42 protein-coding genes and 1 other RNA gene (2 of these 43 cut by a window edge) are annotated in these 57,671 nt (G+C 72.2%); 10 read left to right on the top strand and 33 right to left on the bottom strand.

Annotated features, from left to right (window positions below):
- From ACFZAT_RS28195 to ACFZAT_RS28235, 9 genes are all read right to left on the bottom strand, one after another.
- Positions 1-924, bottom strand: the 5' portion of a protein-coding gene (locus ACFZAT_RS28195) for a molybdopterin cofactor-binding domain-containing protein (RefSeq protein ID WP_391268352.1). 1,413 nt of this gene lie to the left of the window's left edge; 924 of the gene's 2,337 nt are visible here — the first part of the coding sequence; its start codon is at positions 922-924; the stop codon falls past the left edge of the window.
- Positions 921-2,363 carry a 2Fe-2S iron-sulfur cluster-binding protein gene (locus tag ACFZAT_RS28200; RefSeq protein WP_391268353.1) on the bottom strand — a complete coding sequence of 481 codons (1,443 nt, stop codon included), beginning with the start codon at positions 2,361-2,363 and terminating at the stop codon, positions 921-923. The genes ACFZAT_RS28195 and ACFZAT_RS28200 overlap by 4 nt, the downstream gene beginning before the upstream one ends.
- Positions 2,360-3,256, bottom strand: a complete 897-nt coding sequence (locus ACFZAT_RS28205; protein ID WP_391268354.1) for an FAD binding domain-containing protein — start codon at positions 3,254-3,256, stop codon at positions 2,360-2,362. Before ACFZAT_RS28205 ends, ACFZAT_RS28200 begins: the two co-directional genes overlap by 4 nt.
- Positions 3,257-3,562: 306 nt before the next feature.
- The gene (locus ACFZAT_RS28210) at positions 3,563-5,197 is read right to left on the bottom strand and encodes a family 20 glycosylhydrolase (RefSeq protein WP_391268355.1); all 1,635 of its coding nucleotides are present in this window, start codon (positions 5,195-5,197) and stop codon (positions 3,563-3,565) included.
- Positions 5,198-5,201: 4 nt separating this feature from the next.
- Positions 5,202-6,050 carry an ABC transporter permease subunit gene (locus ACFZAT_RS28215; RefSeq protein ID WP_391268356.1) on the bottom strand — a complete coding sequence of 283 codons (849 nt, stop codon included), beginning with the start codon at positions 6,048-6,050 and terminating at the stop codon, positions 5,202-5,204.
- Entirely contained in the window at positions 6,047-7,006 is a 960-nt protein-coding gene (locus tag ACFZAT_RS28220) for an ABC transporter permease subunit (RefSeq protein ID WP_391268357.1), read from the bottom strand. Before ACFZAT_RS28220 ends, ACFZAT_RS28215 begins: the two co-directional genes overlap by 4 nt.
- Before the next feature lie 2 nt (positions 7,007-7,008).
- Positions 7,009-8,313 (bottom strand): extracellular solute-binding protein, encoded by a 1,305-nt coding sequence (locus ACFZAT_RS28225; RefSeq protein WP_391268358.1) that lies wholly within the window; start codon positions 8,311-8,313, stop codon positions 7,009-7,011.
- 234 nt (positions 8,314-8,547) lie between these two features.
- Complete coding sequence (locus ACFZAT_RS28230) at positions 8,548-8,835, bottom strand: DUF3039 domain-containing protein (protein WP_161211408.1); 288 nt, start codon at positions 8,833-8,835, stop codon at positions 8,548-8,550.
- Between the two features lie 29 nt (positions 8,836-8,864).
- Positions 8,865-9,425 carry a YqgE/AlgH family protein gene (locus ACFZAT_RS28235; RefSeq protein WP_018100784.1) on the bottom strand — a complete coding sequence of 187 codons (561 nt, stop codon included), beginning with the start codon at positions 9,423-9,425 and terminating at the stop codon, positions 8,865-8,867.
- Positions 9,426-9,700: 275 nt separating this feature from the next.
- Between ACFZAT_RS28235 and murA the strand changes: the two genes are divergently transcribed.
- The gene (murA, locus tag ACFZAT_RS28240) at positions 9,701-11,041 is read left to right on the top strand and encodes a UDP-N-acetylglucosamine 1-carboxyvinyltransferase (RefSeq protein ID WP_018100785.1); all 1,341 of its coding nucleotides are present in this window, start codon (positions 9,701-9,703) and stop codon (positions 11,039-11,041) included.
- Between the two features lie 93 nt (positions 11,042-11,134).
- Here murA and ACFZAT_RS28245 read toward each other — a convergent pair whose 3' ends face one another.
- The 3 genes from ACFZAT_RS28245 to ACFZAT_RS28255 form a co-directional block, all read right to left on the bottom strand.
- Positions 11,135-11,416, bottom strand: a complete 282-nt coding sequence (locus ACFZAT_RS28245; RefSeq protein WP_017237029.1) for an HU family DNA-binding protein — start codon at positions 11,414-11,416, stop codon at positions 11,135-11,137.
- A gap of 351 nt (positions 11,417-11,767) precedes the next feature.
- Positions 11,768-13,201 carry a malic enzyme-like NAD(P)-binding protein gene (locus tag ACFZAT_RS28250; protein WP_391268359.1) on the bottom strand — a complete coding sequence of 478 codons (1,434 nt, stop codon included), beginning with the start codon at positions 13,199-13,201 and terminating at the stop codon, positions 11,768-11,770.
- Between the two features lie 415 nt (positions 13,202-13,616).
- The gene (locus tag ACFZAT_RS28255) at positions 13,617-15,995 is read right to left on the bottom strand and encodes a UvrD-helicase domain-containing protein (protein ID WP_391268360.1); all 2,379 of its coding nucleotides are present in this window, start codon (positions 15,993-15,995) and stop codon (positions 13,617-13,619) included.
- Positions 15,996-16,100: 105 nt separating this feature from the next.
- On the opposite strand from ACFZAT_RS28255, the gene ACFZAT_RS28260 reads away from it, so the two are divergent.
- Positions 16,101-16,640: a GNAT family N-acetyltransferase gene (locus tag ACFZAT_RS28260; RefSeq protein ID WP_391268361.1), complete on the top strand. Its 540-nt coding sequence runs from the start codon at positions 16,101-16,103 to the stop codon at positions 16,638-16,640.
- A 202-nt stretch (positions 16,641-16,842) separates the two neighbouring features.
- On the opposite strand, the gene ACFZAT_RS28265 is transcribed toward ACFZAT_RS28260, so the two are convergent.
- The 11 genes from ACFZAT_RS28265 to ftsE form a co-directional block, all read right to left on the bottom strand.
- Positions 16,843-17,412, bottom strand: a complete 570-nt coding sequence (locus ACFZAT_RS28265) for a GNAT family N-acetyltransferase (protein ID WP_391268362.1) — start codon at positions 17,410-17,412, stop codon at positions 16,843-16,845.
- Between the two features lie 22 nt (positions 17,413-17,434).
- Entirely contained in the window at positions 17,435-18,604 is a 1,170-nt protein-coding gene (locus ACFZAT_RS28270) for a uroporphyrinogen-III synthase (RefSeq protein WP_391268407.1), read from the bottom strand.
- Between the two features lie 129 nt (positions 18,605-18,733).
- Positions 18,734-20,065, bottom strand: coding sequence for an MFS transporter (locus tag ACFZAT_RS28275; protein ID WP_391268363.1), 1,332 nt, complete (start codon positions 20,063-20,065; stop codon positions 18,734-18,736).
- A gap of 130 nt (positions 20,066-20,195) precedes the next feature.
- Positions 20,196-21,440 (bottom strand): acyltransferase family protein, encoded by a 1,245-nt coding sequence (locus tag ACFZAT_RS28280; protein WP_391268364.1) that lies wholly within the window; start codon positions 21,438-21,440, stop codon positions 20,196-20,198.
- On the bottom strand, positions 21,437-23,563 hold the full coding sequence (locus tag ACFZAT_RS28285; RefSeq protein WP_391268408.1) for a glycosyltransferase: 2,127 nt from the start codon (positions 23,561-23,563) through the stop codon (positions 21,437-21,439). Before ACFZAT_RS28285 ends, ACFZAT_RS28280 begins: the two co-directional genes overlap by 4 nt.
- A gap of 72 nt (positions 23,564-23,635) precedes the next feature.
- Positions 23,636-24,031: a hypothetical protein gene (locus ACFZAT_RS28290; RefSeq protein ID WP_391268365.1), complete on the bottom strand. Its 396-nt coding sequence runs from the start codon at positions 24,029-24,031 to the stop codon at positions 23,636-23,638.
- Between the two features lie 211 nt (positions 24,032-24,242).
- Positions 24,243-24,630: a transfer-messenger RNA gene (gene ssrA / locus ACFZAT_RS28295) on the bottom strand.
- A gap of 122 nt (positions 24,631-24,752) precedes the next feature.
- On the bottom strand, positions 24,753-25,241 hold the full coding sequence (smpB, locus tag ACFZAT_RS28300) for an SsrA-binding protein SmpB (protein ID WP_018100795.1): 489 nt from the start codon (positions 25,239-25,241) through the stop codon (positions 24,753-24,755).
- Positions 25,242-25,259: 18 nt separating this feature from the next.
- Entirely contained in the window at positions 25,260-26,447 is a 1,188-nt protein-coding gene (locus tag ACFZAT_RS28305; protein ID WP_391268366.1) for a S41 family peptidase, read from the bottom strand.
- Between the two features lie 68 nt (positions 26,448-26,515).
- Positions 26,516-27,433 (bottom strand): permease-like cell division protein FtsX, encoded by a 918-nt coding sequence (gene ftsX, locus ACFZAT_RS28310; protein ID WP_391268367.1) that lies wholly within the window; start codon positions 27,431-27,433, stop codon positions 26,516-26,518.
- A 23-nt stretch (positions 27,434-27,456) separates the two neighbouring features.
- Positions 27,457-28,146 carry a cell division ATP-binding protein FtsE gene (gene ftsE, locus ACFZAT_RS28315; protein WP_026242629.1) on the bottom strand — a complete coding sequence of 230 codons (690 nt, stop codon included), beginning with the start codon at positions 28,144-28,146 and terminating at the stop codon, positions 27,457-27,459.
- 267 nt (positions 28,147-28,413) lie between these two features.
- Here ftsE and ACFZAT_RS28320 point away from each other — a divergent pair, with 267 nt between their 5' ends.
- Positions 28,414-28,611: a hypothetical protein gene (locus ACFZAT_RS28320; protein ID WP_391268368.1), complete on the top strand. Its 198-nt coding sequence runs from the start codon at positions 28,414-28,416 to the stop codon at positions 28,609-28,611.
- Positions 28,612-28,628: 17 nt separating this feature from the next.
- On the opposite strand, the gene ACFZAT_RS28325 is transcribed toward ACFZAT_RS28320, so the two are convergent.
- The 4 genes from ACFZAT_RS28325 to ACFZAT_RS28340 all read right to left on the bottom strand — a co-directional run bounded on the left by ACFZAT_RS28325 (position 28,629) and on the right by ACFZAT_RS28340 (position 33,612).
- A complete protein-coding gene (locus ACFZAT_RS28325; RefSeq protein ID WP_391268369.1) occupies positions 28,629-29,252 on the bottom strand; it encodes an LPXTG cell wall anchor domain-containing protein in 624 nt (207 codons plus the stop codon).
- Positions 29,253-29,378: 126 nt separating this feature from the next.
- Positions 29,379-30,485 carry a peptide chain release factor 2 gene (gene prfB / locus ACFZAT_RS28330; protein WP_391268370.1) on the bottom strand — a complete coding sequence of 369 codons (1,107 nt, stop codon included), beginning with the start codon at positions 30,483-30,485 and terminating at the stop codon, positions 29,379-29,381.
- A 58-nt stretch (positions 30,486-30,543) separates the two neighbouring features.
- A complete protein-coding gene (locus ACFZAT_RS28335) occupies positions 30,544-31,785 on the bottom strand; it encodes a protein kinase (protein WP_391268371.1) in 1,242 nt (413 codons plus the stop codon).
- 177 nt (positions 31,786-31,962) lie between these two features.
- Positions 31,963-33,612, bottom strand: a complete 1,650-nt coding sequence (locus ACFZAT_RS28340) for a protein kinase (RefSeq protein ID WP_391268372.1) — start codon at positions 33,610-33,612, stop codon at positions 31,963-31,965.
- Positions 33,613-34,001: 389 nt separating this feature from the next.
- Between ACFZAT_RS28340 and ACFZAT_RS28345 the strand changes: the two genes are divergently transcribed.
- From ACFZAT_RS28345 to ACFZAT_RS28365, 5 genes are all read left to right on the top strand, one after another.
- Positions 34,002-37,361: an FHA domain-containing protein gene (locus ACFZAT_RS28345; RefSeq protein WP_391268373.1), complete on the top strand. Its 3,360-nt coding sequence runs from the start codon at positions 34,002-34,004 to the stop codon at positions 37,359-37,361.
- 287 nt (positions 37,362-37,648) lie between these two features.
- Positions 37,649-39,019 (top strand): extracellular solute-binding protein, encoded by a 1,371-nt coding sequence (locus ACFZAT_RS28350; protein ID WP_391268374.1) that lies wholly within the window; start codon positions 37,649-37,651, stop codon positions 39,017-39,019.
- A gap of 133 nt (positions 39,020-39,152) precedes the next feature.
- Entirely contained in the window at positions 39,153-40,439 is a 1,287-nt protein-coding gene (locus ACFZAT_RS28355) for an ABC transporter permease subunit (protein ID WP_391268409.1), read from the top strand.
- On the top strand, positions 40,436-41,311 hold the full coding sequence (locus tag ACFZAT_RS28360) for an ABC transporter permease subunit (protein ID WP_391268375.1): 876 nt from the start codon (positions 40,436-40,438) through the stop codon (positions 41,309-41,311). Before ACFZAT_RS28355 ends, ACFZAT_RS28360 begins: the two co-directional genes overlap by 4 nt.
- A 310-nt stretch (positions 41,312-41,621) precedes the next feature.
- Positions 41,622-43,778: a CDP-glycerol glycerophosphotransferase family protein gene (locus ACFZAT_RS28365; RefSeq protein WP_391268376.1), complete on the top strand. Its 2,157-nt coding sequence runs from the start codon at positions 41,622-41,624 to the stop codon at positions 43,776-43,778.
- 65 nt (positions 43,779-43,843) lie between these two features.
- Here the strand turns inward: ACFZAT_RS28365 and ACFZAT_RS28370 are convergent, their stop codons facing one another.
- From ACFZAT_RS28370 to ACFZAT_RS28390, 5 genes are all read right to left on the bottom strand, one after another.
- Positions 43,844-44,218: an EamA family transporter gene (locus tag ACFZAT_RS28370; RefSeq protein ID WP_242441999.1), complete on the bottom strand. Its 375-nt coding sequence runs from the start codon at positions 44,216-44,218 to the stop codon at positions 43,844-43,846.
- A 70-nt stretch (positions 44,219-44,288) separates the two neighbouring features.
- Positions 44,289-45,803, bottom strand: a complete 1,515-nt coding sequence (locus ACFZAT_RS28375; protein ID WP_391268377.1) for a methyltransferase domain-containing protein — start codon at positions 45,801-45,803, stop codon at positions 44,289-44,291.
- 41 nt (positions 45,804-45,844) lie between these two features.
- On the bottom strand, positions 45,845-47,062 hold the full coding sequence (locus tag ACFZAT_RS28380; RefSeq protein ID WP_391268410.1) for a glycosyltransferase family 39 protein: 1,218 nt from the start codon (positions 47,060-47,062) through the stop codon (positions 45,845-45,847).
- A 156-nt stretch (positions 47,063-47,218) separates the two neighbouring features.
- Positions 47,219-50,752, bottom strand: a complete 3,534-nt coding sequence (locus tag ACFZAT_RS28385) for a CDP-glycerol glycerophosphotransferase family protein (protein WP_391268378.1) — start codon at positions 50,750-50,752, stop codon at positions 47,219-47,221.
- A 209-nt stretch (positions 50,753-50,961) separates the two neighbouring features.
- On the bottom strand, positions 50,962-51,582 hold the full coding sequence (locus ACFZAT_RS28390) for a TetR/AcrR family transcriptional regulator C-terminal ligand-binding domain-containing protein (protein ID WP_391268379.1): 621 nt from the start codon (positions 51,580-51,582) through the stop codon (positions 50,962-50,964).
- Positions 51,583-51,739: 157 nt separating this feature from the next.
- On the opposite strand from ACFZAT_RS28390, the gene ACFZAT_RS28395 reads away from it, so the two are divergent.
- Positions 51,740-52,678 carry an ABC transporter permease gene (locus ACFZAT_RS28395; protein WP_391268380.1) on the top strand — a complete coding sequence of 313 codons (939 nt, stop codon included), beginning with the start codon at positions 51,740-51,742 and terminating at the stop codon, positions 52,676-52,678.
- Positions 52,671-53,441, top strand: coding sequence for an ATP-binding cassette domain-containing protein (locus tag ACFZAT_RS28400; protein WP_391268381.1), 771 nt, complete (start codon positions 52,671-52,673; stop codon positions 53,439-53,441). The genes ACFZAT_RS28395 and ACFZAT_RS28400 overlap by 8 nt, the downstream gene beginning before the upstream one ends.
- Before the next feature lie 228 nt (positions 53,442-53,669).
- On the opposite strand, the gene ACFZAT_RS28405 is transcribed toward ACFZAT_RS28400, so the two are convergent.
- Positions 53,670-57,671, bottom strand: partial view of an NAD-glutamate dehydrogenase domain-containing protein gene (locus ACFZAT_RS28405; RefSeq protein ID WP_391268382.1) — the 3' portion only. It continues 1,002 nt past the right edge of the window; 4,002 of the gene's 5,004 nt are visible here — the last part of the coding sequence; its start codon lies off the right edge, out of view; it ends in the stop codon at positions 53,670-53,672.

Genomic DNA, 57,671 nt, shown 5'->3' on the forward strand with positions numbered 1-57,671 from the left:
GTGGTGGCGGTAGCGCAGCAGGGTCGGGTGGCGGTGGGCGTGGCCGAGGAAGGACTCCTCGCGGGTGGCGGCCAGCTTGACCGGGCAGCCGGTGCGCAGGGCGAGCAGGCCCAGCGGCAGCTGGAATCCGGGGTCCTCGCGGTCGCCGGTCGCGCCGGGCACCCCGGTGACGACGACCTTGACCCGCTCCGGTTCGAGGCCGAAGCAGGCGGCGGCCAGGTCCCGGTCGGTGTGCGGGTCCGTGGACGCGGTGTACAGCTCGACGCCGCCGTCCGGGCGGGGCACGGCGAGCCCGGCCTCCGCACCGATCGGGGCGGGGTCCTGGCGGCCGATCCGGTACAGCCCGTCCACGACGACCGCGCCGGCCGCCTCCGGGTCGCCGTAGCGCAGCGGGATGTGGCGGATGAGGTTGCCGTCGGGGTGCAGGGGCTCGGCCTCGAACGCCTTCTCCGGGTCGGTGACCGGGTCCAGCACCTCGTACTCGACGGCGATCGCGGCGGCGGCGAGCCGGGCGGTGTCGGGGTGGTCGGCGGCGACGGCGGCGATCGGCTCGCCGTGGTGGCGGACCAGGTCGGAGGCGAAGACGGGGCGGTCCACGACCTTGCGCCCGTACAGGGCCTCGCCCGGCACGTCCTCGTGGGTGACGACCGCGCGCACCCCGGGCATCTCGGCGGCGGCCGAGGTGTCGATGGAGACGATGCGGGCGTGGGCGTGCGGGGAGCGCAGGACGGCCGCCCAGAGCAGGCCCTCGGCCCACAGGTCGGCGGCGTACGGGAAGGTGCCCTCGGTCTTGGCGCGGGCGTCGGCCGGCGGCAGCGAGGCGCCGATGCCGAGCCGCGGCTGCTCGGCCTCGGGTCCGCCCGGGCCGGCCGGCGACGGGATGGTGATCGTCGTGGGGGTGGCGCCGGCCGCGTCGTTGCTCACGCCATGCCTCCGTCCTGCTGGTGGGCCTGCACACTACCGGCGCCCGGTGCCGCCTGATGCGGGATGCGGGGCTCCTCCGGCTCGCCGTCCCCGGTCTCCTCGGCGGCGGCTTCGGCGGCGGCCTCGCGGCCCGCGATGACTTCGTTGACCGCGTCCAGGACGCCCCGGTAGCCGGAACAGCGGCAGAGGTTGCCGCACAGCGCCCGGCGGGTCTCCAGCTCGCTGGGGCGGTGGTTCCCTTCCAGGAGGTCGTGGACGGTCATCGCCATGCCGGGGATGCAGAAGCCGCACTGGACGGCACCGCAGTCCGCCAGCGCCCGCTGCACGTCGGAGGGTTCGCCGTCGACGGCCAGGCCCTCGACCGTACGGACCTCGCTGCCGGCGGTCGTGGCGGCGGGCACCAGGCAGGAGGCGACGAGCCGCCCGTCCACCTGGACGTTGCACGCTCCGCACTCGCCCTGCGAGCAGCCGTCCTTGGCGCCGGCGAGACCGAGGCGTTCACGCAGCACGTAGAGCAGGGACTCGCCGATCCAGGCGTCCGTGACGGGCCGGTCGACGCCGTTGACGTGCAGCACGTACGAGGCGGCGGGGTGCTCGCTGGGCAGCGGGGGCCCCTCGGGGGCCGGGGCCTCGGGCACCTCCGCGGGCCGGACGGCCTCCGCCTCGGGCGCCTCCGCGTCCGGCACCGCTTCCCCCGCGGGCTCGGCGCCGGGCTCCGTCGCACCGGGGTCCGCCGCCGCGACGGCCTCGGCCTCCGGGCCCGGGGCGGGCCGCTCGTCCTCGGCGGGCTCCGCCGCCTCGGGAGCGCTCTCGGAAGGGGCGCCGGCCGACGTGCCGGCGGGGCCTCCGGCCGGGGCGTCGGCCGGTCCATCGGCGTCGGCGGGGGCGCCCGCGGCCTCCGGCTCCGCGGCCTGCGCCGCCTCCGGCACCGCCCAGGGCGCCGGGGCGCCCCCCGGCAGCGTGGCCGGGCGGTCCGCGTACCAGTCGGCGGCGGGGGGCGGGGTGTACAGCTCGCCGGAGTCGTCGGAGAGCGGGGCGGCCGGGGCCGGCCAGGACGAGGTGTCCACCGCCCACTGACCCGTGGCGGACTGGTCCGTACCGTACGGCTCCTGGTACGAGCCGGTGTGCTGCTGCTCCTCGGGGTGCGGGTAACCGTAGCCGGACTGCTGGTTCGGGTCGGGCCAGTGCACCGCGTCGGGCGCGGGCTGCTGCTCCGGGGGCTGGACCGTCCAGTTGCCGGTGGCCGCCGGGTCGCGGTCGGCGGCCGGGGTCAGCGGCAGGATCATCGGCGGGGTGTAGCCGTGGCCGGGCGCGGCCAGCGGGATGTCCGCCAGGTCCTCCGGCGGCAGCTGGACGAAGGCCGTCGCGTCGCCGTCGTAGTCGCTCTGCGGGGTCGGCTGCCAGCCGCCCTGCTGCTCGGCGGGGTTCTCCTTGCTCACGACAGTGCCCTCCCCAGCGCGCGTCGGGCGAGCGCGGCGACGGTGCGCCGCAGGTGCAGTACGGCGGGGGGCAGCGGTGGCGCCTCTCCCCCGTCGGCGGGTGGTTCCTGGTCCGGGATGCAGGCGGCGGCGACGTACTCGCCGAAGGCTGCCAGCGCGTCGGGGGCGAGGCCGCGCGCGCCGTCCCAGTCGATCAGCGAGGCGATCCAGCGCTCCGCGTCCAGCGGGCGCAGCGGCATCGGGGCGATGGCGCCGACCGCGCAGCGAACCCCGCGCCTGGCCGGGTCGAGGACGATCGCGACGGAGGCGGTGGCGCGGCCGGGACCGGTGCGGCCGGTGGCCTTGAGGAACACCTGCGGGGCGTGCAGCAGGGGCACCCGGACGAAGCCGATCAGCTCGGCGGGCTCCAGCATCTCGCGCCCGGCCAGCAGATGGGAGACGGGGATCTCGCGGCGGACGCCGCCGGGTCCGGCGATGACGAGCTCGGCCTCCAGGGCGGCGAGCACCGGCAGCGCGTCCCCGGTCGGGGCGGCGGTCGCGATGTTGCCGCCGAGCGTGCCGGCGTTGCGGATCTGCGGGGGGCCCGCGGCGCGGGCGGAGGCGGCGAGCGCGGGGATGAGGGCGGCGAAGTCGGGCCGCCCCATGCGGGCGTGGGTCAGGCCGGCGCCCAGGAGGGCGTGTCCGTCCTGGTAGTGCCAGCCGCGCAGCTCGCTGATCCGGCCGAGTCCGACCAGACCGGAGGGGCGCAGGAGCCCCTTGTTGACGGCCGACATCAGGTCCGTGCCGCCTGCCACGGGGACGGCGGCCGGCATGGCGCCGAGTGCCGCCACCGCCTCGTCCAGCGAGGCAGGCAGCGTCACGGACTGCGTCGCCTGCGGTGCGTGCGTGGTCAACCCAGCTGCCCCTTCCCGGTGTCCCGGCGCTCCCGCCTGTTTCGCCGTACGGTACGTGCTCGAAGCCCGGACGTGGCAACTCTGGCACATCTTCGGACCGGCCCGACGCGCAGGTCCGCGAAGGGTGTATCCGTCAACGTTCAGGGTAATGGTCCCGTTTTCGCGCCGGTTCGGTAGTGGGCGCCCTTTGCCGGTCTTACGCATCTCCGTACGGCTTTCTCCCTTGCCGGGGACGGCAGTCGGGAAACGCCGCCGCCACCACGGTCGCAGGGGCCGTGGTGGCGGGAGAGCGGGTCGGGGCCGGGCTCACACGTTCGGGGGTGCCCCCTCGATCGGGCGTCCGAGGATGCCCGGGCGCTGCTGCCAGGGCAGCGGTCCGGACGGCGGCCGGTAGCCGACGCCGAGGGCGTCGAGCCGGGCGTAGTGGGCGGTCATGCGGCGCTCGAAGCCGGCGAAGTCCCGTTCGTCCGGGGCGGGCAGGGCGGACCAGGCGACCTCGGCGAAGGCGGCGAGGCGGGGGAAGACCTGGTAGTCGACGCGGGCCCGGTTCTGCATGACCTCGGACCAGGCGTTGGCCTGGGTGCCGAGGACGTGCCGGGCCGCCTCCTGGCTCAGGGACGGCGGAACGGGTTCGAAGCGGTAGACGTCCTCCAGGGTGCGGACGTACCCGATGGGCATCGGCTCGTCGGGGCCGCCGTCCTGACGGTGGTCCAGATAGACCTGCTGCTCCGGGCACATGACCACGTCGTGCCCGGCCTCGGCGGCCGCGATGCCGCCCGCGTAACCGCGCCAGGAGGAGACGGCGGCACCGGGCGCGAGGCCGCCCTCCAGGATCTCGTCCCAGCCGATGAGGCGGCGGCCCCGTCCGGTGAGCCAGGTGTCGAAGTGGCGGATGAACCAGGACTGGAGCTCGTCCTCGTCGGCCAGGCCGAGTTCCTTGATGCGGGCCTGCGCGGCGGGCGACTGCCTCCACTGGTCCTTGGGGCACTCGTCGCCGCCGACGTGGACGAACGGCGAGGTCTCCGGCGGGAAGAGGTCCAGGATCTCCTCGAAGACGCCCTCGTAGAACCGCAGGACGTGGTCGGTGGGGGCCAGGACGTTCGGTGTGACGCCCCAGTTGTCCCAGACGCCGAGCGCCGAGGTGTCGATGACGTCGGTGTTGCCCAGCTCCGGGTAGGCGCTGATCGCGGCCTGCGAGTGGCCGGGGATGTCGATCTCGGGGACGACCCGGATGTGCCGGGCGGCGGCGTAGGCGACGATCTCGCGGATGTCGTCCTGGGTGTAGTAACCGCCGTGCGGGGTCTCGTCCCACAGCTCGGAGGCCCGGTGCCCGTACTTGGTACGGGGGCGCCAGGCGCCGGCCTCGGTGAGGCGCGGGTACCGCTTGATCTCGACGCGCCAGCCCTGGTCGTCGCTGAGGTGGAAGTGGAAGACGTTCAGCTTGTGCGCGGCGAGCAGGTCCAGGTAGCGCAGGACGTCGTCCTTGGGCATGAAGTGCCGTGCCACGTCGAGCATCAGGCCGCGCCAGCCGAAGCGGGGCGCGTCCTCGATGTCGGTGAACCCGAAGCCGTGGACGGCGGCCCCGCCCACCGGCGCCCGGCGGAACGCCTCGGGGCCCAGCAGCTGGCGCAGGGTCTGGGCGCCCCAGAAGACCCCGGCGGGGCTGCCGCCGGTGATGGCGACGCCCTCGCCGGGCAGGGTGGTGAGCCGGTAGCCCTCGGTCGGCAGGGTGTCGTCGACGCGCAGCACGATCGCGCGCGGGGCGGACTCGGGGCCGGGGGCGAGGGGCAGGCCGAAGGCGGCGCCCAGGGTGGCGCGCAGCCAGCGTTCGGTGGTCTCGGTGCCGGGGGCCGCCGCGATGGTGGTGGACGCGTCGAGGACGCATCCGCAGCGCCCCCGGTCGTCGGCGCTCCGGGGCGCCGGGATCAGTTCCATGGCCATGACGTCAGTCCTTAACCGCTCCGCCGAGTCCGGAGACCAGGCGTCGCTGTACGAGTACGAAGAAGACCAGCACGGGCACGGTCATCACCGTCGAGGCTGCCATGATCCCTCCCCAGTCGTTCTCGTCGGGTTTGAAGAAGACCAGCAGCGCCATCGGGAGCGTCGACTGGGAGGTGTCGCTGATGATGAACGACTTCGCGAACAGGAAGTCGTTCCAGGTGGAGATGAACGAGAAGACGCTCGTCGCCACCAGTCCGGGGAAGACCAGCGGGAAGAGGATCTGCCACAGGAAGCGGGTGCGGCTGGCCCCGTCGATGTACGCGGCCTCCTCCAGCGCGTCCGGCACGGCCCGTACGAAGCCCCGCAGCATCCAGATCGCGAACGGCAGCGAGAACGCCAGGTGCGGCAGGATCAGCGAGCCGAGCGTGTTCAGCTGGCCGAAGTCCCGCATCAGGAAGAACAGCGGGATCGTCAGCGCCTCGACCGGCACCATCTGCGCGACCAGGAACATGATCAGCAGCGTGGTCCGGAAGCGGAACCGGAACCGGGTGACCGCGGTGGCCGCCAGGAACGCGATGAGCGCGGAGGCGACCACCACCGTCCCGGCCACGAGCAGGCTGTTGAGGAAGTAGCGCCCGAAGTCCTGCTGCTGGAAGACCCGCCGGAAGGAGTCCAGGGACGGCGACAGGGTCCAGGGCCTGGGGTGCGTGGACTGGACCTCGCCCGCCGGTTTGAACGCGGAGAGCACCATCCAGTACAGCGGGAAGGCGACGGCGGCGGCGATGAGCAGCGCCGCGGCCTCGGCGGCGAGCCGGCCGGGCCGGCGGACGAGCGAGCGGACGGCCGGGCTCACAGTTCCTCCCCCTGACGGCGTACGAGGCGCAGGTGGACCAGCGTCACGGCGAGCAGGATCAGCAGCATCACGACGCCGATCGCGGAGCCGAGGCTGTACTGCGAGGAGGCGAACGCCTTCTGGTACGCGTACACGTTGAGCACCAGGTTCTGCCCGGCGATCCCGCCGCCGTTGGTCATGACGTAGATCTGGGTGAACACCTTGAAGTCCCAGATGACCGACTGGATGGTGACGACGGTCAGGATCGGCCGCAGCATGGGGGCGGTGACGGAGCGCCAGATCCGCCACTGCGAGGCCCCGTCCAGCGCGGCGGCCTCAAGGACCTCGGTGGGGATCGCCCGGATGCCCGCGTACACCGTGACCATCACGAACGGGAAAGAGCACCACAGGACTTCGAGGAGCACCAGCGTGAAGGCGCTGTAGCGCCCGTACGTCCACGAGTGGTCACCGAGCCCGAGGATCCGGTTGACCGGGCCGAAGTCGGCGTCGAAGAGGAAGACCCAGACGGTCGACCCGGTGATCGCGGGCGTCGCCCAGGCACCGAGCGCGGCGAGCATGAGGACGAGCCGGGGCACGGCCCGTATCCGGGTCAGCAGGACGGCCAGCGCGCAGCCGACGAACAGGGTGGCCAGGACGCAGGCGGCGGCGAAGACCACGGTGGCGAGGAGGACCTGCCAGAACTGGCCGTCCCCGAAGAGGGCCGTGTAGTTGCCGAACCCCTGGAAGGTGGCCGGTTCGCCGCCGCTGACCTGGGCCTGGGTGTACTCCAGGAAGGAGATCAGGCCGAGCTGGTAGATCGGGTAGACCAGCAGCCCGCCGAGCAGGACGAGCGCGGGCAGCAGATAGAGCCAGGGCGTCCAGCCCGGCCGCCGGGCCGGGGAGGCGGACCGGCGGCGCGGGGCGGGTGCGGGGGCGGGCGTGGGGCGTGCTTTGTACGCCGTGCTGTGGGCGGTCATCGTCAGCCCGCTTCGGCGAACGCCGCGTCCATCTTCTTCGCGGCGTCGTCGGCCGCCTTCGCCACGTCCTTACGGCCGCTGACGACCTCCTGGAACATGGTGGGCAGGATCAGCGAGGAGTCGATCTGCCCCCAGGCCGGGGAGGCGGGCACGAACTTGGCGCCGGCGCCGAGCGTCTTGACGAAGGGCTCGACGAACGGCTCGCGCTTCGCGGCGGCGGCGCGGACGTCGGTGTAGGTCGGCAGGAAGCCCATCGCGTCGAACATGCGGGCCTGGGACGCTTTGCCGGTCAGCTCCTTCATCAGGTCGACGGCCAGGGTGCGGTGGCCGCTGCTCTTCAGCACGCCGATGTTGTTGCCGCCCGCGAAGGCGGGGGCTATGGACCCCTCGGCCACGCCGGGCAGCGGGACCACGGCGTACTTGCCCTTGACGCTTCCGGCCTCGACGGCCGTGTGGCTGAAGTCGCCGCCGATGGCCATGGCGGCCTTGCCGGAGGCGAAGGCGGTGACGGTCGCGTTGCCGCCCATGGCCGCGCACTTGGCGGGCGGGCAGTTGGAGGCGCCGAACAGCGAGGTGTACGCCTCGATGCCCTTGCGGGCCTTCGCGCTGTTGATGGCCGACGTGTACGAGGAGCCGTCCCGGTCGGCAAGTTCGCCGCCGTTGGCCCAGATGAAGGGCATCGCGCCGTAGGTGTAGGCGCCGCCGACCGCGAGCCCGTACAGGTCCGGCTTCTTCCGGTGGATCTTCTTCGCGGTGGAGATCAGTTCGGCCTGGGACTTGGGCGGTTCGATGCCCAGGTCCGCGAAGACGTCGGTGCGGTAGTAGAGCGCGCGTACGCCGACGAAGAGCGGGGCCCCGTAGACCTTCCCGTCGACCGTGACGGACTGCTTGGCGGCCGGGTCGGTGTCCTTGGCGTCGGCCCAGGCGCCGAACTCGGAGGTGATGTCGGCGAGTCCGCCGTCCTTCACGTATCCGGCGGTGTCGGTGTTGCCGTACTCGATGAGGTCGGGGGCGCTCTTCGGGTCGTTGAAGGCGGCCTTGACGCGCTGGGCGCGGGTCTCGACCGGGATGTACTCGATCTCGACCTCGGCGCCCTCGTGGGCCTTCTTGAAGGCGGCGACGGCGGTGTCGACCACCTTCTCCTTCGGCTTGTTGCCGACCTCCTGGAACAGCCAGACCCGCAGCGTGCCGGTCTTCTCGTCGCCCTTGGCTCCGGTGTCGGAGGTCTGCGGCGCGCAGGCGGTGGCGGTGAGGCCCGCCAGGACGAGCGCCGCGGCCGGGGCGGCGATTCGGGCAGAGAACTTCATCCGGGAACCCCTACCGGTAAGCGTTGCAGAATGCGCAACGCACGTTTCGTTCTGCACAACAGGCAGGAGAGTAGGCGGGGTCCGGGGCGGCGACAAGTGGTCTGAACCACGTCTGCACCACTCTGTGACCTGACGGAGCAGCCCGTGCAACGGCACGCGAAAGACCCCCGGGGCGCGCGAACGCGCGCCCCGGGGGTCTCCCGGACCTTCAGCTGCGGGCCGTACCGGTGGCCGCTACTTCTTGTCCTTGTCGCCCTTGCCCTTGTCGCCGCCGGCGCCCATGGACTCGTAGATCTCCTTGCACATCGGGCAGACCGGGTACTTCTTGGGGTCGCGCCCCGGTACCCAGACCTTGCCGCACAGTGCGACCACGGGGGTGCCCTCCAGGGCGCTCGCCATGATCTTGTCCTTCTGGACGTAATGGGCGTAGCGCTCGTGGTCGCCGTCGCCGTTCGACACCTGCGGCGTCGGCTCCACGAGGGTTCCGGTACCTGCCCCGCGCTCGGGCTCAAGAGTGCTCATAACCGCCAAGCGTACTGAAGAACGGGACATCAGTTCAGCGAAGGGTCGTCCGGATACGTGGCGATCATGGCCAGTTCGCTGCGCTGCCGGCGCAGGACCGCACGCCACAGGCCCTCCGGGCGCGGCGAGGACACGTCACCGGGCTCCGATTCCACCACGTACCAGGCACCCTCGGACAGCTCGCGCTCCAGCTGTCCGGGCCCCCAGCCCGCGTACCCCGCGAAGATCCGCAGCGAGCCCACGGCCGCCGCCAGCAGCTCGGGCGGCGCCTCCAGGTCCACCAGGCCGATCGCCCCGTACACCCGGCGCCAGCCGAGGGGGCCCTCGCCGCCCGGGATCACCGCGACCCCGAGGGCGGAGTCCAGCGAGACCGGTCCGCCCTGGAAGACGACCTCCGGCTCACCGGTCAGCCCGGCCCAGGCCGCCAGGATGTCCACGACGCCCACCGGGGTGGGCCGGTTGAGGACCACGCCGAGGGAGCCCTCCTCGTCGTGGTCGAGGAGCAGCACGACCGCGCGGTCGAAGTTCGGGTCCGCCAGGGCGGGCGCGGCCACGAGCAGCCGCCCTGTGAGCGAGGACACCTCGGTCATGGCAGAAATGATCCCGCATCCCGGGCCGTGGCGGGGGCCAAGTGACACGGTCGTCGCGCTCGGTGCCCGAGCGCAGCTCAGGGCGCACGGGTGCACGAGGAGCGCATGACCGCACCGGCGATCCGGACGGTGACCCTCCGCAAGTCTCGCGCAGCAGAGCGTGTTGTGGCGGATTCATGACGTTCGTACACCACCCGTTCCCCTACGGAACGGGGGTGCGGGCCCATTACTCTTTCGTTTGGCCCCCTGCCCGACCACTCCGGAACGCGAGATTCATGACCGGCACAGACGATGTCCTGCTTGTCCACGGCGGAACCCCGCTGGAGGGCGAGATCCGCGTCCGAGGCGCCAAGAACCTGGTGCCCAAGGCGATGGTCGCCGCGCTGCTCGGCAGCGGGCCCAGCCGGCTGCGCAACGTGCCCGACATCCGCGACGTACGCGTGGTGCGCGGGCTGCTCCAGTTGCACGGCGTGACGGTCCGCCCCGGTGAGGAGCCGGGCGAGCTGGTGCTGGACCCCACGCACGTCGAGAGCGCCAACGTCGCCGACATCGACGCCCACGCGGGCTCCTCGCGCATCCCGATCCTGTTCTGCGGGCCGCTGCTGCACCGACTGGGCCACGCGTTCATCCCGGGGCTCGGCGGCTGCGACATCGGCGGCCGGCCGATCGACTTCCACTTCGACGTGCTGCGCCAGTTCGGCGCGACGATCGAGAAGCGGGCGGACGGGCAGTACCTGGAGGCCCCGCAGCGGCTGCGCGGCACCAAGATCCGGCTGCCGTACCCCTCGGTGGGCTCCACCGAGCAGGTGTTGCTGACCGCGGTGCTCGCCGAGGGCGTCACGGAGCTGTCCAACGCGGCCGTGGAGCCGGAGATCGAGGACCTGATCTGCGTCCTGCAGAAAATGGGCGCGATCATCTCGATGGACACCGACCGGACCATCCGGATCACCGGTGTGGACCGCCTCGACGGCTACACCCACCGCGCCCTCCCGGACCGCCTGGAGGCCGCCTCCTGGGCGTCCGCCGCACTGGCGACCGAGGGCAACATCTACGTCCGGGGCGCCCAGCAGCGCTCGATGATGACGTTCCTGAACACCTACCGCAAGGTGGGCGGCGCCTTCGAGATCGACGACGAGGGCATCCGCTTCTGGCACCCGGGCGGCGCGCTGAACGCCATCGCGCTGGAGACGGACGTGCACCCCGGCTTCCAGACGGACTGGCAGCAGCCGCTGGTCGTCGCGCTGACGCAGGCCGCGGGCCTCTCCATCGTCCACGAGACGGTGTACGAGTCCCGGCTCGGCTTCACCTCCGCGCTGAACCAGATGGGCGCGCACATCCAGCTCTACCGCGAGTGCCTGGGCGGCTCGGACTGCCGCTTCGGCCAGCGCAACTTCCTGCACTCCGCGGTCGTGTCGGGCCCCACGAAGCTCCAGGGCGCGGACCTGGTCATCCCGGACCTGCGCGGCGGCTTCTCGTACCTGATCGCCGCCCTCGCGGCCCAGGGCACCTCCCGGGTGCACGGCATCGACCTGATCAACCGGGGCTACGAGAACTTCATGGACAAGCTGGAGAAGCTGGGCGCGAAGGTGGAGCTGCCGGGCGGCTCGCTGGTCTGACCGCCCGAGCGGCCTGAGCGGCCGCCGAAGGGCCGAATGCAGGAGGGCGGCCACCCCGGGTGGGGTGGCCGCCCTCCGTCGTGCCCAGGGGTCTTACTTGCCCTTGGCGGCTTCCTTGAGCTTGGAGCCCGCGGAGACCTTCACGCTGTAGCCGGCCGGGATGTTGATCGGGTCGCCGGTCTGCGGGTTACGAGCGGTGCGAGCGGCACGGTGGGTGCGCTCGAAGGTCAGGAAACCGGGGATGGTGACCTTCTCGTCGCCCTTGGCGACGACCTCACCGACGGTCTCGGCGAGAGCGGCCAGCACGGCGTCGGCGTCCTTGCGGGTCACCTCGGCACGGTCGGCCAGGGCGGCCACCAGCTCACTGCGGTTCATGTTGTTACTCCCGTGTTCTTCTTGCCTGTGAGGCGTGAGATCGAAGCCGATGCTGCCAGGGCCCTCGGACAGTCCCCGTACCCGGGTCCGCCCTTGAGAGGGTCCGGTAGACCTCGCGCCCTGTGGGGTCTCCCCTGGACGTAGTCCTTGAGGAAGCATCCTGCCCCCACCTGCGGCGGGAAAGCCAATCCGGCACCCTCCGGGAGCCGCGCGAACAGCACCACTGCCTCGTCGTGGTGACGTCCCGTCGACTCCCCAGAGCCTTCCGCAGCATTGCGGAGCTCTGCGGGACGCGTCGCCCGCCCACCCTAAAGGGGCGTTTGGGGCGCCGCGACCCGCGACGCGCCGTAGTCAGACGGACGTGGGCGCCGTCACAGTGGCTCCGGCGGCCCGGGCGGCGTCCCGGACGGCCCCGGCGACCGCTCCGGCGACCTTGTCGTTGAAGACCGACGGGATGATGTAGTTCGCGTTCACCTCGTCCTCGGCGACCACGTCGGCGAGGGCGCGCGCGGCGGCGAGCATCATGTCCGTGTTGACGGTGCGCGACTGGGCGTCGAGCAGGCCGCGGAAGACGCCGGGGAAGACCAGGACGTTGTTGATCTGGTTCGGGAAGTCCGAGCGGCCGGTGGCCACCACGGCGGCGGTGCGGCGGGCGATCGACGGGTCCACCTCGGGGTCCGGATTCGCGAGCGCGAACACGATGGCGCCGTCCGCCATGGCCGCCACGTCGTCCCCGTCGAGCACGTTGGGGGCGGAGACGCCGATGAAGACGTCGGCGCCGACCACGGCCTCCTTGAGGGTGCCGGTGATGCCCTCCGGGTTGGTGTTGTCGGCGATCCAGCAGAGCGGCGAGTCCGGGTCGGCGGAGCGCAGGTCCTCGCGGCCGGAGTGCACGACGCCGTGGATGTCGGCGACGACGGCGTGCTTGACGCCCGCGGCGATGAGGAGCTTCAGGATGGCCGTACCGGCCGCTCCGGCGCCGGACATGACGACCCGCACGTCCCCGATGGCCTTGCCCACCACGCGCAGCGCGTTGGTCAGCGAGGCCAGGACGACGATCGCGGTGCCGTGCTGGTCGTCGTGGAAGACGGGGATGTCCAGGGCCTCGCGCAGCCGGGCCTCGATCTCGAAGCAGCGCGGCGCGGAGATGTCCTCCAGGTTGATCCCGGCGAAGCCGGGCGCGATGGCCTTGACGATCTCGACGATGGCGTCGGTGTCCTGGGTGTCCAGGCAGATCGGCCACGCGTCGATGCCGGCGAAGCGCTTGAAGAGGGCCGCCTTGCCCTCCATGACGGGCAGCGCGGCCTTCGGGCCGATGTTGCCGAGGCCGAGCACCGCGGAGCCGTCCGTCACGACTGCGACGGAGTTGCGCTTGATGGTGAGGCGGCGGGCGTCCTCGGGATTCTCGGCGATCGCCATGCAGACCCGGGCCACGCCGGGGGTGTAGATCATCGAGAGGTCGTCACGGTTGCGGATGGGGTGCTTGGACGCCATCTCGATCTTGCCGCCGAGGTGCATGAGGAACGTACGGTCGGAGACCTTGCCGAGCACGACGCCCTCGATTTCGCGCAGCCCCTCGACGATCTCGTCGGCGTGCGCGGTGGAGGAGGCGGCGATCGTGACGTCGATCCGCAGCTTCTCGTGGCCGGAAGCGGTCACGTCGAGGCCGGTGACGGAACCGCCGGAGGACTCCACGGCCGTGGTGAGCTGGGAGACCGCGGTGCCGCTCGCGGGCACCTCCAGCCTGACCGTCATCGAGTACGAGACGCTGGGCGCCGTTGCCATGGCCGAGTCCTTCGCTTTCCTTAGCTTCATTGCTATGCGCGTCCGAAGTCCGAGCAGGCCCGGCAGCGGACACGCCTTCCGATATTCGCACCTACCGACGAGTAGCCGTTAATGACTGTCGCAGCGCGGAAACTGTTTTCCACCATACGAGAGAGTGTGGCGCAACGGAACCCCTCGCCGGGAACGCGAAGAGGCCCGCGCCACCGGAAGGTGACGCGGGCCTCTTCTTCAGTTGACGACACCGGCCCGCCATGCTCGCCTCGCGGCAAGTGGTCGCTCGAAGCGACTAAGGTTGGGCCCGGGGGCTTGGATCGAGCCGGTGTCACCCCCAGGCTAACAAATCACCTGGAAAAGCGATTCCCGCGGCGCGGGTTGACCGGAATCGGCCTCCGCGCGCCCCTCTCCCGGCCCCTTCTCAGTCCCTGAGCAGGTCCGGCACCCCGTCCTCGTCCGGCAGGTCCCGCTCCCCCGACACCACGGTCAGCTGCTGGGTCGCCCGGGTGAGCGCCACGTACAGCACGCGCAGCCCGGCCGGGGACTCGTCCGCGATCTCGGCCGGCGAGACGACCACCGTCGCGTCGTACTCCAGCCCCTTGGCCTCCAGGCTGCCGAGCGCCACCACCCGGTCGCCCAGCTCCGCCAGCCACTCGCGGGCCTGGGCGCGCCGGTTCATCGCCACGACGACGCCGACCGTGCCGTCCACCTCGGCGAGCAGCCGCCGCGCCTCCTCGCGCACCGTCCCGGCCAGGTCGTCGCCGCGTACGGTCTCGAAGCGCGGGACCACGCCCGTGGAGCGGACGGCGGCCGGGGACTCCATGCCGGGCATGGCGAGGGCCAGCACCTTCGCGGCCAGCTCGGCGATCTCGGCCGGGTTGCGGTAGTTGACGGTCAGCGTGAAGTTCCGGCGCGGGCGGCTGCCCAGCGCCTCGTCACGGGCGGCCGCCGCCTCGTCCGGGTCGGACCAGGAGGACTGCGCCGGGTCCCCGACGATCGTCCAGGTGGCGTGCCGGCCGCGCCGGCCGACCATCCGCCACTGCATGGGCGTGAGGTCCTGCGCCTCGTCCACGATGACGTGGGCGTACTCGGTGCGCTCGGCGGCGAGCCGTTCGGCGCGCTCCCACTGGGTCTCCTCGCGGCGGGGCATCAGCTCCTCCAGGCCGGTGAGCTGGTCCAGCGGATCCGCCTCGCGCTTGCGCTTGGGGCGGCTCGGGGTGCCGAGGAGCGTGTGCAGCTCGTCCAGGATCGCCACGTCGTGCACGGAGAGCGGTCCCTGTCCGGCGGCGTCCAGGCGCTTGAGGGAGCGCGCGAGCCGGCGCACCTCGCCCTGGTTGAGCGTGCGCCGGGCCCACCGGGCGAGCCGCTTCTCGTCGGCCATCGCGGCGAGCACGCCGCGCGGGGTCAGTTCGGGCCACCAGGCGTTCAGGAACTCGATGAACGGGGTCTCCGTGGACACGTCCTCGTCGAAGGACGTACGCAGCTCCGCCGCCAGCTCCGGGTCGGTGTAGCGCCCCCGGCCGGAGGAGCGGTTCCACAGCGCGTCGAGCAGCAGCCGGCGGGCGCGCGGGCGCAGCAGGTTGACCGGGGCGGTCCCGCCCAGGACGTTGTTGCGGATGCGCCGCAGCTCGTCCTCCTGGAGCTCGACCCGGGCACCGAAGGCGACCACGCGCAGCCGGGTCGGCGTGCCGGCGGGCTGCGGTGCCTCCTCGGCCTCCCCGAACTCCAGCTGCCCCCCGGCGGGGGCGGTCCGGGGCGCGGGCTGTTCCAGCGCGCCGCGCGCCGCCTTGCGGAGGACCGGGAGCATCCGCGAGGAGCCCTTGATCCGGGCGACGGCCGGCTCGTCGTAGGCGGTGGCACCCTCGGGTCCCGCCGCGTCGTCGGAGAGCGAGCCGACCGCGCGGATGGCGACCTGGCCCTCCTCGCCGAGCGAGGGCAGCACGCCCTCGGTGTACGCCACGAGCAGCGGCGTCGGCGAGACGACGAGGATGCCGCCCGCGTACCGCCGCCGGTCCTGGTAGAGCAGGTACGCGGCGCGGTGCAGGGCGACCGCGGTCTTGCCGGTGCCGGGGCCGCCGGAGACCTCGGTGACGGAGGCGGCGGGGGCCCGGATGACGAGGTCCTGCTCCGCCTGGATGGACGAGACGATGTCCCGCATGGTGTGGCTGCGGGCCTGTCCGAGCGCGGCCATCAGGGCGCCGTCGCCGACGACCGGCAGCTTCTCGCCGTCCAGGTACGCGGTCAGCTCGGGGCGCATCAGGTCGTCCTCGACGCCGAGGACCCGGCGGCCCTTGGAGCGGATGACGCGGCGGCGGACCACCCGGCCCGGCTCCTTGGGCGTGGAGCGGTAGAACGGGGCCGCGGCCGGGGCCCGCCAGTCGATGACGAGCGGCGCGTAGTCGGAGTCGAGGACCCCGATCCGGCCGATGTGCAGCGTCTCGGCGATGTCGGCGGTGTCGTCCTCGCGCACGACGTCGTCGGCGGGCTCGACGGAGGTGTACGCGCCGTCCGGGCCGCGTTCGCCGTCCTTGCCGAGCAGGAGGTCGATCCTCCCGAAGAGGAAGTCCTCGAACTCGCTGTTCAGCCGGTTGAGATGGATTCCGGCGCGGAACACCTGGGCGTCGCGCTCGGCGAGCGCCCCCGGTGTCCCCACCTGGCCGCGCTTGACGGCGTCGTCCATGAGAAATTCCGCCTCGTGGATCTTCTCCTCAAGACGGTGGTACACCCGGTCGAGATGTTCCTGCTCGACACCGATTTCCCGGTCCCGCAACGAATCGACAGCGGCATCCTGCGCGGCCACCGAGGCCCCCTTCTGACGTGCATTGGGCAGCCGTCAACCTTATGCGACGGGGACCACTCGCGCACCTGCCGGGGGCCGTTCGAACCCCCCTCGTACGATGAGCGGGTGAACGCCCACGCGCGCGACGCCCGCCTGTCGTCCGGTTCCCTGGTGCTGCGCCCCTGGCGGCCGGGCGATCTGGGAGTGCTCCTCGACGCCTACCGCGACCCCGCCGTCCAGGCCGGATCGCGGGCGCCGGTGGCGGACGAGGAGGCGGCCGCGCACTGGCTGCGGGCCCAGGAGGAGGGCCGGGCGACCGGACTGCGACACAGCTTCGCGGTCGTGGACACCGAGCTCGGTGCGGGCCCGGTGGGCAATGTCGCCCTGTCGTTCCCGGAGACCGGCGCGTCCTCGGCGGAGGTGGGCTACTGGACGGTCGCGCCCGCCCGGGGCCGGGGCATCGCCCCGCGCGCCCTCGAAGCGCTGTCCGCCTGGGCGTCCGAGGCGTTCGCCGGGGCCGGACTCGTACGCCTCGAACTGCTGCATCAGGTGGACAACGCGGCCTCGTGCCGGGTCGCGGAGAAGGCCGGGTACCCGCTCACCGGGGTGCTGCCCCCGGCCCCGCCGTGGCCGCGCGAGGGGCACCTGCACACGCGCGGGCTCTGAGGGGTGTTGGGGGAGGGCCGGGTGGGGGGCGGGTTGCACACCCCGCCGACAATACCCGGCGCCGGGGCCGGGGGGGGGGGTGGGGGGGCCGGGGGGGGGGGGCCCCCCCCCCCGCGGGGGGCGGGCGGGCGGCCCCCCCCCCCGCGGGGGGCCTGGGGGGGGTGGGCCCCCCCGCGGGGCGCGGGCCCCCCCCCAACACCCCTCAGACGATCCCGGTCGCCGGGCCGTCGTGCAGGATGCGCTGGAAGAGGCGGTGGTCGCGCCATTCGCCGTCGATGTGCATGTAGCGCGGGGCGACCGCGAACTCCTCGAATCCGCACTTGGCGAGGACCCGCTGGGACGCGGTGTTGTGCAGGACCGTGCCCGCCTCGATCCGGTGCAGTCGCAGCTCGTCCCGCGCCAGCTCGCAGATCCTGCGCACGGCGGCCGTGGCCAGCCCGCGGCCCGCGAGCTCCACGTCCACCCAGTAGCCGAGGACAGCGCTGTGGAAGGAGCCGAGCACGATGGCGTTGAGGTTGAACCCGCCGACCACCCGGTCCTCGGCGTCGCTCAGCACCCAGGGCATCACGCGCCCCGCTTCCCGCTCCGCGAGCAGCCCGGCCAGCCGCTCGCGCTGGCCCTCCTCGGTGTAGAAGGACTCGGGGCGCACGGGCTCCCAGGGGCGCATGTACGCCCGGCTGCGGATGAGCGCGTCGGCGCGGGAGGCGGCGTCGGACAGCCGGACGGGGCGCAGCCGTATCCCCGCCTGGAGCGGATGGGCATCATCGATCATGCCCGGCACGTTATAGGGCCGGTCAGGTCTCCGCGTACTTGGCGTCCGCAGCGGGGTCCAGCGCCAGCCGGTACCCGCGCTTGACGACCGTCTGGATCAGCCGGGGCGCCCCGAGGGCGGTGCGGAGCCGGGCCATGGCGGTCTCGACCGCGTGCTCGTCGGTGCCGCTGCCGGGCAGGGCGCGCAGCAGGTCGGCGCGCGAGACCACCCAGCCGGGGCGCCGGGCCAGGGTGTGCAGCAGGGCCATCCCGGCGGGCGGGACCGCGCGCAGCTCCTCGTCCACCAGGACGGCGTGGCCCCGGATCTCGACGCGGTGCCCGGCGATGGGCAGCGTACGGGCGCGGGCGGGCAGTTCGCGGCAGATCAGCTGGACGAGCGGGCCGAGCCGGAAGCGCTCCGGCTGGACGGTGTCGATCCCGCGCGCCTGCAAGGGCACGGCGGTGACCGGTCCGACGCAGGCCGGCACGATGTCGCCGCGCAGCGCGGTGACGACCTCGGTGAGCAGTCCGCGTTCCTCGGCGCGGCCGAGCAGCGAGGCCGCCGCCGGGGCGCTGGTGAAGGTCAGCGCGTCCAGGGCGCGGGCGGCGGTGAGGTCGAGGAGCCGGTCCAGGGGCGCGATGTCCTCCGGCGGCATCCAGCGGTAGACGGGCACGCCGACCACCTCGGCGCCGGCCTCGCGCAGCGCCTCCACGAAGCCGGGGAGGGGTTCGCCGTGCAGCTGGAGCGCGACGCGGCGGCCCCGTACGCCCTCCTCCAGGAGCCGTTCCAGGACCTCGGCCATGGATTCGGAGGCCGGGGACCACGCCTCGGTCAGCCCGGCGGCGCGGACGGCGCCCTTCACCTTGGGACCGCGCGCCAGGAGTTCGACCCCGCGCAGGGTCTCCAGGAGGCGGTCGCCGATGCCCCAGCCGTCGGCCGCCTCGATCCAGCCGCGGAAGCCGATCGCGGTGGTGGCGACGACCACGTCGGGCCGGTCGGCGACCAGGTGCCGGGTGGCGGCGAGCAGTTCGCCGTCGTCGGCGAGCGGCACGATCCGCAGGGCGGGTGCGTGCACCACGGTGGCGCCCCGGCGCCGCAGCAGGGTGCCCAGCTCCTCCGCCCGGCGGGCGGCGGTGACCCCGACCGTGAAGCCCGCGAGGGGCCCGTGCCGCGCGTCGCCCTGCTGTCCGTCGTCGTGTTGTCCGTCGTGCATGAGGTCTACCCGGCTCTCGTCCCGCTGCTGCTCGATGGTGCGGAGGACCGAGCCTGCCAACGCCGCGTGACAGGCCCGGTTCAGCTGTATTTCCCGCTCGTTACGTCGCCCGGCACCGCCGGTCCATCATCACACCCCGGCATGGCCGAGCAGGGGCTTCGCCGGTACGGCCGCGGCGCGGCGGAGGTATACCGACCAGGTGAGCGCCGAGCACACCGCGTAGAAGGCGAGGAAGGACCAGAAGGCTGCCGTGCCCGCGCCCGAGGTCTGGAAGGACTGCCGGAAGGCGAGGTTGATGGCGAGCCCGCCGAGCGCGCCGACCGCGCCGATCAGCCCCATCGCGGCGCCGGAGATCCGCCGCCCCCGGGCCGCCGCCTCCTCGCCGCGCAGCCCCTGGGCGATGGCCCGGGCGTGGAAGATGCCCGGGATCATCTTGTACGTCGACCCGTTGCCGAGCCCGGACAGCGCGAACAGGGCGGTGAAGCCGACGAGGAACACGGTCAGCGAGGCGATCCGGGAGGCGTATACGACCACGCCGGTCGCGGCGGCCATGGCGGCGAAGTTGACGAGGGTGATGCGGGCCCCGCCGTACCGGTCGGCGAGCCGGCCGCCGACCGGCCGGATCAGCGAGCCGAGGAGCGGGCCGATGAAGGTGAGCGAGGCCGCCTGGAGCGGGGTCCGTCCGAACTGGGTCTGGAGGACGAGCCCGAAGGCGAAGCTGTAGCCGATGAAGGAGCCGAAGGTGCCGACGTAGAGGACGGCCATGATCCAGGTGTGCCGGTCGCGCACCGCCTCCCGGGCGGCTCCGGTGTCGTTGCGCACGGGCGCCAGGTTGTCCATGCAGCGCGCCGCGCACCCGGCCGCGAGCAGGATCAGCGGGATGTACGCGGCGAGCACGATCCTGGGGTGGGTGGCCCCGGCCGTCCCGATGACCAGGAGCCCGGCGAGCTGCACGACGGGCACGCCGATGTTGCCGCCGCCCGCGTTGAGCCCGAGCGCCCAGCCCTTCTTGCGCAGCGGGAAGAAGGCGTTGATGTTCGTCATGGACGAGGCGAAGTTGCCGCCGCCGATGCCGGTCAGCGCGGACACCGCGAGGAAGGTGCCGTACGAGGTGCCCGGCTCCATCACGAGGAGGGCGGCGATCGTCGGCACGAGCAGGGTGAGCGCGCTGAACACCGTCCAGTTCCGGCCACCGAACCGGGCCACGGCGAAGGTGTACGGCACCCGGGCGACGGCCCCGACCAGGGTGGCGGTGGAGATCAGGAAGAACTTCCCGGCCGGGTCGACACCGTATTCGGGTCCCATGAAGAGCACCATCACGGACCACAGGGTCCAGACGGAGAAGCCGATGTGCTCGGAGAGGACGGAGAACCAGAGGTTGCGGCGGGCGACGCGCTCGCCGGTCTCCCGCCAGAAGGTCTCGTCCTCCGGGTCCCATTGCTCGATCCAACGGCCTGCCATCACGCGCCTCCACGGGTGGTCGGGGTGTTGTCCCCGAACCTAGGAAGCGCGCGTTTCGGTGCCGTGCCGCGAGGTGACCTGTGGGCAACCTTGCTCTCACCGGGCCGCGGGCCGCCCGGTGAGCGCACGGTCATGTACGGGCGCGGGCGGTGCCGTTGGGCCAGAGCCTCGGGCGGCGTCCGGCGGCGAGGTCCTCGACCCAGCCGACGGCGAGGATCATCAGCCCGATGAGCGGCCAGACGATGATCAGCGCCAGGGCGTTGTCCGCGCGGTCGATGTACGTGCCGAGGTGGTCGCCGACCCAGGGCACGTCCCAGAGCAGGTCGATGACCGGGAAGGTGGCCATCAGCAGCATGTTGTGCCACAGATAGATGGTCACCGCCCGGTTGTTGGCGAGGGTGACCAGGCTGTCCCAGCCCGCCAGCCGGCCCGGCAGCTCCCGCCAGGAGGGGGCGTACTGGAGCAGGATCATGCAGAACCCGAGCGACCAGGTGGCCTGGGCGAGCGGGATCTCGTCCAGGTTCCAGCCCTCCTCGGTGAGGTGGTGGGCGCCCCACCACAGCGCGAAGGCCATCAGCATCGCGGCCAGCGAGACGGCGAGGTAGCGGGGGACGGTCTTCAGCAGCCCGTCGTGGTGGGCGAAGCCGAGGATCCAGCAGGAGCCGAACACCGCGAAGTCCACCAGGCCCTCACCGGTCGCGCCGGGCACGGTGACCAGACCGGTGCCGATGACGGCGGTGAGCCCGACCGGGGCGAGCAGCGTGACCCAGGGCAGCTTCCGGAACGCCTTGAGCAGCAGCGGGGAGGCCAGGACGAACCACAGGTAGGCGCGGATGTACCAGAGCGGCCCGATGCCCTGCTCGGCCCAGGAGGTCTCCAGCCAGCCGCCCTCGGAGCCGTTCTCCCAGGGGAAGGGCGGGGTGCCGATCGGCAGGATGTAGCAGCCCAGCTTGAGGAACCACCAGATGCCCTCCTCGCGCACCGGCTTCCAGCCGAGCGCGAAGACCACGGGCACGACGACTGCGGCGAACGCCCACATGGGCGGCAGCAGCCTGCGGACGCGGCTCCGGATCACGCTCCAGGCGGGCCGGGCCAGCGAGCGGGCCATCAGCGATCCGGCCAGGGCGAACATGACGCCCATGGACGGGAAGACGACGGTCAGCCAGGCCCAGCCGAAGAGGTGGAAGACGACGACCCGGACGAGCGCGACGGCCCGCAGCAGGTCGAGATAGCGGTCCCGGCCGGCCTTGGCGGGCGCGGGGGCCGGAGCCTCGGCCGGGGCGGGCCCGGGGGTGGGCGAGGGCAGCACCACGCGCAGCGCCATGGTCCGCTCGTCCGCGTGCGGCTCTCCGTACGACTGCTGGGGATGCGTCATGCGACGGGCCTCCGGTCCTGGGTGCGCGCCCGCTGGGACGGCATCGCGCCGGGCGCCTCGACGACTCCCGTACGCCGCAGCTTCTGCCAGCGCAGCCGGCCGCCGGTGAGAGCGGTGATCCAGGACTGGAGCAGCACCACGTACATGAGCTGCCGGTACAGGACCTGCTGGAGGGGCAGCGAGAGCAGATGGGTCATGCGCTCCCGGTCGAGCCGGAAGGCGTACGCGGCACACACGAGCTGGACCGCGAGGACGCCGAGCCACGCGCCGACGGTCTTCTCGGTGGGCCCGAACACGAGCCCGTACAGCAGGAAGACGTCGATGAGCGGGGCGAGCAGCGGGGCGACGACCATGAACAGTGAGACGAACGGCAGTCCGACGCGCCCGAACCGGCCCGAGGGCCCGCGCTCGATGACCGCCCTGCGGTGCTTCCAGATCGCCTGCATGGTGCCGTACGACCAGCGGTAGCGCTGCGACCAGAGCTGCTGCACGGTCTCCGGCGCCTCGGTCCAGGCGCGGGCGTTCTCCGCGTAGACGACGCGCCAGCCGTCCCGGTGGAGGGCCATGGTGACGTCGGTGTCCTCGGCGAGGGTGTCCTCGCTGACGCCGCCGACCCGCTCCAGCGCCTCGCGCCGGAAGGCCCCGACCGCGCCGGGGATGGTGGGCATGCAGCGCAGCACGTCGTACATGCGGCGGTCGAGGTTGAAGCCCATCACGTACTCGATGTGCTGCCAGGCGCCGATCAGCGAGTCGCGGTTGCCGACCTTGGCGTTGCCGGCGACGGCCCCGACGCGCGGGTCGCCGAAGGGCTGCACCAGTTCGCGGACGGTGGTCGGTTCGAAGACCGTGTCGCCGTCCATCATCACGATGATGTCGTTGCGGGCGTGCCGGATGCCGTTGTTCAGGGCGGCGGGCTTGCCCGCGTTGCGCTGGCGGACCACCCGGACGTTGGGCAGCCGCATCCGCTGGACGATGTCCGCGGTGCCGTCCGTGGAGCCGTCGTCGATCACGATGACTTCGACCGGATAGTCACTTGCCAGGAGCGAGCGCACCGTGTTCGCGATGCACTTCTTCTCGTTGTACGCGGGCACCAGGACGGTCACCGTGCGGGTGACGGGTTCGCCCCAGCGGAAGCCGCGGCCGCGGACCCGGCGGGCGTGGACGAAGGACAGCACCAGCATCAGCCCGAAGCGGGCGAAGACCAGCACCCCGATCACGGCGAGCCCGGCCACCATCACATCGGTGATGTGCTCCGAGACGCCCACCGCCCAGACGAACGCCTTGCCCTTCCACAGGTCGAAGCCGGTGACCGGGGAGTGCGCGCTGGGGGCGCCGAGCGCGTCGGTGAGGTTGGCGAAGTCGTAGCCCCGCTTCTGCATCTCGGGGAGGAACTTGCCCAGGGCGGTGACGGTCTGGGACCGGTTCCCCCCGGAGTCGTGCATCAGGATGACCGCGCCCTTGCCGTGCTTGGGCGTGGCCCGGTCGATGATCGCCTTGACGCCCGGCCGCTTCCAGTCCTCACTGTCCGTGTTGTTGACGACGGTGAGGTAGCCGCGGCTGCCGATGTACTGCGTGACCGGCCAGGACTTGTTGTCCATGGCGTCGGCGAACGAGGAGTAGGGCGGCCGGAAGAGCGAGGTGCGGATGCCCGCCGCACCGGCCAGGACCAGCTGGTTCTGGGAGAGCTCCCAGTCGATGCGGCTGGTGGACTGGTAGGAGAGATCGGGGTGGTTGAAGGTGTGCAGCCCGACCTCGTGCCCCTCCCTGACCATGCGCTCGACCAGCTCCGGGTAGCGCGAGGCCATGGTGCCGGTGACGAAGAAGACGGCATGGGCGTCGTACTTCTTCAGCTCGTCCAGCACCTTGGGCGTCCACTCCGGGTCCGGCCCGTCGTCGAAGGTCAGCACGATCCGGTGGTCCGGGATGCGCAGGGTCTTCGCGGGCTCGGTGGTGGAGCGGGCGTCGATGACCGGTCCGCCCTCCAGCACCTGCTCGGGCACCCGGTCGGTCGCGACGGGGGGCCGGATGCGGTGGTCGGCCAGGATTTCGCTGTGCACGTAGCCACGCAGCATCAGCATGGCGAGCAGGGCAACGAGAAACAGGAGCGGCAGCATGTAGCGCATGGGAAGTCTGCGCCGGCGGGTCTGCTTCTTCCTGTGGGAGTTGCGCCTGCCCCGGGGGGCAGGGGTGGTCATCTAGTTGGCGCCTTCTTGTTCTTGCGCGGGGTCCGGGGACCCGCCGGTGGGAAGTCCGGCGTCCGGGGCCGTCGTTCTGTTCCCGGTGGTGTCCGTGACCTGCTGTTCCTGACCGGTCAGCGGGAGTACGGGGGCGGTGGAGTTGCCGCCGAGCATGGCGACGACCAGGGTCGTCGCGTAACAGACGAAGACCGCTGCCAGGACCCAGCCGAGGCGGCGCAGCGTCTTGCCGCGCCGGCCGCTCTCGTCCACGAAGACGGGGCCGTCGGAGTCGTCCGGAGCGGATGGTTCCGGTAGCAGCTCGGAGAGCTGCCGTCCGATTCCGTCCAGCTGGATGGTGACTTCGTTCGGCTCGTGTGTGTGCCCCGCATGGGCACCTTCACGCCAAGTTTCCACTGGTGTACGCACTTCCCCCACTCAGGATCGGGTGCGCGCAACTGACCGGTTGTGTGCCGCCGGACGGGCCCCCACCCTGTCCACGCGCCCCCTACCACGGTGCACCCGGTCCATGAATGTAGCGCACGCCGAGCCTCCCGGCACACCCGGACGCGGAAACGACGAGGACCCCGCTGCCGGGTGGCAGCGGGGTCCTCGCCCACATGGGAATTTGTGGAGATGGCGGGAATCGAACCCGCGTCCAACGGTGCGGAACCAGGGCTTCTCCGAGTGCAGTCCGCTACGCTTTTCTCGGCCTCGGAGGTCACGCGGACAAGCCTCCGACAGGCCCAGTCACTGTTTGATTTCCTTCTGAGACCCGTGACCGGACTCAGAAGTTTAGATCCCTTGATGATGCCAGGATCCGGGTCGGGATCACCCCCGGGCTGACACTCCGCAGAGTCTTCGCTTAGCTGCTAATTAGGCAGCGAGGGCGAAGGCGGAGGAATCGCGCTTGGAATTGGCGATTATTGGTTGCGACATATGGTTTACGAGATCATTGCCGCTTCCTCGACTCGCTTCCCCTGCTTCGACATCCGCTGTCGAAACCGATCATCCCCATGTTGTTTTTTCAAGGTGGTGCCACACCCTCCGTGGGGTGCGTTGCCATCGTACGTGACCAACGCACGACGATGCCAGCGTATTCCTGCCGGAGGGGCCGGCGGCGGGTGCCGGGTCCGGATCAGGCGCTCCGCTGACGGCGGCGGGCCGCCGCGATCGCGCGGTTCGTCTCCCTGGTGTCCTGCTTCTCGCGCAGCGTCTGCCGCTTGTCGTACTCCTTCTTGCCCTTCGCGAGTGCGATCTCGGCCTTGACCCGGCCGTTCAGGAAGTACAGCGAGAGCGGCACGATGGTGTGGCCGGTCTCCTGCGACTTCGACTCCAGCTTGTCGATCTCGGCCCGGTGCATCAGCAGCTTGCGCTTGCGCTTGGCGGAGTGGTTGGTCCAGGTGCCCTGGACGTACTCCGGGACGTGGATGTTGTGCAGCCACGCCTCGCCGCCGTCGATCTGGACGAAGCCGTCGACCAGGGACGCCCGGCCCATGCGGAGCGATTTGACCTCGGTCCCCATGAGCACGAGCCCGCACTCGTAGGTGTCGAGGATGGTGTAGTCGTGGCGCGCCTTCTTGTTCTGCGCGATGAGCTTGCGCCCGGTGTCCTTTTCCTTAGCCATAGTGCGGCCATTTTCGCACTACGACCCGCCCCCGAGGCCACTCAATACCGTCTCGGCCCGTTCCTGGGCCCGGGAGCTCACCGCGAGGTCCGGTGTGATGCCCTTGCCGTCGACCCCGTGGCCCGCCGGTGTCCGGTAGTGGCCCACGGTCAGCTCGGCCACCGAGCCGCCCGCCAGCTTGCTCGGCATCTGCACCGAGCCCTTGCCGAAGGTCCGCGAGCCGACCGTCACCGCCCGGCCCCGGTCCTGGAGCGCCCCCGTCACCAGCTCGGCCGCGCTCATCGTCCCCCCGTCGACCAGCACGACGACGGGGCGCCCGGTGTCCCCGCCCGACCGCGCGTACAGGGCGTGCTGCTCTCCGTGCACGTCGTACGTGGCGACCAGGCCGCCGTCCAGGAAGGCGGAGGCCGCGGTGACCGCCTCGGTGACCAGGCCGCCCGGATTGCCCCGCAGGTCCAGCAGCACCCCGGCGCCCGCGGGCGCGTCCCGGACCGCGTCGCGCACGGCGGCCCCGGAGCCCTTCGTGAACGAGGCGACCGCGATGCGCACCGCCCCGGACGGGCCCGAGCGCTGCGCCCCGATCCGCCGCACGGTGACCGACTCGACGGTGAGCCGGGCCCGGCGCAGCGTCTCGGTCCGGCTGGCGGTCCCCCGGCGGACGCCGAGGCTGACCGTGCTCCCGGCCTTCGCTCCGGCGCGGTCGCCGCGCAGCAGGGACACCACGTCGGAGACGGGCAGCCGGTCGACGCGGCGGCCGTCCACGGTGCGGAGCAGGTCGCCCGAGCGGATGCCCGCGCGGTCGGCGGGGCTGCCGGGCTGGACGCGGGCGACGGCGACCTGGCCGTCGGCGGAGCGCCGGGCGGCCAGGCCGACCCCGGTGTACGTGCCGCCGAGGGCGTCCTCGAACTCCTCGTACTCGCGCTGGTCGTAGACCGCGCCCCAGCGGTCGCCGCTGCGGCTGACGACCTCCTCGGCCGCCTCCGTACCGGACTTGCCGTCGGCGACCGCGTCGGCCGCGGCCGCCGCGACCTCGTCGCGGTCGGCGGTGGCGGCCACGGACCGGGGATGCACCGGGGGTTCCTGCGCCTGGCCGTGGGGCAGTGCGCCGGTCGCGGCCCCGGTGGCGAGGACGCCGGCGAAGACCAGCGTCAGGGCCGCCCCGCGGCGCAGACCGCGGGGCCCGACGCGACATTCGGGGTCCGACATGGCGCCGATTCTAGGACAACGGCCCACAGGCGCACGGGACGTTGGGCGTGCGCCTCACAGGGCGCACATCACACCTTCAGGTACTTGCGCAGGGCGAAGAGGGCGGCAACGGCGGGCATCAGCAGGCCGATCGCCAGCACCAGCGGCAGCTTGGTGAGGACCGCGTCCCAACCGATGAAGTCGATCAGATTCAGCTTGTCCTTGAGCGCGAGACCGCCGTCGATCAGGAAGTAGCGCCCGGCCAGCAGCATGACGCAGGCCAGCACACCGCCGATCAGACCGGCGAAGGCGGCCTCCATGATGAACGGGGCCTGGATGTAGAAACCGGAGGCGCCGACGAGCCGCATGATGCCGGTCTCCCGGCGCCGGCTGAACGCCGAGACGCGCACCGTGTTGACGATCAGCATCAGCGCGATGACGAGCATCAGCGCCATCACGAACAGCGCGGCGACGTTCATGCCGTTCATCAGTCCGAAGAGGTTGTCCAGAATGCTTCTCTGGTCCTGGACCGACTGGACCCCGTCCCGCCCGGCGAAGGCGGTCGCGACGACCTTGTACTTGGTGGGGTCCTTCAGCTTGACCCGGAAGGACTCCGGCATCTGGTCCGGCGTGATGTTGCCGGCCATCGGGGAGTCGCCGAACTCGTCCTGGTAGTGCTTGTACGCCTCGTCGCTGGACTCGTAGATCACCTTCTCCACGACGTCCATCTTGTTCAGATCGCTCTCGATCTGGTCCTTCTGCTGCTTGGTGACCGCACCCTTGGCGCACTGGACCACCGTCTCCGCGTCGCCCTTGCCGCAGAGGTAGATGGAGACGTTGACCTTGTCGTACCAGTAGTCCTTCATCGTGCTGACCTGCTCGCGCATGAGCAGCGCGCCGCCGAACAGGGCGAGCGAGAGGGCGACGGAGACGACGACGGCGAAGGTCATCGTGAGGTTGCGACGGAGGCCGACGCCGATCTCCGACAGGACGAACTGGGCGCGCATGGCGTCCTTTCAGTGCTGGGTGCTCAGTGCTGGTAGCCGTAGACGCCGCGCGCCTGGTCGCGCACGAGACGGCCCTTCTCGAGCTCGATGACGCGTTTGCGCATCTGGTCGACGATGTTCTGGTCGTGGGTCGCCATGATCACGGTGGTGCCGGTCCGGTTGATCCGGTCCAGCAGCTTCATGATGCCGACGGAGGTCTGCGGGTCGAGGTTGCCGGTCGGCTCGTCCGCGATCAGCAGCATGGGCCGGTTGACGAAGGCCCGCGCGATCGCCACGCGCTGCTGCTCACCACCGGACAGCTCGCCGGGCATCCGGTCCTCCTTGCCGCCGAGACCGACGAGGTCGAGGACCTGCGGCACGGCCTTGCGGATCTCGCCGCGCGGCTTGCCGATCACTTCCTGGGCGAACGCCACGTTCTGCGCGACGGTCTTGTTGGGCAGGAGACGGAAGTCCTGGAAGACGGTGCCCAGCTGGCGGCGCATGTGCGGCACCTTCCAGTTGGACATGCGCGCGAGGTCCTTGCCCAGGACGTGGACGGCGCCCGTGCTGGCGCGCTCCTCGCGCAGGATGAGCCGCATGAAGGTGGACTTGCCGGAGCCGGACGAGCCGACCAGGAAGACGAACTCGCCCTTCTCGATGTCGAGCGACACATCCCGGAGAGCGGGACGGCTCTGCTTCGGGTAGGTCTTGGAGACGTTGTCGAATCGGATCACGGGTGCACCACGGTCGGCCGGGAGTAGGTGAGCGTGACCATACGCGAACCGGGCTGAGCCGTGCAGGCACGCATACCGGGATGGGTGATTTACGGTGAAACGGCCCCGATTCCGGGGCGGCGCGACGGGGAAGGGCCCCGGGTGTGCCGGCGGGGCGGGCCGATTGGGCCACGAGCTGGCACAGTGGTAGGGGAACGGTCGCGTTTCCGTGAGCGTTGTGCGGAGAGATGGCTTGTGCGGCTCCGCCGCGCGGGAGGAGGAAAGCGCATGACCTACGACCGACTGGTGTGCGCGAACTGCGCGGCGCCCGTCACCGAGGGTCGCTGCCCCGTGTGCCGGGCGAGCCGCGAGCGGATGCGGGAGCAGGAGCAGGGACCCTTCGCCGGGATCAGCCCGGCGACGCTGGCCGTGCTCCTCGTGGTCCTCCTGACCGTCCTTGCCCTCCTGGCCCACCAGACCGTGTAGCGAGCGCCGGACAGGCCCTAGCGGGCCGTGCGGCTGCGCACGAGGCGCGGCAGGACGCGGAAGCCGACGCCCCCGGCGATCATCGTCGCGGCGCCGGCCAGCAGGAACGCGGTCTCGCCCGCGCCGGTCTCGGCGAGTTCGTCCTTGCCCCGGCCCTGTTCGACGGGCTGACTGCCGACCGAGTCGGTGTCGGTGTTGTCGGTGCTGCCACCGCCGCCCGAGACCCCGATCTGCCCCACGCCGCCGCCCCTGCCGCTCGGCCCCTTGCCCGGGTCCGCGGACCTCGTCGGGGTCTGCGTCGGTGTGGCCGAGGGCTTCGCGGGCGTCGGGGGCGGGCTCTGCGGGGTCGTGGGCGGCTCGCTCGGCCGCGCGGGGCCGGTCGGCGGGGCGGAGTGGTGCGGCGGGGTGGCCGAAGGCTCCGGCGGCTCGCAGCGCGGGTCGAGCGGGCTGCACGGGTCGCCGTCGTCGCCCGGGTCCTCGGCCCCCGGCTCGGCGGTGGGCCGCACGCCGGTCTCCACGCCCGCGGCGTCGACCCCGATGCCGGCGGCCTGGGCCGCGCCCGCGGCGGTCAGCGAAGCGCCGGCGACGATCACCGCGCCCGCCGCCGTCCGCGCGACGCGTAAGCGCGTCTTCTTCGTCATGTACCGCCACCCCCTGGAGACGTTCTCGTCAGGCTGCCCATGCACCCTCGCCGGGTGCACCGGGAACGTCAAGGCCGTTGCGGGCCAATGCGCCTAGTTCCAGGGGGAGTTGCGGCGATTCTCGGACTACTTCTCGTTCTGCTTGCGCCAGCGGATTCCGGCCTCGATGAAGCCGTCGATCTCGCCGTTGAAGACCGCTTCCGGGTTGCCCATCTCGAACTCCGTCCGCAGGTCCTTGACCATCTGGTACGGGTGCAGGACGTAGGAGCGCATCTGGTTGCCCCAGGAGTTGCCGCCGTCGCCCTTGAGGGCGTTCATCTTGGCCTGCTCCTCCTGGCGGCGGCGCTCAAGGAGCTTCGCCTGGAGCACGTTCATCGCGGACGCCTTGTTCTGGATCTGCGAGCGCTCGTTCTGGCAGGAGACGACGATGCCGGTCGGCAGGTGGGTCAGGCGCACCGCGGAGTCCGTGGTGTTGACGCCCTGGCCGCCGGGGCCGGAGGAGCGGTACACGTCGACGCGCAGGTCGGACTCGTCGATCTCGACGTGGTCCGTCTGCTCGACCACGGGCAGCACCTCGACGCCCGCGAAGGAGGTCTGGCGGCGGCCCTGGTTGTCGAAGGGCGAGACGCGCACCAGGCGGTGGGTGCCCTGCTCGACGGAGAGCGTGCCGTAGGCGTACGGCACCTCGACGGCGAAGGTGGTCGACTTGATGCCGGCCTCTTCGGCGTACGCGGTCTCGTAGACCTCGGTCTTGTAGTTGTGCCGCTCGGCCCAGCGCAGGTACATCCGCTGCAGCCGCTCGGCGAAGTCCGCCGCGTCGACGCCGCCGGCCTCGGCGCGGATGGTGACCAGCGCCTCCCGGGCGTCGTACTCGCCGGAGAGGAGGGTGCGGACCTCCATCTCGTCCAGCGCCTTGCGGACGGACTCCAGCTCGGCCTCCGCCTCGGCGAGCGCGTCGGCGTCGCCCTCGGCCTCGGCGAGCTCGAAGAGGACTTCGAGGTCGTCGATCCGGCCGCGCAGGCCCTCGGCCTTGCGGACCTCGGCCTGGAGGTGGGAAAGCTTGCTGGTGATCTTCTGCGCCGCCTCGGGGTCGTCCCACAGGGACGGGGCGGCCGCCTGCTCCTCGAGCACGGCGATGTCCCCCCTCAGCGCATCCAGGTCCAGGACGGCCTCGATCGACCCCATGGTCGAGGAGAGGGACTTCAGCTCTTCGGAAATATCGACGACTGCCACGGGTCCAGCGTAACGGCTGTCGGCACGTACGTTCCTCGGGCCGCCGGATCGCCGCCCCCTAGGGGGTCGCCGGGGCCGAGTTCCTGGTGTCCTGGGGGCCCGGGTCCGCCTCGTCGCCGCCCAGGGCGAGCCAGCCGGCCGCGCCGATCCCGGCGACCAGGACGAGGGCCGCGGCCCCCAGGGTCAGGCGGCGCTTGCGGACGGCCGCCGCCTTGTTGCGGGCCGAGCCGGGGCGGGGCCGGCCGGGGGCGCGCGGGGCGCGGGCGGTGCCCCGGGGGCCGCCGGACAGCTCGTCGGGGGCCGGGACGCGCATGCTCGTGTGGGTGTCGCGGTTGGAGTCCGGGGTGGAGCCGGGTACCAGCGGGACCGCGCCGCGCCTGCGGGGCTCGTCGCCGGCCGGGGTGTACTGCTGCTCGTCGTAGCCCTGCGGGGCCTCCGGCTCCTCGTCCGGCTCGTCCACGTCCAGGGGCGGGATGCCGGCCAGGTGCGGCAGCTGCTCGCGCAGCCGGGCGGCCAGCTCCGAGGCGCGCAGCCGGGAGGCGGGGGCCTTGGCCAGGCACTGGACGAGCAGCTGCCAGAGCTCGTCGGGGATGCCGGGGAGCGGGACGACGGTCTCCGTGACGTGGCGGCGCAGGACGGCGCCGGGGTGGCCGCCGCCGAACGGCGTGAAGCCCGCGAGGAGCTCGTACAACACCGTGGCCAGGGCGTAGATGTCGACGGCGGCGCGCGGCGGCAGGCCCTCGACGATCTCGGGGGCCAGGTAGTCCGGGGTGCCGATGATCTTGGTGGTCCGGGTCCGGCGCGGGGTGTCGATGAGCTTGGCGACGCCGAAGTCGGTGAGCAGCGCGGGGTGCGCGTTGCCGGGACCGAGCGGCCCCTCCATGTCCAGCAGGATGTTCTCGGGCTTGACGTCGCGGTGGACGATCCCGGCGGCGTGCGCGGCGGCCAGGCCGTCGGCGACGTCCGCGACGACGGCCACGGCGGCCTCGGGGGCCAGCCGGCGTTCGCGGTCGAGCCGGGTGCGCAGATCGGTGCCCCGGACCAGGTCCATGACGAGGGCGAGGTCGTTGCCGTCCACCACGAGGTCGCGGACCGCGACGACGTGCGGATGATCGAGGCCGAGAAGCGCGGTGCGCTCCTGGACGAACCGGCCGACGAGCTCCTGGTCGGACGCCAGGTCCTCGCGGAGCAGTTTGATGGCCACGGGGCCCTCGGGGCCGTCCCCGAGCCACACCGTGCCGGCGCTGCCGCGCCCCAGTATCTGGTGGGCGGTGTACCGGCTGCCGATTTTCCGTGCCAAGACTGCTCCCTCAGCGGCTGGCGATGGACCCCAACAACCCCCGGTCGACAAAGTTACGCGTCGATCGGGGGCCCGCGTGCCGCGGTTGGCGCCAACCTTCGCTTCTGCGGGCGAATTGCCTCGGAATTGGCCCGCGGAAGTCGATATAGCTACAGAGTTGTGCGCCTCCGGGCGCGGTCAGCCGCCGCTGCCGCCCAGGTCGGAGATCCAGTCCTTCACCGTGGAGACGGCGTCGGTGATCGCGTGCCAGTAGCTCTGGCCCTGTCCGATCCAGTCCTTGAGCGGGGTCAGTTCCCAGATCAGCCAGCTCGCCACGAAGAGCAGCACCAGGGTGAACAGGCAGCCCTTGAGGCAGCCGAGCCCGGGGATCTTCATCGGGTTGGCGCTGCGCCGCCTCGGCTCGCGGGGCGCGCGCTGCGGCTGCTGGGGCTGCTGCGGGGGCGCGTACGACTGCGGCTGGGGCTGGTACTGCTGGCGCTGCGGCGGCTGGTGCTGCTGCTGCGGTTGCGGCTGGTACTGCTGCTGCCCGTACTGCTGCTGCTGGCGGCCCTGGGGCTGCTGGTAGCCCTGCTGCCGGTCGCGCGGCTGCTGCGGGGGCTGCTGCTGCCGGCGCTGCGGGCGGCGGCGCAGCGGGTCCTCGCTCGGGTCGAGGTACTGGACCTGGGTCTGCTCGTTGCGGTCGCGGGCGGCCCGGAGCTGGGACTGCCAGGGGTGCGGGTCCTCGGGGCGCGGATCGCCGGCGGGGCGCGGCGGCACGGGCGGCAGGACGGCGGTCGGGTCGGCCTGGGAGCCGCCGCCGGGTCCGCCGCTGTGCGGCAGGACGCTGGTGACCCCGTTCGGGTCGTACGAGCCGGCGTTGCTGGGCAGCACCTGCGTCGGGTCGGCGGCGCCGGGGATCTCGGGTACGGCGGTGGGCGCCGGGTCGGGCGCGAGCAGGGCGGCGACCCCGTCGGCGGCGGCGATCTGCGCGGCGCTCGCGTGCACCCCGATGCCCTCGGCGACGGTACGCAGGGCACGGGCCAGGTTCTCCGCGCTCGGCCTGCGGTCCGGGTCCTTGCTCAGGCAGCGCTCTATGACCGTCCACAGGGGCTCGGGGACGGTGCTGGGGCGGCGCGGCTCCTCGCTGAGGTGCCGGTGCAGGACTTCGAGCGCGGTGCCGCCGGCGAACGGCGGGCGGCCGGTGACCAGCTCGTACAGGAGGATGCCGGCGCCGTAGATGTCGACGGCGGAGGTCTGCGGGCGGCCCTCGGCGGACTCCGGTGCCACATAGGCGGGGGTGCCGACGAACTCGTGGGTCCGGGTCAGGCCCGGCGAGTCGGCGAGGCGCGCGATGCCGAAGTCGGTGAGCATCGGGCGCATCGCGCCGTCGGGGTCGGCGAGCAGCACGTTGGCGGGCTTGAGATCGCGGTGCACGACGCCGTCGGCGTGGCTGGCGGCGAGCGCGTCGGCGATCTGCGCGGTGAGCAGCGCGGCGGCGACCGGGGTGAGCGGGCCGTTGTCGCGCAGGTAGCGGTGCAGATCGGGGCCGTCGATCAGGTCCATGACGAGGGCGAGGAGGTCGCCCTCGACCACGAGGTCGCGGGTGCGCACGATGTTGGGGTGGGTCAGCCGCAGCAGGACGGAGCGTTCCCGCAGGAACCGCATCACCACGTCCGCGTCGTTGGCCAGCTCCTCCTTGAGGACCTTGATCGCCACGGTCTCGCCGGGCCGGCCGGCCACGGCCGCCTCGGCGCCCGCCGCCTCGCGCTGGCTGGCGCGCCAGACGGTGCCCGTGGCACCGCGCCCCAGCGGCTCCTCCAGGAGGTACTTGCTGCCTACCGGCCGCACGTCATGCGCTCCCTGCTGGTCGTGGTGGATCGGGATCCCGGGTACCCCCGGAGTTTCCGGCCCACTCTAGAGGCTGTACGGGGAAGGCCGGCCGGGTCCGGGTACCGGGGGAAGACGTCCTTCCGGGGCGGATGGTTGCCAGGGCGTGCGCCGGGAAACCGGTCATGGCGCACTTTTTGGGGCCACAGCAGGCGTTTCAAGATCACTAACTGATGACCGTCGGGCGTGTTGTCAGTGGCAGGTGCGAGGATGCCTGGAGCACGACTGCGGGGTCGGGAGCCCCGCGGTGCGTGACGAACCTGTACCGGACGACGCGTCCGTGCCGGGTGGGGGGAATCACAGGGCGTTCCCCCGGCCGGCACCGCGCGCAGAAGGGACCGCTGACGGCGATGCAGATCCGGCTGACCGTCCTCGCGCCGCCCAGCGGCCAGACCCCGGCGCGCGCCTGCGACGTGCTGGTCACCGCCCCCGCGGGGACGGCGCTGGCCTCCGTCGCCTCGGGCCTGGCCATGGCCGTCGCCGGTCCCGACGGCTCCCTCGGCAGCGGTGCGGTGGTGCTCTTCGCGGGCCGGGAGCGGCTGGACGCGCAGCGCTGCGCCCTGGGCGAGCCGCCCCTGGTCGACGGCGCGGTGCTCTCGCTCCAGGCGCCCGGCGAGGACGAGACCCCGGACGCCGCGGTGCCCGCCCAGCTCCAGGTGGTCGCAGGGCCCGACGCGGGCGGGGTCCATCTGCTGCACGGCGGCACGGTCCGCGTCGGCCGCTCGGCCGAGGCCGATGTCCCGCTGGACGACCCGGACGTCTCCCGGCTGCACTGCGAGGTGACGGTCTCCGAGGACGGCCGGGTCACGGTGTCGGACCTGGGCTCCACCAACGGCACCTCGCTGGACGGGACCGAGGTCCACGACCGCCCGGTCCGGCTGGCCCCGGGAGCGCTGCTGCGGCTCGGCGAGTCCACGCTCCGGCTCGCCCCGGGCGCGCGTCCGCCCGCGCTGCCGACGGCCCCGGACGGCGAGGGCCACCTCCGGGTGGCCCGGGTCCCGGCCGCTGTGGCCGCCCCCTCGCCCGAGGCCGCCCGGCCCGACCACGACCGGCCCGCGCCCGACGATCCCGGGGCCGGGGCCCGGCCCGGGTCCTCCGCCGGGCACCCGGGCCGCTTCCCCGAGCAGGAGGCGCCCCGGCGCGGCGGCATAGGGGCCTGGGCCCGCCGGCTCAAGGGCGCCCGGACCGAACCCGAGCCGGTGAGCGCCCCCGCCGAGCCGCTCCCGCCCGCCCCCGACACGTTCGCCTCGCTGCCCACGGCCCCCGAGGGCACCTGGCCCGATCCGGCGGCCGTCCTGCTGACCGCGCTCGGCCCGGGCCCCCGGCTGTGGGAGCGCGACCCCGCGCACCCGGAGGCGCTGGTGGTCCGGCTGGGCACCACCGACCGGGCCGACCTGCCGGCCGTGCCGGTGACCGTGAGCCTGCGCGAGGCCGGTTCGCTGGGGCTCGCCGGGCCCCGGGAGCGACTGTCCGGGCTCGCCAGGTCCGCCGTGGCCCAGCTGGCTGCGCTGCACTCCCCCGCCGACCTGGAGATCGTGCTGATCAGCACGGACCGGGCGCGGACCACGGAGGAGCGGCGGCGCGAGTGGGCCTGGCTCGGCTGGCTGCCCCATCTGCGACCGATGCACGGCCAGGACTGCCGGCTGCTCCTCGCGTACGACCGGGACCAGGCGCTCGCCCGCACCGCCGAGCTGGTCCGCCGGCTGGACGACGGGCCCCTCGGCCCCGGCTGGGCGAGCCAGGACCCGGCCGCGGTCGCCGAGGCCGCCCGGAGCCACGAGGGCCCGTTCACGGTGGTGATCCTCGACGGCGACCCCGGCGCGGCGGTCCTCCGCGAGAACACGGCCCGGCTGGCCGCGGCCGGTGCGGCGGCGGGCATCCATCTGATCTGTCTGGCCGAGACCCCGGCCGCGACGCCCACCTCACCGGTCGCCGCGACGTACGAGGCGGCGTGCCACGCGTCGATCGCCTTCCGCGAGTGCGGGGCGGTCGGGATGCTCAGCGGTGACGTGGCGACGGCCCTGCGGCTGCTGCGCACGGCGGGCGGCCGGGCGGCGGGCCACGGCACGGTGGCATCCGTGGACGCGGTGTCGGCGCACTGGGCGCAGCGGTTCGCCCGGGCCCTGGCCCCCCTGCGCGCGGAGGGCTCGGCCGCGCTGCCGGGCCGCCAAGTGCCGGTGGCGCTCCCCCCGTCCGCCCGCCTCCTGGACGAGCTGGGCCTGGCCCGTGCCACCCCGGCCTCCCTGATGGCCCGCTGGGCGTCCACGGCGGACGACCGCGCGGCGCCCCGGGTGGGCGCGCAGCGCACGGCGGCGGAGGCCCCGGACTCCGGCGGCACGCCGTACCCGTCCGCGACGACGGCGGGCTCGGGCCGCACCTCGTACCCCGAGACGGGCACGGGCGATTCGGGGCGCACGCCGTACCCGGACAGCACCACGACGGGCTCGGGCCGCACCCCGTACCCCGGCACGGGCGCGGGCGACTCCGGCCGCACCCCGTACCCCGGCACGGGCACGGGCGACTCCGGCCGCACCCCGTACCCCGACACCACCACGACGGGCTCCGGCCGCACCCCGTACCCCGCCCGTCCCCGCGTCAGCGGTCCCCGCCTCGGTGACGCGCCCCAGGTCGCCGCTCGCGGCGACGCCGCCGGGGGGACGCAGACCGCTACGCGGACCGCCGCGCGGCCGGCCGTCCATGCCGGGCGGCCCGTCGTCGTGCTCGGGGCCGGGCCGCGCGGGCCGGTGAGCGTGGATCTCGCCGACGAGGGGCCGCATCTGCTCGTCGAGGGCCCCGGCGGCAGCGGGCGTACCGAGCTGCTGCGGGCCGTCGCGGCGTCGCTGGCGGCCGCCGCGCGGCCGGACCGGCTGGGCATCGTGCTGGTCGACGGGGCCGGCGGCGAACGCGGCGAGTCGCTGCGTCCGTGCACGGAGCTGCCGCACGCGTTCACGCACCTGGTGGCCTCGGACCCGGTCCGGATGCGGGAGTTCGCCCAGGCACTGGGCGGCGAGGTGAAGCGGCGGGCCGAACTGCTCGGCGAGCTCGACTTCGCCGAGTGGCACAGCCGCCACGAGGACGCGCCCCCGGCCGCGCCGATCCCCGAACAGCGCGGCGACATCGAGGCTCCCCTCAGCGGCACCCTGCGCCTGCGCCCGGGGGCGGGCCGCCCCGTGGACCCCGGCCCCTCCCCGCTCCCCCGGCTGGTGGTGCTCGTGGACGACTACGACGCGCTCATAGCCCCGGCGCTCGGGAGCCCGGGCCGGCCGGCCGCCGGTTCGGTGGTGCGGGCGCTGGAGGCGGTGGCCCGGGACGGCGGCCGGCTGGGCATCCACCTGGTCGCGGCCTCGGCCCGCCCCGACCGCACGGAGGACACGGAGCTGGCCCGCGGCGCGCGGCTGCGCATCGTGCTCGATCCGCCCGCGGTCCCGCCCTCGCCGGACGAACCGGCGCCGGGCCGGGGGCGGCTGGGGCATCCGGACGGGCGGGTGACGCCGTTCCAGGGCGGCAGGGTGACCGGCCGCATCCCGCGTACGGCCACGCTGCGGCCGACGGTCGTCCCGCTGGAGTGGGAGCGGATGGGCGACCCGCCGACCCGCCGCCCGGTCCGGGAGCTGGGCAACGGGCCGACGGACCTCGCGCTGCTCGCCAGCGCCCTGGAAAGGGCGGCGCGTTCGGTGAACGCACTCCCCCTCGCGCCCCTGTCCACCTGAAAGCCCGTCCGGGCCCGCACGAGTCGCACCGGAGCCGCCCTCGATAGCCCCCGACCGGGGCCGGAACGGGGCGGCCCGATCGTCCCCCAATGGCCGGATACCGGCACTGATCCGACGTCACGAGGCCATCACGATCAAGGATTTGAGGCCGAGGGCGGTATTGCGACAGCGGAACGCCGGGCATAGGACTGTGCGCACACGACGACGTGACGCACGACCGGCAGCGCTGGCTTCCCGACCCGATCCGGCGCCCGGTGGGCGCACGCGGACAGAGAGACGGGGCAGGAATGCGCACAACCCTTCGGATTCGCAGAGCGGCCGTGGTGTTCAGCGCCATCGGCGCGCTGGCCCTCACCGGCTGCGGCGGCGACGGTGACGGCGGGGACAAGAAGACGGACGACGGCGGCTCCACGACGGGCAAGGGCTCCACGCCGAGTGTCGTTTTACCGAAACTGGACGGTGAGAAGCTCTCTGTCGCAGCGGTCTGGACGGGTCCGGAACAGGCCAGCTTCGTCAAGGTCCTCAAGGAGTTCGAGAAGCGGACCGGCGCGACGGTGACGTTCGTCCCGGCGCAGGACCCGATCGTCAACTTCCTCGGTACGAAGATCGCGGGCGGACAGCCGCCGGACGTCGCGATGATCCCGCAGGTGGGCGCGATCCAGCAGGCCGTGGCGAAGAAGTGGGCCAAGCCGGTCGGCAACGAGGCGCGGGCCCAGCTCGGCAAGAACTACGCGGACGTCTGGCAGGAACTCGGACGCGTCGACGGCACCCAGTACGGGGTGTATTTCAAGGCCGCCAACAAGTCGCTGGTCTGGTACAACACCAAGGCCTTCGAGAACGCGGGCGCGAGCGAGCCGAAGACCTGGAAGGACTTCCTGGCGACCGCCGAGACGGTGTCCGCCTCGGGCGTCACCCCGGTCTCGGTCGGCGGCGCGGACGGCTGGACGCTCACCGACTGGTTCGAGAACGTCTACCTGTCGCAGGCCGGCCCGGAGAAGTACGACCAGCTCGCCCAGCACAAGATCAAGTGGACGGACCCGTCCGTCAAGGACGCGCTGACCACGCTCGCCCAGCTGTTCGGCAAGCCGTCCCTGATCGCGGGCGGCGCGGACGGCGCGCTCCAGACCGAGTTCCCGGCGTCGGTCACACAGACCTTCACGGGCGGCGACCAGCCCAAGGCGGCCATGGTCTACGAGGGCGACTTCGTCGGGGTCAACATCGCGCAGACGAAGGCGAAGATCGGCACGGACGCCAAGGTCTTCCCGTTCCCCGCGGTCGGCGCGGAGTCGCCCGTGGTGACCGGCGGCGACGCGGCCGTCGCGCTGAAGGACGGCAAGGGCGCCCAGGCGCTGCTGACCTGGCTCGCCTCCACGGACGCGGCGAAGATCGCGGCCTCGCAGGGCGGGTTCATCTCGCCGAACAAGGCCCTGGACACGGCCGCGTACCCGAACGACGTGCAGCGCACGATGGCGAAGGCGCTCATCGCGGCCGGTGACGCCGTCCGGTTCGACATGTCCGACCAGGCGCCGCAGTCGTTCGGCGGGACGCCCGGCAAGGGCGAGTGGAAGACCCTCCAGGACTTCCTGAAGAACCCGAAGGACATCGCGGGGACTCAAGCCAAGCTGGAGTCCGACGCGGCCAAGGCGTACAAGAGCTGACGGCATGACGACAGCGGCAGCGGGGGGCGCCGACGAGGCGCTCCCCGCCGACAGGCAACGGTCCGGCGGGCCCAAGGTGCCCGCCCCCAGGAAGGCCGCCCCGGCCGGCACCCCGGGGCGCGCGCCCCGGAGCGTGACCGGCACCCGCAGGGTGATCGCGGGGCTCTTCCTGCTGCCGGCGCTGGTGCTGCTCGGGGCGCTCGTCGTGTACCCGATCGTGTACTCCGTCTACCGGTCGTTCTTCGACCAGGCGGGTACGGGCTTCGCCGGCATCGACAACTACAAGACGCTGTTCACGGACGACACCATCCTCACGGCGGTCAAGAACAACGCGATCTGGGTGGTGTTCGCACCCACGGTCTCCACCGCGCTCGGGCTGATCTTCGCGGTGCTGACCGAGCGCATCCGCTGGGGCACCGCCTTCAAGCTGGTCGTCTTCATGCCGATGGCGATCTCCATGCTGGCGGCGGGCATCATCTTCCGGCTCGTGTACGACCAGGCGCCGGAGCGCGGGGTCGCCAACGCGGTGTGGGTGGGCGTGCACGACACGTTCGCCGAGTCCTCGGGCTTCCCGAAGGCGCATCCGCTGCCCGTGGCCCCGCTGAAGGCGGCGGGCGGCGGGACCTTCGTGACGAAGACGACCGTGCACGCCGGGCAGCCGGCCCTGCTGCCCCTGGTCGGGGTGCTCCCGGCGAAGATGCCCGGCGACGCGAAACCGGCGAAGGCCCCGGCGGCGGCCGGGGACGGCGCGGTCACCGGCACCGCGTGGCTGGACTTCACCAAGGGCGGCGGCGGCAAACCGAATGTCATCGACGCCAAGGAGCTCGGACTCAGGGGCCTGAAGGTGGAGGCCGTCAAGGGCGGCGAGGTGGTCGCGACCGCCAAGGCGGCGGCGGACGGCACGTTCACGCTGCCCGCCTCGGCGGACGGCGCCGAACTGCGGCTGCCCGCGTCCAACTTCAGGGAGCCGTACAACGGCGTGGACTGGCTCGGCCCGTCGCTCGTGACGCCCGGGATCATCGGGAGTTACGTGTGGATGTGGGCGGGCTTCGCGATGGTGCTGATCGCGGCGGGCCTGGCCGGTCTGCCGCGTGAACTCCTCGAAGCGGCCCGGGTGGACGGGGCGAACGAGTGGCAGGTGTTCCGCCGGATCACCGTGCCGATGCTCGCGCCGGTCCTCGCGGTGGTGCTGGTCACGCTGATGATCAACGTGCTGAAGGTCTTCGACCTGGTGTTCATCATCGCGCCGGGTTCGTCCCAGGACGACGCCAACGTACTGGCGCTCCAGCTGTACCGGTCCTCGTTCGGCACGGACGCGGACCTCGGGGTCGGCAGCGCCATCGCCGTACTCCTGCTGCTGCTGGTGATCCCGGTGATGCTCTTCAACATCAGGCGGATACGGAAGGAGGGGCGCCGATGACGACACCCTCGGCGACGGCGACCCGGTCGCCGGCCGCGCGGATCGCGGCACGGGCCGGCGGCGGCGTGATGCGGGTCTTCCTGGTCCTGGTGGCCCTGTTCTGGCTGATGCCGACGATCGGGCTGCTGCTGTCCTCGCTGCGCGGACCGGACAAGATCGCGTCGACCGGCTGGTGGCAGGTCTTCACCGCCCCCTCCGAGCTGACCGTCGACAACTACTCCCGGCTGCTCGACAATTCGGCGATCACGGACTCGCTGCTCTCCACGATCATGATCACCGTGCCGTCCACGGTCCTGGTGGTGGTGATCGGCTCGCTCGCCGGATACGCCTTCGCCTGGATGGACTTCCCCGGCCGCGACTGGTGGTTCCTGCTGGTCGTGGGGTTGCTGGTGGTTCCCGTGCAGGTGGCGCTGATCCCGGTGTCGAAGCTGTTCGGCGAGATCGGGATCTTCGAGACGACGCTCGGTGTGGTCCTCTTCCACACCGCGTTCGGGCTCCCGTTCGCGATCTTCCTGCTGCGCAACTTCTTCGCGGAGATCCCCCGGGAGCTCCTGGAGGCGGCGCGGCTGGACGGGGCGGGTGAGATACGCCTCTTCACCCGGGTCGTGATGCCGCTGGGCGGTCCGGCCATCGCCTCGCTCGGGATCTTCCAGTTCCTGTGGGTCTGGAACGACATGCTGGTCGCGCTGATCTTCGCGGACTCGGGGTCGCCGCCGATCACGGTGGCGCTCCAGCAGCAGGTGCGCCAGTTCGGCAACAACATCGACGTGCTGGCGCCCGGCGCCTTCGTCTCGATGGTGATCCCGCTCGCGGTCTTCTTCGCCTTCCAGCGCCAGTTCGTCTCCGGCGTGATGGCGGGGGCGGTCAAGTAGCGGTTACGTCACAGAGCGGGGCACTCCGGCCGGCCGGCGGGGGTGCCCCGCACCCGTGTGCAGCCCCTGGTCGCGGGCCTCGCGGGCGCCCGCCATGGGCCCGCACGCCCCGAATCGCCCAAGGTTCACTTACTGTCCTGGGTAGTATGATAAGTGGGGCCTACATCAGCCGCGCGGTCGACCGCTCACGGGCCCGACGCGCCCGTCTCTTCGGCCTTCGTACGCCTGCCCGCCCCCTGACCCGTCCTGCGGAGCCCGTCCCAGTACGCTGTGTGCTCTCCCAGTACGCACAGTCCGAGAAAGAGTCCGTATGCCCCGGCTGAGTGTCATCATCCCCGTCCGTCGCGCCCGAGGCAGTCTGCGCGAGTGCCTGGAGTCGGTGCTCACCCAGTCGTTCACGGACATCGAGGTCATCGGGGTGGACGACGGCGCACCGGACGGCTCGGGCGTGGTCCTGGACGAGTTCGCCGCGCGCGACAGCCGCGTCCGGGCCGTGCACCTGGAGCCGGGCGCCGGGGCGCACGGCCGCCGGAACGCCGGGATCGAGGAGGCCGCCGGGGAGTACGTCCTCTTCCTGGAGGGCTACTACGTCCTCCTGCCCGAGGCGCTCCAGGCCGTCGCGGACCGGCTGGACGCCACCGGCGACCCGGACGTGCTGCTCTTCGGCCACCAGAAGCGCCCCTTCCGCGGCAAGGTCCGCTCGACCCGGTCCCTGCAGAAGCTGGACGGCATGCCCGAGGGCCCGTTCACCCTGGCGACCCGCCCGGACCTCCTGGACATCGCCCCGGTCTCCTGGAACCGGGCGGTCCGCCGCGCGGTCCTGGAGCGCGAGACCGTGACCTTCGGCCCGGGCCCGCACGGCGAGCGGATGTACGCGCTGGCGACCGTCGCCGTCGCGGCCTCGGTGGCCACACTGGGCACCGCCTGCGTCGAGCACCGCCAGCAGCGCTATCTGCCCGGCCTCGTGGACGACGTGGAGCCCCGCACGGGCTCGACCCCGCTGGAGCTGGTCGAGGCCTACGACGCGCTGCTGACCTTCGTGGAGGCGCGCCCGGCCCTGAAGCCCGTGCGCGGCCTCCTCTTCGACCGCGCCGTGCAGGAGCTGCTGACCGCGTACCCGACGGTGACCAAGCGCCGCCGGCAGTACGTGGGCGCGGTCGGCGCGTTCCACAGCGCGCACCGCCCGGAGGGCTTCAAGTTCCCCGGCGGCACCAAGGGGCTGCGCCCGCAGCTGATGGGCGGCGGCAAGTACACCGCGCTCGGCGCCCTGGACACCGCCCTCGCCACCCGCCGCAGCCTGCGCGCCGCGCCCACCACGGCCCGCGCCAAGGCGAAGAAGCAGTTCACCAAGCGGTACTACAAGGCGCAGCGCAAGCTGCCGCTGGACCCGAAGCTGGCCGTGTACGCCGCCTACTGGAACCGCGGGGTGAGCTGCAACCCCGAGGCGATCTACCGCAAGGCGAAGGAGCTGGCGCCCGACGTCCACGGTGTCTGGGTGGTGTCGAAGAAGAACGTGGACTCGGTGCCCAAGGGCGTCGACTACGTGGTGCCCGGGACCCGCCGCTACTGGTCGGTGCTGGCCCGTGCCACGTACTTCTTCAACAACGTCAACTTCCCGGACCACCTGGTCAAGCGCCCCGGCCAGATCCATGTCATGACGCACCACGGCACCCCGCTGAAGATCATGGGCATGGACCAGCAGAACTACCCGGCCGCCGCCCAGGGGCTCAACTTCGACCGGCTGCTGAAGCGCGTGGACCGCTGGGACTGGAGCGTCTCCGCCAACCCGCACTCCACCGAGGTCTGGTCCCGCGCCTACCCGAGCGCGGCCCGCCCGCTGGAGACCGGCTACCCGCGCAACGATGTCTTCGCGACGGCCACCGAGGAGCAGATCGCCAAGATCCGCGAGGACCTGGGCATCCGCCCCGGCCAGCGCGCCGTGCTCTACGCGCCGACGCACCGCGACTACGAGGCGGGCTTCACCAACCGCCTGGACCTGGACCGGTTCTGCGCGGCCGTCGGCCCGGACACCGTGGTCCTCATGCGCGCCCACTACTTCTACGGCGGCTCGGGCCTCCCGGAGAACGCGTCGGTCATCGACGTCTCCACGTACCCGCGCGTCGAGGACCTGTGCCTGGCGGCGGACGCGCTGGTCACCGACTACTCCTCGGTGATGTTCGACTACGCCCACCTGAACCGCCCGATCGTGATCCTCGCCCCGGACTGGGAGACGTACCGCACGGTCCGCGGTGTCGTCTTCGACCTGCTGTCCGGGCAGCCGGGCGAGACGCCGGGCGCCGTGGCCACGGACACGGACGAGCTGGCGGCGATCTTCACCGACGGCAGCTGGAACAGCCCGGAGAACGAGGCGCTGCTCAAGGCGTTCAAGGAGCGCTTCTGCCCGTACGACGACGGCCGCGCCGCCGAGCGCGTGGTGCGCCGCGTGCTGCTCGGCGAGGAGTCCTAGACCGTACGACGCCGAGGGGCCCGTCACCGGAACGTTCCGGCGGCGGGCCCCTCGGCGTACCGCGGCTAGCGTTGCTGACCGGCCATGACCGTGATCAGGCCGACCACGACGAGCAGCGAGCCGCCCCAGGTCCACAGCGAGGTCCGCTCGTGCAGCACGGTCGCCCCGGCCAGCACGATCAGCAGGTAGCCGAGCGCGTTGAAGGGGTACGCGACGGAGAGCGGCACCTTCGCCAGCGTCGTCATCCAGGCGAGCGCGGACACCGCGAAGACCAGCAGCCCGAACACGACCCAGGGGCTGCCCGCGGCACGCAGGGCGACGGAACCGCCGTCGCGCCCGGCGGCGGCCGCGGCGCCCTTCATCCCGTGCTTGAGCATGATCTGGCCGCCCGCCGAGGAGAACACGGCGAACAGGAGCAGCAGCACACTGGGGAGGGTCAAGGACTTGCTCCTGACTGCGGGGGCGGGGGGTTCGGGCGCCCGGGCGGGCGCGGTTCCGGGGCGGGGCGCCTCAGACACCGACCCGGTCGGCGGGGACGTACTGTCGGTTGAGGATGTCCTGTACATCGACGTGCTCTCCAGCGATGATCGTCTCGGCCGCGTGCGGGGTGAGCAGGGCGACGTGCTGATAGCCGAACAGCGTCGGCCGGACCCGGGTCAGCAGCCTCGACGCCCCGCCGAGCACGGCGGCGAGCGGTCCCCTGCCGAGCAGCGACCAGAACGGCGCTCCGGTGGAGGAGAGTTCGAGGACGTCGTAGCCGGCGGCGCGCACGGTGCGGCGCAGGCTGGCCCGGGTGAAGAAGCGCAGATGCGTTTCGTCGAGGATGCCCCGGCGGTCGTAGTCGAAGGCGCCGACGGCGACCCGCAGCCGGGAGTACCAGTGGCTGAAGTTGGGAACGGACAGCAGCAGCCGGCCGCCGGGGCGCAGCACGCCGGCCGCCTCGGCGAGGACGCGTTCGGGGCGGGACAGGTGCTCGATGACGTCACCGGCGACCACGTAGTCGAAGCCGGTCCCGGCCTCGGCGGGCAGCCCCTCCTCCAGGTTGGCGAGGTGGAAGTGGCTGCACCGGTCGCGGACGCCGGGCACCTCCACGTAGTCGACGCCGGTCACCTCGTGGCCGAGGGACTCCAGCCGCTCGGCGAACAGTCCGCCGGAGCAGCCGAGGTCCAGGACGCGGCCGGGGGGCAGCGCGCGCATCTTCTCCAGGATGACCGCGTGCGAGGAGCCGTCGCCCTCCTTGAAGGCGTACTCGACGGGCTTGGGGATCCACCGGCAGGTTCCGAACCCCTTGACGGCCAGCCGGTATTCGAGGACGTCCTTGACGACGTCCTTGGCGTACTTCATGCCGTTGACGTAGCAGATCTCGTCGCCGTAGTAGGTGGGGACGGGGATCTCCTTGATCCGCATGCCCGCGTTCAGCAGCTGCACGATGATCTGGGTGTCGAAGTCGAAGGCGTCGGTGTTCCGGTCGACCGGCAGCTGCTTGAGGGCGGCGACGCTGTACGCGCGGTAGCCGGAGTGGAATTCGGTCAGGTCCGAGCCCAGGAGGCCGTTCTCCAGCCGGGTGAGGATGCGGTTGCCGAGCCACTTGTACACCGGCATGCCGCCCTTGAGCGCGCTGCCGGACGTCATCATCCGGGACCCGAACACGGCTTCGCACTCGCCGCGTTCGATGGGCGCGACCATCTCGGGAAGCAGTTCGGGGGCGTACTGCCCGTCGCCGTGCAGCAGCACGATGATGTCGAGTCCGTGCTCGGCGGCCAGCGCGTATCCGGCCTTCTGGTTGCCGCCGTAGCCGAGGTTCTTGGTGTGCCGCATCACGACGGTACGGGGCATGCCCTCGGCCTGCGACCAGCGGCAGCCGGCCGTGAAGGTGGCGTCGTGACTCGCGTCGTCGAGGATGAGGATCTCGTCGATCCGCGACCGGAAGTCCTCCGGAATCCGGTCGAGGGTCTTCTCCAGGGTTGTCTCCGCGTTGTACGCGACCACCAGGATGCCGATCCTGGGGCTCGGGCTTTCCTTCACGGGGCGTTCTCCAGTTGCGGTCGGGGTCGGGGTGTGCGGGATCAGTCGACGGTGGAGCAGGAGCGGAATTCCGTACGGGGTGCGGAGATCGGCGCCCGCTCGGCGGGTGTGGTGTCCGGGGGCGCGGCGAGGATGCGGCGGGCGCCGGTGAGCAGGCCCGCCGCCAGCACGAACCAGCCGGCCGCGCCCAGGTAGAGCACGGGCTCGCTCCAGCGCACGGCGGACCGCCCGCTGTAGCCGAGGACGGCGACCAGGCCGACGACCGCGCTGTACGCGAACCCTTCGGCCGGGCCGAGCACGAACATCCCGGCGGCGGCCCAGGTCAGGTACTGCAGTCCGGACGCGGTGGACAGGAGCAGCAGCAGGCCCAGCGTGACGGCGACGACGCCGGGCGCCTCGGCGGGCCGCAGCCAGGCGAGCCCGACGCCCGCGGCCACGCAGACCAGCACGAAGAGGAAGTGGCCGCCGCCCTGCATGAACGCGATGACCGGATCGGGCAGGCCGAGGACGTCCGCGAACCGCACGAGCCCCCACAGCCGGTAGCTGCCGCCCGCGTACTCCAGGACGTTGTGCACCAGGTCCATGGGCACGGTCAGCAGCACAGGGCCCCACACGAGCGCGGTGACCCCGGCGAACCCGGCGGCGAAGCGGACCAGGACCGGCCGCCCGCCGCGCAGCGCGGCCACGAAGAGGGCCGGGATCACCACGACCGGGATGAACTTGACGCTGATGGACAGCGCCGCCGCGACGCCCGCCGCGAGGGGTGCCTTCCGGTCGGCCAGGAGGTGGGCGGCGGCCAGCGCGAAGGCGACGGCGACGGCGTCGGTGTTGCCGTGGTAACCGGAGGTCGCGATGAGCACCGGACTGACGGCGACCCCGATCCCGCAGAGCATCGCCGTGCGTACGGCGGCCCGGCGGCGGACGATCTCGAACACGAGGACCGCGCAGGCGAAGTCGGCGGCCGACGCGGGGACGCGGATCAGCGTGGCGAAGGAGAAGCCGAGTTCGGTGAGGCGGTCGAGGCCCAGCAGCATCCATCCGGCCAGTGGCGGGTGGTTGTAGACGGGGAGCCCGGGCAGCGGGTGCGCGTAGACGCGGACGGGGCCGTACCCGGTGATGGCCTTCGCGAACCCCGCGAAGATCCGCACGTCGGCGGGGCCGGGCGAGTTGGCCGCGATGATCATGCGGGTGAGGAGGCCCGCGGTCGCCGCGACGAGCACGGCGGCCCTGGCCCGTCGCACGTCCGTTTCGCCCCACATTCGGATACCCATGAAAGCAGAACGTAGCAAGGCGGCGACGCTATGCGACGCAGCGAATCGTCACCGTGGCGTAAACCGTGGGTGATGCCCGGCCCCGGGAACGCCGATGCCCGGCCGGTGCGGACCGGCCGGGCGTCGTGGCTCCATCAGGGGCGGTTACAGCATGCGGTCGACCACGCGGGCGGTGGCCCGGCCGTCGTCCAGGTCGCAGAAGTCGTGCCGGAACTGCTCGTACGCCTTGGCGTGTCCGGCGATGGCCTGCTCCGGGTCCTTCAGCGCGGCGATCAGGTCGTCGGAGCCCGGGATCAGGGGCCCGGGCGCCCGCTTCTCGAAGTCGAAGCTGAAGCCGCGCAGCGTGTCGCGGTAGTGCTCCAGGTCGTACGTGTGGAAGAGCATCGGCCGCCCGGTCTGGGCGAAGTCGAACATCAGCGAGGAGTAGTCGGTGACCAGGGCGTCGCTGATGAGCATGAGTTCGCCGACGTCCGGGTAGCGCGAGACGTCCTTGACGAAGCCCGTACCGCTGTCCGGGAGCCGGTCGGTGACCATGTAGTGACGACGCACCAGGAGCACGGTGTCCTCGCCGAGTTCGCGTTCGGCGGCGGCCAGGTCGAGCTGGAGGCCGAGCGAGTAGCGCCCGCCGCCGAGGCGCTGGTCCTCGCGCCACGTCGGTGCGTACAGGACGACGCGCTTGCCGGCCGGGATGCCCAGCTTCTCGCGTACCGCCATGGCGACCTTGGCGCGGTCCGGGGCGTGGAAGATGTCGTTGCGCGGGTAGCCGCACTCCAGCACCTCGCCCTCGAAGCCGAACGAGCGGCGCAGGACCGGCGTGGAGAACGTGTTCGGCGAGACCAGGAAGTTCCACTGCTTGGCCCGCTCGGCGAGGGTCGCGATGTACCCGGCGTTCGCCTGGGCGGTGCCCGCGAGTTCGAGGCCGATGCGCTTGAGCGGGGTGCCGTGCCAGGTCTGGACCACCGTCTGGTCCTCGCGGCGCACGAACCACTCGGGCAGCTGCGTGTTGGTGATGACGTAGCGGCTGCGGGCCAGCGCCTCGTGCCAGGCGGCCGAGCCGTGCTCGACGGCGGTGGTGCCCTCGGGGACGATCGCCTGCTGGTCGCGGACGACCCAGATGTGCTCCACCTCGGTGCCCCGGCGCACCAGCTCCTCGTAGACGGCGCGCGGCGAGTCCGAGTACTGGCGGCCGTCGAAGGTGCTGTAGAGCGCGGCGGCGCGCAGCGGCTCGGAGCGCTGTGCCGCGTACGCCTCGCTCAGCAGCCTCTTGGCGCGCGGGCCGCGCTCGGCGGCGGTGAGCACGGAGCCGGAGACGACGAGGAGCTGGTCGCCGAAGCGGCGCTCCAGGGTGTAGTCGCGGCCGTCGAGCCGGCGGGTGGCGGGCAGGGTGTGGAACGCGGAGGCGGGGATCCGCAGTGCGCGGTCGCCGCTCTCGTCGGCGGCGCCCTTGTCCCGGAAGAAGAAGTACCAGTTGCCCTCGCCGAGCGGCACTGCGCCGCCCGGCCCCTCCACGGCGTCCGGCCGCAGCTCGGCGCGGAAGCGGCGGGCGCCCTCGGGTCCGGTGAAGTCGACCGGGAAGATCTGCTCCTCGCGGTGGGCGCTGTTCTGCACGACCAGCTCGACCGGGTGGGCCGGGTCCTCGGGGAAGGTGCCCTCCAGGAACAGCCGGCCGTCGTCCGTCCAGCTGGCCAGCTCGACGGCGGGCTGCACGGGGCGGTCGCCGATCACCACGTTGCCGCGCGCGCTGACGGTGAGGGCCAGCTCGCGGCGGACGCCGTCCGGCCCGTCGGCCAGCGGGTAGCGGCCGGGGTGGACCGAGCCGGGCGCGTCGAGCGACGCCTTCAGGCCCTTGCCGACCAGGTGGACGCTGTACGAGACGGTCTTCGGGGCGTCCTCGCCGGCGGGGCGGTTCTCCTCGACCGAGGCGATCGGCAGCTCGGCGGTGAAGCGGTTCCAGCCGGCACCCGCGCCGGAGCCCACGGTGACGGGGACCTCGACGGTGGTCTTGGTGGCGCCGTGCGTCAGGACCAGGGTCAGCTCGTCCTTGACCAGGCGGGCCCGGACCACGCCGGTCACCTTGACGGTGCCGGGCCGCTCGCCGGGGCCGTGGGTCTCGAAGCGGGCGTCGACGCGCTCGGAGTGCAGCACCAGCTTGTCGCCCTCGAAGGCGGGGACGATGCGGTGGTCGCCGTCGGGGCGGTGGACGGGGGGCGCGACGGACGCCTCGCGGACCGAGGGGAAGGCGCGCCGCAGCAGGCCGCCGCGGGCGATGCCCACCTGGAACTGGAAGGTGAGCTGCTTGGGGCCGTTGTCCGCCTGGATGCGGAGCTTGGAGGCGTCGACGGAGGTCTCGAAGCCGGCACGGTGGTAGTCGTGCAGGCTCTGCCGGGAGCGGGCGGTGGCCTCGGGCTCGTCGGTGCGGCGCAGCCGGAGCGGGACGACGTGGCGCCGCCCGGCGCGCAGCCAGCCGATCCGGAACTCACTGGCCCCGGAGGTGACCGGCAGGTTGCGGATGTACGCGTAGCCGCTGAGGTGCAGCTTGCCGTCGCGCCACTGGGCGTCGCGCAGCCGGGCGGCGAGCGGCAGGTCGCGGTCGGCGACACGCGCCACGGGCGCGGGCACGGGCCGGGTGAGCACGGGGTAGTGGGCCACGCGCTTGCGCATCCCGCTGACCTCGAACGCGCCGGGCTCCCGCTTCTCCTGGAGGAGCAGCGCCAGCAGCTCCTCCATGCGGTGCTCGCGCACCAGGTACCACATCACGCGCAGGCGCAGCGGCAGCCCGTCGAGCACCGCGGGGTCGACCTGGTCGATGAACTTGTTGGTGTACGTGAGGAACGCGTCCCGGTACTCCTGGTCACCGTCCGGCAGGACCTCCATGAAGTACCAGAGGTCGTTGGCCAGCGCGTGGGCCTCGTAGTGGTTCTTGTCGGCGGGGGTGCGCTTCTCCGCCAGGAACTCGGAGACGCCCTGGACGTGGGCGACGCGGTCGTGGATGCCGCGGACGACGGCCCGGCTGGTGGTGATGGAGCCGGGGCGGTCGCGCCAGTAGTAGACGGGGTCCTTGACGATGTCGACGGAGCCGGCCAGGAAGTGGGCGGGCAGCACGACGGGGATGTCCTCGTACAGCGCGCCGACCGGGAAGGCGAACTCGTGCTTGTCCCAGAAGGAGCGGCGGAAGACCTTGTTGCAGGCGATGCGGTCGCCGAGGAGGTCCAGGTCGCGCGAGACGTGGGTGCGCTTGCGCGTGGTGGCCATGGGCTTGCGGAACATCGGCGACTGCACCAGCTTGCCGCCGGCGCGCAGCCGCAGGACGTTGCCGGACGCCAGGTCCGAGCCGGTCTCCTCCAGCGATTCGACCAGCAGCTCGTAGGCGTTCGGCGGGATGATGTCGTCGCTGTCGCAGAAGGCCAGGTAGCGGCTCTCCGGGTGGGCGTTGCGGAAGCCGGTGTTACGGGCGTGCCCCAGTCCGCCGTTCTTCTGCCTGACCAGCTTGAAGCGGTCGTCGCTCGCGGCGAACTCGGCGGCCAGCGCGGCGCTGCCGTCGGTGGACCCGTCGTCGACCATCACCACCTCGAGGTCGGTCATGGTCTGCTCCGCGAGGGACTTCAGACAGTCCGTCAGGAAGAGTTCCACGTTGTAGACGGGGACAACGACACTGAGCCGTGGCGGCATGTTGAGCACGTCCGTTCATCAAGGGCCTGGCTATCCGTAGGGCTCAACCGCAGGGGCGGTCGGGGGTCACCGGTTACGGTCCCGAACGAGTGACTGCGCCTGCACCGTGCTCGCCCCGTGCACATGCTCCGGAAGGCCCGGTGGGCGGCCCGCCCACCAGATTAACCGATCGAAGGGTGACCCCTACAAGCACGCTGGCACACCCCCGCCGGCCGCCGTCAGGCGGGGTCCGCGCCGTGTGTGAGCGCCGCCACGGCGGAGGCCGCGAGGTCGTCCAGATACTCCGGGGGCAGTTCGCCCCGGACCACCGCGAGTCGCCAGTAGAGCGGGCCGACGATCAGGTCGAGGGCGCGGTCGGGGTCGCTGCCGGGCGGCAGCTCGCCGCGTGCGACGGCGTCCCGGACGACCACGGCGGCGACGCCCTGCTGCGGGTCGAGCAGGGCGGCCTTGATGGCGTCGGAGATCTCCGGGTTCCTGGCCGCCTCGACCAGCAGGTCCGGGATGACCTGGGAGGCCAGCGGGTGGCGCAGGGCGTACGCGGCCAGTTCGAGCACGGCGCGCACGTCCCCGTACAGGGAGCCGGTGGCGGGGGCGGGCATGCCCTGCGCGGCGACGGCAGAGACCAGGTCCAGGACCAGGTGCAGCTTGGACTTCCAGCGCCGATAGACGGCGGTCTTGCCGACACCGGCCCGGCGGGCGATGCCCTCGATGGACATCCGGGCGAACCCGACCGCGGCGAGCTCCGCGAACACCGCGCTGCGGATGGCGTCGGTCACGTCCTCACGCAGGACGGCGGCTCCCGCCGGGGCTCGGCGGCGGCTTCCGGGGTCGGTGGTCATGGCCGAATCATAGTCCGCGACGACGAAACGGTTGCGTTCCGACGTCGGCACGTCCTACCCTCGACGTTGCGACGATACGGTCCCGTCCCGTCGCCGGGCGCGTCTTCCCCGCCCGCACGCCGTGCCCCCGCCTGCCCGCCTCCCGTCGAAAGCGATCGTGGTGAGCCAGACAACAGCCCCGGCCCCGGTGGACAGCCCGCCGCCCCCCTCCCCGCCCGTGTACGGCTCCGGCGAGCTCGCCGCGCTGGCCGCGCGGCACGGGCTGACCGTGAGCGGGGCGCGGCCCTCGCTGCCCGCGTACGTACGGCAGCTGTGGGGCCGGCGCCACTTCATCACGGCCTTCGCCACGGCCAAACTCACCGCCCAGTACAGCCAGGCGAAGCTCGGCCAGATCTGGCAGATCATGACCCCGCTGCTCAACGCGACGGTCTACTACTTCATCTTCGGCATCCTGATGAAGACGAAGCACGGCGTGCCCGACTTCGTGCCGTTCCTGGTCACGGGCGTCTTCATCTGGACCTTCACCAGCTCCTCGATCACCGCCGGCACGCGGGCGATCAGCGGCAACATCGGCCTCGTAAGGGCGCTGCACTTCCCGCGCGCCTCGCTGCCGATCGCGCTCGCCCTGCAACAGCTCCAGCAGCTGCTGTTCTCGCTGGGCGCGCTGGTCCTGATCCTGTTCGCCTTCGGGCAGTATCCGCGGCCGGCCTGGCTGCTCGCGGTCCCCGCGCTGGCCCTGCAGGCCGTGTTCAACACCGGCATCTCGATGGTCATGGCCCGCCTGGCCGCGCGCACCCCGGACATCGCCCAGCTCACCCCGTTCGTGCTGCGCACCTGGATGTACGCCTCGGGCGTGATGTGGAGCATGGACACGATGCTGCGCGGCGACCGGGTGCCGGACTGGGTGAAGCTGGCGCTCGAACTGAACCCGGCGGCCGTCTTCATCGATCTGGTGCGCTTCGCGCTCATCGACAGCTTCGGCGCGAACCAGCTGCCCCCGCACGTCTGGGCGGTCGCGGCCGGCTGGGCCCTGGTGTGCGGCGCGGGCGGCTTCGTCTACTTCTGGAAGGCCGAGGAGAGTTACGGACGTGGCTGATCCCCTGATCCCGACGGTCGTCGTGGACGACGTCCACATCACGTACAAGGTCAACGGCGCCCGCACCGGGCGCGGCAGCGCCACCTCGGCGCTGAGCCGGATCGCCTCGCGGCGGCAGGCTCCGGGGGTGCGCGAGGTGCACGCCGTCAGGGGCGTCAGCTTCGCCGCGTACAAGGGGGAGGCGATCGGGCTGATCGGCTCCAACGGCTCGGGCAAGTCCACGCTGCTGAAGGCCATCGCGGGCCTGCTGCCCGCGTCGAAGGGCCGCGTCCACACCCACGGCCAGCCCTCGCTGCTCGGCGTCAACGCCGCGCTGATGGGCGACCTGACCGGCGAGCGCAACGTGGTGCTCGGCGGCCTCGCGATGGGCATGACGCGCGCGGAGATCCGCGAGCGCTACGACGGGATCGTGGACTTCTCCGGCATCAACGAGAAGGGCGACTTCATCACCCTGCCGATGCGCACGTACTCCTCCGGCATGGGCGCCCGCCTCCGCTTCTCGATCGCCGCCGCGAAGGACCACGACGTCCTGTTGATCGACGAGGCCCTCTCCACGGGCGACGCCCGCTTCCAGCAACGCAGCAAGACCAGAATCCGAGAACTGCGCGAACAGGCCGGCACGGTCTTCCTGGTGAGCCACCACAACAAGTCCATCACCGAAACCTGCGACCGAGCCCTGTGGCTGGAGTCGGGAACCCTCCGCATGGACGGCCCGGCGAAGGAAGTAATGGCGGAGTACGAACGCTTCACGGGGAAGCGGTAGGCAAAGAGATGCCCTGAATCGCCGGGCGGGCTCCATGGAGCCCGCCCGGCGACATGAGACCTGCCGCACTTCCCCAGCCTGTCCGGCCACATCCAGCCCGCCCGGCGATTGAGGGCATCTTTGAGCCCGCCCGGCGATTCAGGGCATCTTTTGAGCCCGCCCGGCGATTGAGGACAAAGGGGTGGGCGGCCACGGACCCGCAGCCGCCCACCCCACCCGCGGCGCAGCCTAGACGTGCGTACGAAGCAACGTCCGCATCGTCCGCATAGCCACCGACAGGTTCGCCAGATCGAACGCGTCCGACCCCTGGATCTCCTCCAGCGTCGACCGCGACCGAGCCAGAATCGCCGCGTTCTTCTCCTCCCACGCCTCGAACCGCTCCTGCGGCGACGACGCCCCGTTGCCCGCACTCAGCACATCGGCCGTCAGCGCCGCATGCGCCGCGTACAGGTCCTCGCGGATCGACGCCCGCGCCATCGACTGCCACCGGTCCGCCCGCGGCAGCTCGATGATCCGGTCCATCAGCTGCGTGATCCCCAGCCGGTCCGCGAGGTCGTAGTACACCTCGGCGACGGCCAGCGGCTCCTTGCCCGTACGGTCGGCGATCGCCACGACGTCGAGCGCGGGGAAGACCGAGGAGAAGCCGGCGACGCGCTGCGCCAGCTCGTCCGGGACGCCCGCCTCGGTCAGCTCGTCAAGGATGCCCTGGTACCACTCCTGGTCGGCGCCCTTCAGCATCTTCGGCAGCGCCGCCCAGACCTGCTCGACCCCGTCACGGAAGAAGTCGACCGTCTCGGAGATCGCCAGCGGCTGCGGCCGGTTGCCCAGCAGCCAGCGCGAGCCGCGCTCGACGAGCCGCCGCGAGTGGAGCCGGATGCGGGTCTGGACATCGGCGGCGACCTCGTTGTCGAGGGCTTCCACCGCGTCCCAGACCGAGCTGAGCCCGAAGATCTCGCGGGCCGCGAACTGCGCGCGCACGATCTCCTCGACGGAGGCGCCGGTCTCCTCCCGGAATCGGTGCAGGAAGGTCGAACCACCGCTGTTGACGGTGTCGTTGACCAGAACCGTGGTGATGATCTCGCGCCGCAGGGCATGCGCGTCGACCGCCTCGGGATAGCGCGAGCGCAGCTGCTCCGGGAAGTAGGCGTGCAGCAGCTCCTGCAGGTGCGGGTCGTCCGGCAGGCTTGTCCCGATCAGCTCCTGCGCCGCCGTGATCTTCGTGTAGGCGAGCAGCACGGCCAGCTCGGGCTGCGTGAGCCCCTTGCCGGCGTTCAGCAGCTCGCGGATCTGCCGGTCGCTGGGCAGGAACTCCAGCGCCCGGTCGAGGTAGCCGTCGCGCCCGAGCCGCCGCATGAAGCGCTGCTGGGCGTGGAGCAGAGAGGGCGCCTGGGCGACCGAGTTGGCCAGGGCCGTGTTCTGCGCGTAGTTGTTGCGCAGCACCAGGTGCCCGATCTCGTCGGTCATCTCGGCGAGCAGCTTGTTGCGCTGCTTGACGGTCATGTCGCCGTCCCGCACCAGACCGTTGAGCAGGATCTTGATGTTGACCTCGTGGTCGGAGGTGTCGACCCCGGCGCTGTTGTCGATCGCGTCGGTGTTGATCCGGCCGCCGTCCCGGGCGAACTCGATGCGGCCGAGTTGGGTGGCCCCGAGGTTGCCGCCCTCGCCGACGACCTTGGCGCGCAGGTCCGCGCCGTTGACGCGGATCGCGTCGTTGCCCTTGTCGCCGACGTCCGCGTTCGACTCGGCGGTGGACTTGATGTACGTGCCGATGCCGCCGTTCCAGAGGAGGTCGACGGGGGCCTGGAGGACGGCCTGCATCAGCTCGGCGGGCGTCATCTTGCTGACCCCGGCCTCGATGCCCAGCGCCTCGCGCATATGGGCGTTGACCGGGATGGACTTGGCGCTGCGCGGGTGGACGCCGCCGCCCGCGGAGATCAGCTCCTTGTCGTAGTCCGCCCAGGAGCTGCGCGGCAGGTCGAAGAGGCGGCGCCGCTCGGCGTAGGAGGTGGCGGCGTCCGGATTCGGGTCGATGAAGATGTGCCGGTGGTCGAACGCGGCGACGAGCCGGATGTGCTCGGAGAGCAGCATGCCGTTGCCGAAGACGTCACCGGACATGTCACCGACGCCGACGACCGTGAAGTCCTCGGTCTGGGTGTCGTGGCCGAGTTCGCGGAAGTGCCGCTTGACGGACTCCCAGGCGCCCCGGGCGGTGATGCCCATGCCCTTGTGGTCGTAACCGGCCGAACCGCCGGAGGCGAACGCGTCCCCGAGCCAGAAGCCGTACGCGACGGCGACCTCGTTGGCGATGTCGGAGAACTTCGCGGTGCCCTTGTCGGCGGCGACGACCAGGTACGTGTCGTCCTCGTCGTGCCGGACGACGTCCTTGGGCGGGACGACCTCGCCGGCCACCATGTTGTCGGTGATGTCGAGGAGCGCCGAGATGAAGGTGCGGTACGCGGCGATGCCCTCGGCCATCCAGGCGTCCCGGTCGGACGGGTCGGGCAGCTGCTTGGCGACGAAGCCGCCCTTCGCGCCCACCGGCACGATGACGGTGTTCTTCACCATCTGCGCCTTGACCAGGCCCAGGATCTCCGTACGGAAGTCCTCGCGCCGGTCCGACCAGCGCAGGCCGCCGCGGGCGACCTTGCCGAAGCGCAGGTGGACGCCCTCCACCCGGGGCGAGTAGACCCAGATCTCGAACGCCGGGCGGGGCGCGGGCAGGTCCGGGATGGACTGCGGGTCGAACTTCATCGAGACGTACGCGTGCGGCTCGCCGTCGTCCGCGTGCTGGAAGAAGTTGGTGCGCAGGGTGGCCTTGATGACAGTGAGGAAGGAGCGCAGGATGCGGTCCTCGTCGAGCGAGGCGACCTGGTCGAGGGCCCCGTCGAGCTCTTCGAGGAGCCCGTCGGTCAGCTCCGTGCCCGCGCTCTGGCGGCCCGGCGACATCCGGGCCTCGAAGAGCGAGACGAGCAGCCGGGTGGTGTGGACGTTGTTCTGGAGGGTGGACTCCATGTAGTCCTGACTGAACGTGGAACCGGCCTGGCGCAGGTACTTCGCGTAGGCGCGCAGCACCATGGCCTGGCGCCAGTCGAGCCCCGCGCTCAGCACCAGCGCGTTGAAGCCGTCGTTCTCCGCCTCGCCGGTCCACACGGCGGCGAAGGCGTCCTGGAACCGCTCGCGCGCCCCGTCGGCCAGGTAGCCGCCGTTGGCGGTGGCCTGCGGCATCCGCAGCCCGAAGTCGTAGATCCAGGCGTGCGTACGGTCGGCGCAGCGCAGCTCGTACGGGCGCTCGTCCACGACCTCGACGCCGAGCCGCTGGAGGGCCGGCAGCACGGCGGACAGCGAGACCTGCTCACCTGTGCGGTAGATCTTGAAGCGGCGCTCACCGGGGGCGGCGCCGACGGGCTCGTACAGGCTGAGGGAGAAGCTCCGCTCGTTCTCCTTGAGCGCTTCGAGGTGGACGAGGTCGGCGACGGCGGCGCGCGCCGAGTGGTCGGCCTTGTACCCCTCGGGGAAGGAGTGCCCGTACTGGCGGAGGAGTTCGGCGGCGCGCTCCTCGCCGCACTCGGCGTTCAGCGCCTCCTGGAAGCCGTCGGCCCAGGAGCGGGCGGCCTCGACCAGGCGGGCCTCGATGCGGTCGGCCTCGGCGTCGGTGAGGCTGGGCAGCTCGCTGCCGGGCGCGACGCGGACGACGAAGTGCAGCCGGGAGAGGATCGACTCGGTGTTCCAGGCCGTGAAGTCGACGCTGGTGCCGTTCAGTTCCTCCTTGAGGATGTCGATCAGCCGCAGCCGCACACCGGTGGTGTAGCGGTCGCGCGGAAGGTAGACGATCGCGGAGTAGTAGCGGCCGTACTCGTCCTGGCGCAGGTAGAGGCGCAGCCGGCGCCGCTCCTGGAGGTAGAGCACCGAGGTGACGACGGAGCGCAGCTGGTCGACGGGCGTCTGGAACAGCTCGTCGCGGGGGTAGGTCTCCAGGATCTGGAGCAGGTCGCGGCCGTCGTGGCTGTTGGGCGTGAACCCGGCGCCCTCCAGCACCTCGGCGACCTTGCGGCGGATCACGGGGACCCGGCGCACGGACTCGGTGTAGGCGGCGGACGAGAAGAGGCCGAGGAAGCGGCGCTCTCCGATGACGTTGCCGTCGGCGTCGAACTTCTTCACGCCGACGTAGTCGAGGTAGCTGGGGCGGTGCACGGTCGCCCGGCTGTTGGCCTTGGTCAGGACGAGGAGCTT

This window comes from Streptomyces sp. NPDC008163, assembly GCF_042956885.1.
Lineage (GTDB): Bacteria > Actinomycetota > Actinomycetes > Streptomycetales > Streptomycetaceae > Streptomyces > Streptomyces drozdowiczii_A.

Bases quoted from the DNA above. Each gene is read 5' to 3' on its own strand.
- ACFZAT_RS28210 (WP_391268355.1), bottom strand. From the start codon at position 5,197: ATGGCCATGGAACTGATCCCGGCGCCCCGGAGCGCCGACGACCGGGGG.
- ACFZAT_RS28220 (WP_391268357.1), bottom strand. From the start codon at position 7,006: ATGACCGCCCACAGCACGGCGTACAAAGCACGCCCCACGCCCGCCCCC.
- ACFZAT_RS28225 (WP_391268358.1), bottom strand. From the start codon at position 8,313: ATGAAGTTCTCTGCCCGAATCGCCGCCCCGGCCGCGGCGCTCGTCCTG.
- ACFZAT_RS28230 (WP_161211408.1), bottom strand. From the start codon at position 8,835: ATGAGCACTCTTGAGCCCGAGCGCGGGGCAGGTACCGGAACCCTCGTG.
- ACFZAT_RS28235 (WP_018100784.1), bottom strand. From the start codon at position 9,425: ATGACCGAGGTGTCCTCGCTCACAGGGCGGCTGCTCGTGGCCGCGCCC.
- murA (WP_018100785.1), top strand. From the start codon at position 9,701: ATGACCGGCACAGACGATGTCCTGCTTGTCCACGGCGGAACCCCGCTG.
- ACFZAT_RS28245 (WP_017237029.1), bottom strand. From the start codon at position 11,416: ATGAACCGCAGTGAGCTGGTGGCCGCCCTGGCCGACCGTGCCGAGGTG.
- ACFZAT_RS28250 (WP_391268359.1), bottom strand. From the start codon at position 13,201: ATGGCAACGGCGCCCAGCGTCTCGTACTCGATGACGGTCAGGCTGGAG.
- ACFZAT_RS28265 (WP_391268362.1), bottom strand. From the start codon at position 17,412: ATGATCGATGATGCCCATCCGCTCCAGGCGGGGATACGGCTGCGCCCC.
- ACFZAT_RS28270 (WP_391268407.1), bottom strand. From the start codon at position 18,604: ATGCACGACGGACAACACGACGACGGACAGCAGGGCGACGCGCGGCAC.
- ACFZAT_RS28275 (WP_391268363.1), bottom strand. From the start codon at position 20,065: ATGGCAGGCCGTTGGATCGAGCAATGGGACCCGGAGGACGAGACCTTC.
- ACFZAT_RS28280 (WP_391268364.1), bottom strand. From the start codon at position 21,440: ATGACGCATCCCCAGCAGTCGTACGGAGAGCCGCACGCGGACGAGCGG.
- ACFZAT_RS28285 (WP_391268408.1), bottom strand. From the start codon at position 23,563: ATGCGCTACATGCTGCCGCTCCTGTTTCTCGTTGCCCTGCTCGCCATG.
- smpB (WP_018100795.1), bottom strand. From the start codon at position 25,241: ATGGCTAAGGAAAAGGACACCGGGCGCAAGCTCATCGCGCAGAACAAG.
- ACFZAT_RS28305 (WP_391268366.1), bottom strand. From the start codon at position 26,447: ATGTCGGACCCCGAATGTCGCGTCGGGCCCCGCGGTCTGCGCCGCGGG.
- ftsX (WP_391268367.1), bottom strand. From the start codon at position 27,433: ATGCGCGCCCAGTTCGTCCTGTCGGAGATCGGCGTCGGCCTCCGTCGC.
- ACFZAT_RS28320 (WP_391268368.1), top strand. From the start codon at position 28,414: ATGACCTACGACCGACTGGTGTGCGCGAACTGCGCGGCGCCCGTCACC.
- ACFZAT_RS28325 (WP_391268369.1), bottom strand. From the start codon at position 29,252: ATGACGAAGAAGACGCGCTTACGCGTCGCGCGGACGGCGGCGGGCGCG.
- ACFZAT_RS28345 (WP_391268373.1), top strand. From the start codon at position 34,002: ATGCAGATCCGGCTGACCGTCCTCGCGCCGCCCAGCGGCCAGACCCCG.
- ACFZAT_RS28350 (WP_391268374.1), top strand. From the start codon at position 37,649: ATGCGCACAACCCTTCGGATTCGCAGAGCGGCCGTGGTGTTCAGCGCC.
- ACFZAT_RS28360 (WP_391268375.1), top strand. From the start codon at position 40,436: ATGACGACACCCTCGGCGACGGCGACCCGGTCGCCGGCCGCGCGGATC.
- ACFZAT_RS28365 (WP_391268376.1), top strand. From the start codon at position 41,622: ATGCCCCGGCTGAGTGTCATCATCCCCGTCCGTCGCGCCCGAGGCAGT.
- ACFZAT_RS28380 (WP_391268410.1), bottom strand. From the start codon at position 47,062: ATGTGGGGCGAAACGGACGTGCGACGGGCCAGGGCCGCCGTGCTCGTC.
- ACFZAT_RS28390 (WP_391268379.1), bottom strand. From the start codon at position 51,582: ATGACCACCGACCCCGGAAGCCGCCGCCGAGCCCCGGCGGGAGCCGCC.